The organism is Streptomyces sp. NPDC086080 (assembly GCF_044540255.1).
GTDB lineage: Bacteria > Actinomycetota > Actinomycetes > Streptomycetales > Streptomycetaceae > Streptomyces.
In genome coordinates this window covers 1-56,364 of sequence record NZ_JBITRU010000033.1, presented here as the reverse complement: position 1 = coordinate 56,364, position 56,364 = coordinate 1, and the positions used below count along the sequence as shown (strand labels likewise).

Below are 56,364 nucleotides of genomic sequence, written 5' to 3'. Positions count from 1 at the left end.
CACCTCGACGACGTCCGCCGAGACCAGGTTGCAGGAGGCGAGTCCGCGCAGGATCTCCAGGACCTCACGGGAGGTCATGCCGCCGGCCTCGGGGGTGCCGGTGCCGGGGGCGTGGGCGGGGTCCAGGCAGTCGATGTCGATGGAGATGTACAGCGGGCGGTCACCGACGCGCTGGCGGAGCTGGTCGGCGACCTCGTCGGCGCCGCGCCGGTAGACGTCGGCGGAGGTGACGATGCCGAAGCCCATCTTCTCGTCGTCGGTGAGGTCCTGCCTGCCGTACAGCGGGCCGCGCGTCCCGACGTGGGAGAGGGCGGAGGTGTCGAGGATGCCCTCCTCCACGGCCCGGCGGAACGGGGTGCCGTGGGTGTACTCGGCGCCGAAGTAGGTGTCCCAGGTGTCGAGGTGGGCGTCGAAGTGGAGCAGGGCGACCGGGCCGTGCTTCTTCGCCACCGAACGGAGCAGCGGCAGGGCGATGGTGTGGTCGCCGCCGAGGGTCATCAGGCGGGCGCCGGTGCCGAGCAGCTCGTCGGCGGCGGCCTCGACCGTCTCCACGGCCTCGTTGATGTCGAACGGGTTCACGGCGATGTCACCGCCGTCCGCGACCTGGGCGAGGGCGAAGGGGGAGGCGTCCTGCGCGGGGTTGTAGGGGCGCAGCAGCCGGGACGCCTCGCGGATGGCGTTGCCGCCGAAGCGGGCGCCGGGCCGGTAGGAGACGCCCGAGTCGAACGGCACGCCCACCACGGCGACATCGGCGCGGCCCACCTCGTCGAGCCGGGGCAGCCGGGCGAAGGTGGCGGGCCCTGCGTACCGCGGGACGCGCGAGGAGTCGACGGGGCCGCGGGGCGTCTCGTTACCGCTCATGGGCGTACTGCCTTCTTCCTGCTCTGCACCGTGCGTACGTTCCGACCCTAAGGGGGCGGAAAGCACCTGCGAAGTGTACGTTTCATCCATTCCCGTCGCGAGGAGTGGAGGAAGTGTCCAGCATGTCGATGCCGGATCCCGTGGTTCCGCCGACGCCGCCCGTGCGCCTGGACGCGCTGCTGGCGCGCGAGGACCTCGGCCTGCGCCGGATCGCCGGACCGGACGACCCCGGCACCGTCGTCCGCTGGGCGCAGGCGTCGGAGATGGCGGACCCGTACCCCTATCTGCTGGGCGGGGAGCTGCTGCTGTCGGCGGGTGTGCACATCCCGGACGGGGCCGGTCCCGGGTACTTCGACGCCTACGTCTCCCGGATCGTGGCGGCGGGCGGCGCGGCACTCGGTTTCGGCCTGGCGCCGGTCCACGAGACGGTACCCGCGGCGCTGGCGGAGGCGTGCGACATGCACGGGCTGCCGCTGCTGGAGGTGCCGCCCCGGACCACGTTCTCGGGGGTGGCGCGGGCGGTCTGGCAGTTGATGGAGCGGGAACGCACGGCGGAGCTGCGCCGGGTCGCGGAGGCCCAGCAGAGCCTCGCCACGGCAGCGGCCCACCCGGACCCGGTCCGCCCGGTGCTCCACCAACTGGCCCGGCGGCTCGGCGGCTGGGCCGTCCTCCTCGCCCCGGACACCACCGAGATCGCCGCGTCGGGAACGCCCCCGCCCTTCGACGCGCGGCAGGCCCTGGCCGACCTGGCCAAGGTGGTCCACCCCGCCCCGGCGGACGGCGACACCCCGCCGGAGACGGGCGGCAGGGGCGCGGCGGCACCCGGCGAACCCCGGCACGGGACACGTACGCGCGCACCCGTCCCCGCCTCCGCCAGTGACACCGTCACCGGCACCCACCTCGCCGCCTACGCCCTCGGCCCCGGACGCGGACGCGGATGCGTCCTCGGCGTGGCCTCACCGCGGCGCTCCCCCGGCGACCACACCATCGCCTCCGTCGCCGCCGTCCTGCTCTCCCTCCTCACCGGCGACCGGCACGGCCCCACCGGCACGGCCCGCTCCTCGGCCCTGGTACGCCTGCTGCTGGGCGCGGCGCCCGAGGACGTGGCGCCCCTGCTCGGCGCCGGGCGGCTTCGGGTCGTCCACGCCCGGCCGGACGGCCCCGCGGCACCCGACGCCCTCGCCGCCTCCGCCCTGGGCACGGCCCTCGGGTCGTCCCTGGTGGACCCGGCCGGTGAGGTCGTCCGCGTGCTGATCCCGGCCGACCGGACGGTCGAGCCGCTGCCCGGCTGGACCCTCGGCGTCAGCCCGGCCGCCGCCCCGCCCGACTGGCCCGCCGCGGAGACCCGGGCCGCCCGCGCCCTGGCCCGGGCCCGCGCCACCCGCGCACCGCTGGTCCGGCACGGCGACCGCCCCGCCCTCACCGACCTCGTCCCGCCGCGGGACGCGGACGCCCACGCCCGTGCGCTGCTCGCGCCGATAGCGGCCGCGCCCGCCCTCACCGACACCTTGCGCACCTGGCTGTCCCTGCACGGCAGTTGGGACCGTACGGCGGTGGCGTTGTCCGTGCACCGCAACACCGTGCGGCAGCGCATCGCGCGGTGCGCGGCGCTGCTGGAGGCCGATCTGGACGACCCGGACGTACGGATGGAGCTGTGGTTCGCGCTGCGGGACACCTGAAGCCCCCCGGTGGACCGGTGCTGAGTATCCGTACGGAGTCACGTGAGTACGTGACGCACATCCCAGCGCGCGATACGCCAGGGACGCCCACAGGGCGCTGCTCCACAATGGGAGGCATGCCGATACCCGGGACACCCAGCCGCGCCGAACTCGTCGAACACCTGGTCGCCACCCGCATCGCGGGCGATGTCGCCACGCCGCGCGAGAACAACCTCTCCCACTACCGCAAGCTGGCGAACGGCGACCGCCACTTCTGGCTCGGCCTGGACCTCGGCGACCGCTGGACCGATGAGCAGGACGTGCTCGCGGTGATGGCGGAGCGGGTCGGCGTCAGCGACGACGCCGAGCACCGGTACGGGCAGGACACCATCGACCCGGAGCTGACGGTGTCCGGCCTGGAACGCATGGCCGGGCGGCTGCGCAAGGCGGCGGAGGGTCGGCAGCGGGTGCTGTTCGCCACCGGCCACCCGGGCGGACTCCTTGACGTGCACCGCGCGACGGCGGCGGCACTGCGGGCGGCCGGCTGCGGGATCGTGGTCATCCCGGAGGGGCTGACCACGGACGAGGGGTACGTGATGCAGTTCGCAGACGTGGCGGTGCTGGAGCACGGTGCCACGCTGTGGCACACCCACTCCGGGGAGCCGATGAAGGCCATCCTGACCGCTCTGGAGCGTGAGGGCCGCCCGCTGCCCGACCTGGTCGTCGCCGACCACGGATGGGCGGGCGCCGCGGGCCAGTACGGCGTGGACTCCGTCGGCTACGCCGACTGCAACGACCCGGCCCTGTTCCTCGCCGAGTCCGAGGGCACCGTCCAGGTCACGGTTCCCCTGGACGACCACGTCACCAGCCCCCGCCACTACGACCCGATGACGGCGTACCTGTTGGCGGAGGCCGGTCTGGCGCAGTGAAACGCCCTCGTCGGCCGGGGGCGGGGGAACCCCGCGGCCGACGAGGGCGGCTGGTGGACGCGCGGGTCAGTTGATGAACGGAACGGCGTCGGCGGCGTCGGCGTGCCAGTTGGTGGCGATGGGCCGGTCGACCGTGGCGGTGTCGGGGAGGCGGAGCGTGACGGCGTTCTCCTCGTCACCGGCGACCGAGAGGTGGAGCCGGTTGAACTGGATGCCGTTGTTGTTGTTGGTGCTCTTGGGGCTGATGCCGGCGTAAGCGGCGGTGGAGCCGCCGAGGACGACGTCGTCGCTGACGCTGTGCTCGGCGGGCGAGACCGCGGTGTGGGGGGAGGAGCCGAAGGAGGCGGAGGGGAACACACCCTCCAGGTGGCAGACGATGCCGCGCTTGGCCTTGGCGGTGACCAGGTAGTAGCCGCCCGCCTGCGTCTTGGTCGTGACCTTGAAGTTCAGGTCGCTGGTCGCGCAGGGCCGGGTGGTGGAGCCGCCGCTGTCGGCGGTGGCCGTGGCGGTGGCGGCGCCACCGAGGGCGAGTGCGGCGACGGCGGCCAGGGCGAAGCGGGCGGAGCGGGTGGAGCGGGTGGAGCGGGTGGCGAAGCGTGAACGCACGGTGTTCTCCAGGGTGTTCCGTGGTGGATCGTCCGGCGGGCTGCCGGGGACGACCGCAGCGTGTGCCGTGATCCGTCCCACCCGCCACCTCGAACGCCCAGTACGGGACGCCGGAACGCTGGAACGACCGCTGACCAGCGCGTACACCTCCGGCATGGAACGGTCGACCGGGACGCGAGCCGGACGTGGTGTCCGCGCGGGACGCGCGCGGACACCGCTTCCGCGCACCCTGGAGGGCGGAGAACGTCCGGCGCCGGCTCAGGAGCGCGGAACGCGGACCACTCCCTCCTGAATGACCGAGACCGCGAGCCTGCCGTCCTGGGTGTAGATGCGGGCCTGACCCAGGCCCCGGCCGCCGTGGGCCGACGGGGACTGCTGGTCGTACAGCAGCCACTCGTCGGCGCGGAACGGGCGGTGGAACCACATCGCGTGGTCCAGGGACGCGCCGACGACATCGCCGACGGCCCAGCCGCCGCGCCCGTGGGCGAGGAGGATGGAGTCGAGGAGCGTCATGTCGGAGACGTACGTGGCGAGGACGACGTGCAGCAGGGGGTCGTCGCTGTCGAGCTTGCCGTTGGTGCGGAACCAGACCTGGGAGTGCGGTTCGCGCGGCTCGCCGAAGCGGCCGTAGGGAGGGTCGTCGACGTAGCGCAGGTCGACCGCCGCGCGGGCGCCGAGGTAGCGGTGCACGATCTCGGGGGCGAGGTGCGGGTAGCCGCGCAGCCGCTCCTCGGAGGTCGGCAGTGTCTCCGGGTCCGGTGCGGGCGGCATCGGGGCCTGGTGGTCGAGGCCCTCCTCGTACGCCTGGAAGGACGCCGAGAGGTGGAAGATCGGCTTTCCGTGCTGGACCGCCACCACGCGCCGCGTGGTGAAGGAGCGGCCGTCCCGGATCCGGTCGACGGTGTAGACGATGGGCGCGCCGGGGTCACCGATGCGCAGGAAGTACGCGTGCAGCGAGTGGGCGGGCCGGTTCGCGGGGACGGTGCGCCCCGCGGCGACCAGTGCCTGCGCCGCCACCTGCCCCCCGAAGACGCGGGGGACGGCGGAGGCGCGGGACTGGCCGCGGAAGATGTTCTCCTCGATCTGCTCGAGGTCGAGCAGATCGAGGAGCTCCTGGAGTGCCGTGCTCATGGAACCAGTTGCATGGGGCAGGATGTCCGGGGCCTCAGAGGCCCATGTCCTTGGCGATGATCGACTTCATGATCTCGCTGGTGCCGCCGTAGATGCGGTTGACCCGGTTGTCCGCGTACAGGCGGGCGATCGGGTACTCGTTCATGTAGCCGTAGCCGCCGTGCAGCTGGAGGCAGCGGTCGATGACACGGTGGGCGACCTCGGTGCAGAACAACTTGGCGCCGGCGGCCTCGGCGGGGGTGAGTTCGCCGGCGTCCAGGGCCTCGGTGGCGCGGTCGGCGACGGCCTCGGCGGCGTCCACCTCGGCCTGGCAGGCGGCCAGCTCGAACTTGGTGTTCTGGAAGTGGGCGACCGGCTTGCCGAAGACGGTGCGCTCCTGCACGTAACTCTTGGCGAAGCGGACCGCGGCCTTGGCCTGCGCGTAGGCGCCGAAGGCGATGCCCCAGCGCTCGGAGGCCAGGTTGTGGCCGAGGTAGGAGAAGCCCTTGTTCTCCTCGCCGAGCAGGTCCTCGACGGGCACCTTGACGTCGACGAACGCCAGCTCGGCGGTGTCGGAGGTCTTCAGGCCGAGCTTGTCGAGCTTGCGGCCCACCGAGTAGCCCTCGGACTTGGTGTCCACGGCGAACAGGGAGATGCCGTGGCGGCGGTCCTCGGCCGTCGGGGCGGCGGTGCGGGCGCAGACGATCACCTTGTCGGCGTGGACGCCGCCGGTGATGAAGGTCTTGGCGCCGTTGAGGACGTAGTGGGTGCCGTCCTCGCTGAGCTTGGCGGTGGTCTTCATGCCCGCGAGGTCGGAGCCGGTGCCCGGCTCGGTCATCGCGATGGCCCACATCTCCTCGCCGGAGACGAACTTCGGCAGGAAGCGCTTCTTCTGCTCGTCGGTGGCGAGCATCTTGATGTAGGGCAGGGCGAGCAGCACGTGCACGCCTGAGCCGCCGAACTGGACGCCCGCGCGGGCGGTCTCCTCGTAGAGGACGGCCTCGAACTTGTGGGTGTCCATGCCCGCGCCGCCGAACTCCTCGGGCACGCTGATGCCGAAGATGCCCAGCTCACCGAGCTTGTAGTAGAAGTCGCGCGGCGCCTGGCCCGCCGCGAACCACTCGTCGTAGACGGGAACGACCTCGGCCTCGATGAAGGCGCGGATGGTCTCCCGGAACGCCTCGTGATCCTCGTTGAAAACCGTACGGCGCACTTCCGCCACCCTTCTCCGCGCCTGGACCGGCGCCGCTCTCGCGCACGTGGTTGCTCGCCGCGGGGTTCCTCGACCAATGGCCGCGGCCCTCATGGCTAAGCGCTTGCTCATCCAAGATACCGGCGAGTATCCACAGCCGTCCAGGGTGGAGGGACCGCAGGGACCGTAACGCTCGTCACCCCGCCGTGGGCCGGCCCGCGCCCGCCGCGGCGAAGGCGCCCCGGGCCATCCGGTGCAGCAGCTCGGCGGTTCCGGCCCGGCCGGGCAGGGAGCCGGGGCGGGTCAGGTGCGGGGTCGAGTTGAGCAGGCCGAACACCGAGTGCACGGCCGAGCGGGCGTCCGGCTCGGCCAGCTCCGGGTACAGCTCGCGCACCACCTCCACCCACAGCTCCACGTACTGCCGCTGCAACTGGCGGACCAGCTTGCGGTCGCTGTCCGGGAGGCGGTCCAGCTCACGGTCGTGCAGGGTGATGAGGGGACGGTCGTCGAGCGCGAAGTCGATGTGCCCCTCGATCAGCGAGTCGAGGACCGCCTCGGGGGCCGACACCTCCCCGGCCTCCTGCAGACGCCGCTTGGCCCCGGTCAGCAACTGGCCGCTGATCCCCACCAACAGCTCCGCGAGCATCGCGTCCTTGCCCGGGAAGTGCCGGTAGAGCCCGGGTCCGCTGATGCCGACCGCGGCGCCTATCTCGTCGACCCCGACGCCGTGGAACCCGCGCTCGGCGAAGAGCCGGGCGGCCTCCTTGAGGATCTGCTCGCGGCGGGTGGGGGCGTCGGTTCTGGTGGCCATGAGGACGATTCTAGACAGGGAGGTTAGCGGTCGTTAACCTGGAGGAAATGCGTTAACGCTCATTAACAAGGTGAGGGGACCCGCAGGATGCATGAGGCACCGGAGCTTCACAGCGCGGCAGATCCCGCGTCGGAGGCCTTTCGGGCCAACGAGGAGGCGCACCGCACCCTCGTCGAGGAGCTGCGCGGCAAGCTGGCCGCGGCGGCGCTCGGCGGCGGTGAGCGGGCGCGGGCGCGGCACACCGCGCGGGGGAAGCTGCTCCCGCGCGAGCGCGTGGACACGCTCCTCGACCCCGGCTCGCCCTTCCTGGAGCTGGCCCCGCTGGCGGCCGACGGGATGTACGAGGGGCAGGCCCCGGCGGCCGGCGTGATCGCCGGCATCGGCCGGGTCTCCGGCCGTGAGTGCGTCGTCGTGGCCAACGACGCCACCGTCAAGGGCGGTACGTACTACCCGATGACGGTGAAGAAGCACCTGCGGGCGCAGGAGGTGGCCCTCGACAACCGGCTCCCCTGTGTCTGTCTGGTGGACTCCGGCGGCGCGTTCCTGCCGATGCAGGACGAGGTGTTCCCGGACCGGGACCACTTCGGGCGGATCTTCTACAACCAGGCCCGGATGTCCGGCGCCGGCATCCCGCAGATCGCGGCGGTGCTCGGCTCGTGCACGGCGGGCGGGGCGTACGTCCCGGCGATGAGCGACGAGGCGGTGATCGTCCGCAACCAGGGCACGATCTTCCTCGGCGGCCCGCCCCTGGTGAAGGCGGCGACCGGCGAGGTGGTCACGGCGGAGGAGCTGGGCGGCGGGGAGGTCCACGCGCGGGTGTCGGGTGTGACCGACCATCTCGCGGAGGACGACGCGCACGCGCTCAGGATCGTGCGCACCATCGTCTCGACGCTCCCCGCGCGGGGCTCCCTCCCCTGGGCCGTCGAGCCCGCCGTCGAGCCCAAGGTGGACCCCGCCGGGCTGTACGGGGCGGTGCCGGTCGACTCCCGCACCCCCTATGACGTGCGCGAGGTCGTCGCGCGGGTCGTGGACGGCTCCCGTTTCGCGGAGTTCAAGCCGGAGTTCGGGCAGACCCTGGTCACCGGCTTCGCGCGGATCCACGGGCACCCGGTGGGGATCGTCGCCAACAACGGCATCCTGTTCTCCGAGTCCGCCCAGAAGGGCGCCCACTTCATCGAGCTGTGCGACCAGCGCGGCATCCCGCTGGTGTTCCTGCAGAACATCTCGGGCTTCATGGTCGGCCGGGACTACGAGGCGGGCGGCATCGCCAAGCACGGCGCCAAGATGGTCACCGCGGTCGCCTGCACGCGCGTACCGAAGCTGACGGTGGTGGTCGGCGGGTCGTACGGGGCGGGCAACTACTCGATGTGCGGCCGGGCGTACTCCCCCCGCTTCCTGTGGATGTGGCCGGGTGCCAAGATCTCGGTGATGGGCGGTGAGCAGGCCGCCTCCGTCCTCGCGACCGTCAAGCGGGACCAGCTGGAGGCGCGCGGCGAGGAGTGGCCGGCCGAGGACGAGGACGCCTTCAAGGCCCCGATCCGCGCTCAGTACGAGCGTCAGGGGAACGCCTACTACGCGACGGCCCGCCTCTGGGACGACGGCGTGATCGACCCGATGGACACCCGGCAGGTACTGGGCCTGGCTCTGACCGCGTGCGCCAACGCGCCCCTGGGTGATCCCCAGTTCGGCGTCTTCCGGATGTGAGGGGACCCCTGACGATGACTGAGCAGATGTTCGAGACGGTGCTGGTGGCCAACCGGGGCGAGATCGCGGTCCGCGTCATCCGCACCCTGCGGTCGATGGGCGTGCGCTCGGTGGCCGTGTACTCCGACGCGGACGCCGGCGCCCGGCACGTCCGGGAGGCCGACACGGCGGTACGGATCGGCCCGGCGGCCGCCTCGGAGAGCTATCTGTCGGTGGAGCGGCTGATCGAGGCCGCCGCCCGCACCGGCGCGCAGGCGGTCCACCCCGGGTACGGATTCCTCGCCGAGAACGCCGCCTTCGCGCGGGCGTGCGCCGAGGCCGGGCTGGTGTTCATCGGGCCCCCGGCGGAAGCGATCGCTCTGATGGGCGACAAGATCCGCGCGAAGGAGACGGTGAAGGCGGCCGGGGTGCCGGTCGTGCCCGGCTCCAGCGGCAGCGGGCTGACGGACGAGCAGCTCGCCGAGGCCGCCCGTGAGATCGGCGTGCCGGTGCTGCTGAAGCCGTCCGCGGGCGGTGGCGGCAAGGGCATGCGGCTGGTGCGGGACGCCGCGACCCTGGCGGACGAGATCGCCGCCGCGCGGCGCGAGGCCCGCGCCTCCTTCGGTGACGACACCCTGCTGGTCGAGCGGTGGATCGACCGCCCCCGGCACATCGAGATCCAGGTGCTGGCCGACGGCCACGGGGGCGTCATCCATCTGGGCGAACGTGAGTGCTCGCTCCAGCGGCGCCACCAGAAGATCATCGAGGAGGCGCCCAGTGTGCTCCTCGACGAGGAGACCCGGGCCGCGATGGGCGAGGCGGCGGTCCAGGCGGCCCGCTCCTGCGGCTACCGGGGCGCGGGCACGGTGGAGTTCATCGTCCCGGGCACCGACCCGTCCTCGTACTACTTCATGGAGATGAACACCCGCCTGCAGGTGGAACACCCGGTCACCGAGCTGATCACGGGGCTCGACCTGGTGGAGTGGCAGGTGCGGGTGGCGGCCGGTGAGCCGCTGGCGTTCGGGCAGGACGGCATCCGGCTGACCGGGCACGCGGTGGAGGCCCGCATCTGCGCGGAGGACCCTTCCCGGGGCTTCCTCCCCTCCGGAGGCACGGTGCTGCGGCTGCGCGAGCCGGGTGGCGACGGGGTGCGCACCGACTCCGGGCTGAGCGAGGGTACGGAGGTCGGCAGCCGCTACGACCCGATGCTGTCCAAGGTGATCGCGTACGGCCCCGACCGGGCGACCGCGCTGCGCAGGCTCCGGGCGGCGCTCGCGGAGACGGTGACGCTGGGCGTGCCGACCAACGCGGGTTTTCTGCGGCGGCTGCTGGCGCATCCGGCGGTGGTCTCCGGTGAGCTGGACACGGGGCTGGTCGAGCGTGCGGCGGACGGCCTCGTACCGGACGGGGTGCCGGCGGAGACGTACGCGGCGGCGGCGCTGCTGCGCCAGGCCTCCCTCGCACCCGCCGGCGGGCCCGGCTGGGCCGACCCGTTCGCCGCGGCCGACGGCTGGCGCCTGGGCGGCGAGCGGGCGTGGACCGCGCATCACCTGCGGGTGGCGGGCCACGACCCGGTGACCGTGCGGGTGCGCAGCACCCCGGACGGCGGTACGGAACTGCTGCTTCCCGGGGCGGACGCCCCGCTGCGGGCGGCCGCGGGAGCCGTGGACGGGCACCGGTTCAGCTGCGCGCTCGACGGCGTCACCCACACCTTCGCCGCCGTGGCGGACGGCACCTGGCTGGGCCGGGACGGCGACGCCTGGCATGTGCGCGACCACGACCCGGTCGCCGCGTCCCTCACCCGGGCGGGTCAGGCGGGCGCCGACTCGCTGACCGCGCCGATGCCGGGCACGGTGACGGTGGTGAAGGTCGCCGTCGGCGAGGAGGTGGCCGCGGGCCAGAGCCTGCTGGTGGTGGAGGCGATGAAGATGGAACACGTCATCTCCGCCCCGCACGCCGGCACGGTCACCGAACTGGACGTGGCCCCCGGTACCGCGGTCGCCATGGACCAGGTGCTGGCCGTGATCGCACCCGTGGAGGAGGAGACGGCATGAACCCTGGGGAACTGGGCCTGCCCATGGCCGTACCGGCGGCGGGACTGCCCGCGCGGGTGCGGATCCACGAGGTGGGCGCCCGCGACGGCCTGCAGAACGAGAAGGCGACCGTGCCGACCGTCGTCAAGGCGGAGTTCGTCCGCCGCCTGGCCGGCACCGGTCTGACCACGATCGAGGCGACGAGCTTCGTCCACCCCACCTGGGTGCCCCAGCTGGCGGACGCCGAGGAGCTGTACCCGGCCGTCGCCGACCTGCCGGTGTCGCTGCCGGTCCTGGTGCCCAACGAGCGGGGGCTGGACCGCGCGCTGGCGCTGGGCGCGCGGCGGGTGGCGGTGTTCGCCAGTGCCACGGAGTCCTTCGCCAAGGCCAACCTCAACCGCACGGTGGACGAGGCGCTGGCGATGTTCGAGCCGGTGGTGCGGCGGGCGAAGGCGGCGGACGTCCACGTCCGCGGCTACCTCTCGATGTGCTTCGGCGACCCGTGGGAGGGCACGGTCCCGGTCGCCCAGGTGGTGAAGGTGTGCCGGGCCCTGCTGGACATGGGCTGCGACGAACTGAGCCTGGGCGACACCATCGGGGTGGCCACCCCGGGCCATGTCACGGCCCTGCTCGACGCCCTCACCGAGGTCGGCGTCCCGGTGTCCGTGCTGGCCGTGCACTTCCACGACACCTACGGCCAGGCGCTGGCCAACACCCTGGCCGCGCTCCAGCGGGGCGTGACCACGGTCGACGCCTCGGCCGGCGGGCTGGGCGGCTGCCCGTACGCGAAGTCCGCCACCGGCAATCTCGCCACCGAAGACCTCGTGTGGATGCTGCGCGGCCTCGGCATCGACACCGGGATCGATCTCGGCCGTCTGGTCGCCACAAGCGTCTGGATGGCCGCCCACCTGGGCCGACCCAGCCCGTCCCGCACCGTACGAGCCCTCTCCCACCAGGAGTCGTGAACGACCATGGACCACAAGCTCTCCCCCGAACTGGAAGAACTCCGCCGCACGGTGGAGGAGTTCGCGCACGACGTGGTGGCGCCGAAGATCGGTGACTTCTACGAGCGGCACGAGTTCCCGTACGAGATCGTGCGGGAGATGGGCCGTATGGGCCTGTTCGGCCTGCCGTTCCCGGAGGAGTACGGCGGCATGGGCGGCGACTACTTCGCCCTCGGCGTGGCCCTGGAGGAGTTGGCGCGGGTCGACTCCTCGGTGGCCATCACCCTGGAGGCGGGCGTCTCGCTGGGAGCGATGCCGCTGCACCTGTTCGGCACCGAGGAGCAGAAGCGCGCGTGGCTGCCCCGGCTGTGCTCGGGCGAGATCCTGGGCGCGTTCGGCCTGACCGAGCCGGACGGCGGCAGTGACGCGGGCGCGACCCGTACCACGGCCCGGCTGGACGAGTCGACGAACGAGTGGGTCGTCAACGGCACGAAGTGCTTCATCACCAACTCGGGCACGGACATCACCGGGCTGGTCACGGTCACGGCGGTCACCGGCCGCACGCCGGACGGCAGGCCGCTGATATCGGCGATCATCGTCCCGTCGGGCACACCGGGCTTCACGGTGGCGGCCCCGTACTCGAAGGTCGGCTGGAACGCCTCGGACACGCGGGAGCTGTCCTTCGCCGACGTCCGGGTCCCGGCCGCCAACCTGCTGGGTGAAGAGGGCCGTGGCTACGCGCAGTTCCTGCGCATCCTGGACGAGGGCCGCATCGCCATCGCCGCGCTGGGCACGGGTCTGGCGCAGGGCTGTGTGGACGAGTCGGTGAAGTACGCCCGGGAGCGGCACGCGTTCGGCCGCCCGATCGGCGCGAACCAGGCGATCCAGTTCAAGATCGCCGACATGGAGATGAAGGCCCACACGGCACGCCTCGCCTGGCGGGACGCGGCGAGCCGGCTGGTCGCCGGTGAGCCCTTCAAGAAGGAGGCGGCGCTGGCCAAGCTGTACTCCTCCACGGTCGCCGTGGACAACGCCCGTGACGCGACCCAGATCCACGGCGGCTACGGGTTCATGAACGAGTACCCGGTGGCCCGTATGTGGCGCGACTCGAAGATCCTGGAGATCGGCGAGGGCACGAGCGAGGTACAACGCATGCTGATCGCACGGGAGTTGGGCCTGACGGGCTGAACCACCGCACCCGGCCCGCGTCCACGGTGACGCGGGCCGCCGGTCCGCTCACGTGACGCGCGTCACGGCGCCGGCCGGGCATGCCGGCCGCGCGGGCGGAGATGCGTGCCGGGTGCCCCCTGGACAGATCATCAGGTTAGGCTAACCTAAGTCTGATCCCAGCCCAGGACGGCTCCGTACGCACGAAAGCAGACCTCCCCATGTCGAACGCCAGAACCGCCCGCTTCTCCCGTCGGGGCCTGCTCACCGCCGGTGGCGCCCTCGGTCTCGGTGCCGTGCTCACCGCCTGTGGGGGCGAGGACGCGAAGGACGGCGACTCCGGGGAAAAGGGTGCCGGCGACACCGCATCCGGTCCGTGGTCCTTCAAGGACGACCGCGGCACCACGGTGAAGCTCGACAAGGTCCCGGCGAACATCGTGGCGTTCACCGGTGTCGCCGCCGCGCTGTACGACTACGGCGTCGAGGTGAAGGGCGTCTTCGGGCCGACGGAGACCAAGGACGGCAAGGCGGACGTCCAGGCCGGCGACATGGACATCAGCAAGGTGACCGTCCTCGGCAACGTCTGGGACCAGTTCAACGTCGAGAAGTACGCGACGCTCGCGCCCGACGTCCTGATCTCCACGATGTTCGACGACGCGGGCACCCTCTGGTACGTCCCCGAGGCGTCCAAGGACAAGATCGCCAAGCTGGCCCCGAGCGTCGGCATCTCCGTCTACGACCGTCAGCTGACCGCCCCGCTGCAGCGGATGTGGGAGCTGGCCGAGTCCCTCGGCGGCGACATGAAGGCGGCGAAGGCCACCGAGGCGAAGAAGCGGTTCGAGGAGGCCTCGGAGCGGCTGCGCAAGGCCGTCAAGGCCAACCCCGGCATCAAGGTGATGGCCGGTTCGGCGAGCCCGGAGATCTTCTACGTCTCCGGCACCAACCTCTCCGTCGACCTGGAGTACTTCAAGGCCCTCGGCGTGACGTTCATCGAGCCGCCGGAGAAGGCCAAGGCCGAGGGCGGCGGCTGGTTCGAGAGCCTGAGCTGGGAGAACGTCGACAAGTACCGGGCCGACATCATCATGATGGACGACCGCACCTCGGCCCTCCAGCCCGCGGACATCACCGAGGGGACCTGGAAGCAGCTCCCCGCGGTCAAGGCCGGTCAGGTCATCGCGCGGTCCGCCGAGCCGATCCTGTCCTACGACAAGTGCGCCCCCCTCGTGGAGAGCCTCGCCGAGGCCATCGAGAAGGCCAGGAAGGTCAGCTGACCGTCCCCCACCGAACCCTCCTCCCCCGGAGCCGTACGCGACCACCGCCGTAGCCGCCCCGTCTCTTCGCCCTTCAGGTCGCGGGGACGAGGCGGCTCGGCCCGTCCCTGAGCGGCCGTACGTCCGGCTCGCAGAGGAAGCCGGCGTCGCTGGCTGACAGAGGAACAACTGCGCGAACAGGCCCCAGATGCATACGAGTTGACATGCAATCACTTCCCGGCGCGGAAGTGACCGCGGTCACATCCGGAGCGGGAACAGAGTCATTCGACTTAGGTTAGGCTAACCAAAGTCATGCACTGGTCGGCTCCCCGCCCCGGACCGTCCCCACCGGAGGACCCCCACATGCGCTCGCACCTGCTCAACGACACCACCGCGGAGCACTACCGCCGCTCCGTGACCGAGGGAGTCGAGCGGGTGGCCGCCAAACTCGCCACCACAGAGCGGCCGTTCACCGGAATCACGGTCGACGCCCTCGCCCCCCGCATCGACGCGATCGACCTCGACCGCCCCTTGCGCGACACCGCCGCGGTGCTGGACGAACTGGAGGACGTCTACCTCCGGGACGCGGTCTACTTCCACCACCCCCGCTATCTCGCCCACCTCAACTGCCCGGTCGTCATCCCGGCCGTGCTCGGCGAGGCGGTGCTCTCCGCCGTCAACTCCTCCCTGGACACCTGGGACCAGTCGGCCGGCGGCACCCTCATCGAGCGGAAGATCATCGACTGGACGACCGGCCGCATCGGCCTCGGCCCTGCCGCCGACGGCGTGTTCACCTCCGGCGGCACCCAGTCCAACCTGCAGGCACTGCTGCTGGCCCGCGAGGAGGTGAAGACCGACGACCTGGCGACCCTGCGCGTCTTCGCCTCCGAGGTCAGCCACTTCAGCGTGCAGAAATCCGCGAAACTGCTCGGCCTCGGTCCGGACGCCGTGGTGTCGATCCCCGTCGACCACGACAAGCGGCTGCAGACCGTCGCCCTCGCCCGCGAACTGGAGCGCTGCGCCGAGGCGGGCCTGGTCCCCATGGCCGTCGTCGCCACCGCGGGCACCACCGACTTCGGCTCCATCGACCCGCTGCCCGAGATCGCCGAGCTGTGCCGGCGCCACGGCGCCTGGATGCACGTGGACGCCGCCTACGGCTGCGGACTGCTCGCCTCACTGAAGTACCGCGACCGCATCGACGGCATCGAGCGCGCCGACTCCGTCACCGTCGACTACCACAAGTCCTTCTTCCAGCCGGTGAGTTCGTCCGCCGTCCTGGTCCGCGACGCGGCCACGCTGCGACACGCCACCTACCACGCCGAGTACCTCAACCCGCGCCGCATGGTGACCGAGCGCATCCCCAACCAGGTCGACAAGTCCCTGCAGACCACCCGCCGCTTCGACGCCCTCAAGCTGTGGATGACCCTGCGCGTGATGGGCGCCGACGGCATCGGCGAACTCTTCGACGAGGTCTGCGACCTGGCGTCGGAGGGCTGGAAACTGCTGGCCGCCGACCCCCGCTTCGACGTCGTGGTCGAGCCGGCCCTCTCCACCCTCATCTTCCGCTGCATCCCCGCGGCCGTCACCGACCCCGCCGAGATCGACCGCGCCAACCTCTACGCCCGCAAGGCCCTGTTCGCCTCCGGCGACGCGGTGGTCGCGGGCACCAAGGTGGCGGAACGCCACTACCTGAAGTTCACCCTGCTGAACCCCGAGACCACGACGGCCGACGTCTCCGCCGTCCTCGATCTGATCGCCGGCCACGCCGAGCAGTACCTGGGAGAGTCCCTTGACCGCGCTTGCTGAAGAACCCTCAACCACCTACGACTTCGTGGGCATCGGACTGGGCCCCTTCAACCTCGGCCTCGCCTGCCTCACCGAGCCCATCGACGAACTGAACGGCGTCTTCCTGGAGTCCAAGCCGGACTTCGAGTGGCACTCCGGCATGTTCCTCGACGGCGCCCACCTCCAGACCCCGTTCATGTCGGACCTCGTCACCCTGGCCGACCCGACGTCCCCGTACTCCTTCCTCAACTACCTCAAGCAGAAGGGACGGCTGTACTCGTTCTACATACGCGAGAACTTCTACCCGCTGCGGGTGGAGTACGACGACTACTGCCGCTGGGCCGCCGCCCAGCTGAGCAGCATCCGCTTCGGCACGACGGTCACCGAGGTGACGTACGACGAGACCGACGGGCTGTATGCGGTGGCGACCGAAGCCGGTGGGACGTACCGTGCCCGGCACCTGGTGCTCGGCACCGGGACCGTGCCCTTCGTCCCCGAGCCGTGCCGCGGCCTGGACGGGGACCTCCTCCACACCGCGCAGTACACGCGGCGCAAGGCGGACCTGCTGAAGAAGCAGTCGGTCACGGTCGTCGGCAGCGGACAGAGCGCCGCCGAGATCTACCACGAACTGCTCTCCGGGATCGACGTCCACGGCTACCAGCTCAACTGGGTCACCCGCTCCCCGCGGTTCTTCCCGCTGGAGTACACCAAGCTGACCCTGGAGATGACCTCCCCGGACTACATCGACTACTTCCGCACGCTGCCCGAGGAGACCCGCTACCGGCTGGAGAAGCAGCAGAAGGGTCTGTTCAAGGGCATCAACTCGGAGCTGATCGACGCGATCTTCGACCTGCTGTACCAGAAGACCGTCGAGAGCGGCGACCGGCCGGTTGCCACCCGGCTGCTCACCAACTCCACGCTCACCGACGCCCGTTACAAGGACGGCGGCTACACGCTCGGCTTCCGTCAGGACGAGCAGGGCAAGGACTTCGAGATCCGCACCGAGGGCCTGGTGCTGGCCACCGGCTACCACTACGAGCCCCCGGCCTTCCTCGACCCGGTACGCGACCGGATCCGCTTCGACGGCCACGGCCGCTTCGACGTGAGCCGTGACTACGCCATCGACGTCACCGGACACGGCATCTTCCTGCAGAACGCCGGCGTCCACACGCACAGCGTCACCAGCCCCGACCTGGGCATGGGCCCGTACCGGAACGCGACGATCATCCGCGAGCTGCTGGGCACCGAGTACTACCCGGTCGAGAAGACCATCGCCTTCCAGGAGTTCGCAGTATGAGCGGGACGAGCAGGACGAGCATCGGCACGTTCACCGTCCGCCCCCTGGACCCGCTGAAGGACGCCGAGCTGCTGCACCGCTGGGTCACCGACCCCAAGGCGGCGTTCTGGATGATGCAGGACGCGAAGCTCCAGGACGTCGAGCGCGAGTACCTGCGCATCGCCGCCCACGAGCACCACCACGCCTGTCTGGGCCTGCACGACGGCGAACCGGCCTTCCTGATGGAGACGTACGACCCCCGGTACGTCGAACTCACCGGCCTGTACGACCCCGAGCCCGGCGACGTCGGCATGCACTTCCTGGTCGCCCCCACCGACCGCCCGGTCCACGGCTTCACCAGGGCGGTCATCACCGCCGTGATGGAGGAATTGTTCGCCGACCCGGCCACCCGGCGGGTCGTGGTCGAACCGGACGTGCGCAACAAGGCCGTGCACGCCCTGAACGAGGCCGTGGGCTTCGTGGCCGAGCGGGAGATCGACAAGCCGGAGAAGCGCGCGCTGCTGAGCTTCTGCACGCGCGAACGCTTCTTCAACAGGCACAGCGAGGCCGCCCGAGGAGCAGCCGTATGACCCCGTCCGACGCCGTGGCGCATCTGTCCCCCCACCACTGGGCGCGGGCCAACCGCCTCCTGATCCGCAAGGCCCTCGCCGAGTTCGCGCACGAGCGGCTGATCACGCCGGAGGCCACCGGCGACGGTGGGTGGGCCGTCCGCAGCGACGACGGCCTGACCCGGTACACCTTCACCGCGACACTCCGCGCCCTGGAACACTGGGGGATCGACGCCGACTCGATCACCCGCCACCGCGACGGCACCGAACTCGAGCTCGCCGCCCTGGACTTCTTCATCGAGCTGCGGAAGTCCCTGGGCCTGAGCGACGAGATCCTGCCGGTGTACCTGGAGGAGGTCTCCTCCACCCTCTCCGGCACCTGCTACAAACTCGCCAAGCCGCGGATCCCGGCCCGCGAGCTGATCGACGCCGGCTTCCAGGCCGTCGAGACCGGCATGACCGAGGGCCACCCCTGTTTCGTCGCCAACAACGGACGGCTGGGCTTCGGCGTCCACGAGTACCGGTCCTACGCGCCGGAGACGGCGAACCCGGTCCGACTGGTGTGGCTGGCCGCGCACCGCTCGCGCGCCGCGTTCACGGCCGGCGTCGGCGTCGAGTACGAGTCGTTCCTCCTCCAGGAACTGGGCGAGAAGACCGTCAAGGGCTTCCACGCCGTCCTGCGCGAGCAGGACCTGGACCCCGCCGACTACCTCCTGATCCCCGTCCACCCCTGGCAGTGGTGGAACAAGCTCTCGGTCACCTTCGCCGCCGAGGTCGCCCGCCGGCACCTGGTCTGCCTGGGCGAGGGCGACGACGAGTATCTGGCCCAGCAGTCCATCCGTACCTTCTTCAACACCTCGCACCCGGAGAAGCACTACGTGAAGACGGCCCTGTCCGTCCTCAACATGGGCTTCATGCGCGGACTGTCCGCCGCCTACATGGAGGCGACCCCGGCGATCAACGACTGGCTGGCGCGGCTCGTCGACAGCGACCCGGTCCTGCGGGCCACCGGGCTGTCGATCATCCGGGAGCGGGCCGCCGTGGGCTACCGGCACCTGGAGTACGAGCAGGCCACCGACCGCTACTCGCCGTACCGCAAGATGCTGGCCGCGCTGTGGCGGGAGAGCCCGGTGCCGTCCTTGAAGGACGGCGAGTCCCTCGCCACCATGGCGTCCCTCGTCCACGTCGACCACGAGGGCACCTCCGTCGCGACCGCGCTGATCGAACGCTCGGGGCTCACCCCGGCCGAGTGGCTGCGCCACTACCTGCGGGCCTACTACGTCCCCCTCCTGCACAGCTTCTACGCCTACGACCTGGTGTACATGCCGCACGGCGAGAACGTGATCCTCGTACTGGCGGACGGCGTGGTGCGGCGCGCGATCCACAAGGACATCGCCGAGGAGATCGCGGTGATGGACCCGGACGCGGTACTGCCACCGGAGGTCTCCCGCATCCGGGTGGAGGTCCCGGAGGACACCAAACTCCTGTCGATCTTCACGGACGTCTTCGACTGCTTCTTCCGCTTCCTCGCCGCGAACCTCGCCGAGGAGGGCGTCCTGGCCGAGGACGGCTTCTGGCGCACGGTCGCGGAGGTCACCCGCGAGTACCAGGCCTCGGTCCCCGAACTCGCCGACAAGTTCACCCGCTACGACATGTTCGCCCCCGAGTTCGCCCTCTCCTGCCTGAACCGCCTCCAGCTCCGCGACAACAGACAGATGGTCGACCTGACGGACCCCTCGGGCGCGCTCCAGCTGGTGGGCACGCTGAGGAATCCCCTGGCGGGGTTCTGACCCACGAACAGACGAGCGCCCCGGAGTACGGTCATTCAGGGCGCTCGTCAACACAACGTGCCTAGTCAGGCTGCCTTCTTCGATGGCCTCGAAGGCTGAGCCAGGGGTACTGCCCCAGGAACCGTTTCCCGTTGAAATGCACCATGTGTGTCTTGCTTGAAGTTCTTCCAAGGCCGGGCGGTCAGCGTCTTCGCTGGTCACGCAAGGGGTGTTGACCGGGCCTCGACGTGAAGCAACGGAGCTCGTCGGTACAGGCGGTCGTCCAAGACAGCTTGTCCAGCAAGGGGATCCGTTGCCTGTTCATTGTGTCCCGCCGTCGGCGCTGACGACCGTTACCCGGACGGTGACTGTGGCCGCGGGCCGGTTCGCTCCCGGACATCTGGAGGAGCTGACGACGGTCATGCCGTGCGAGCTGGTCCACGCGGTCCTGTCCGAGACCGGGACCGTGCAGCGGCGGCTGTGTGACCAGTGAAAACGCTAACTACCCGGCCTTGGGGGGACCTCACCCACGCCTACGACCCCGCCCTTCCCTTTCCTTCCGGGGCAAGAGCCTGCGCGGCCGGCGCCGGCGTCACAACCGCGATCATGCCAAGGTCCGCAGCCTCGGCGAACGCGCCATGGCCACCCTCACATACCGGCGGCTTCTGAGGCAGCTCCGCTGCAGCACCACCCGGATCACCGCCGTCGTCCGTGCCGTCGTCGCCCTCGAACTCGCCACCTGATCAAGATGAGAAGGCTCACCGCGACGATCCAGCCATTCGTCCACGACGGCATCTCAGGCTTCCTCCCTCACCGGACTGTCGATCTTGAGCGCAACCGCTCGGCCTGAGCCATCGCCGGTACGTTCGGAAACACCGAGCCGATTCGACCAAGAGATCGATTAAGCTCTGGCCAGCCGTCTGATCATCGTTAAATTCGCAGTGCGAGTCAGTAAGCGCACGGTGTCCGGGATGACACCGCACGACACATTTGGACGGGTGTGAATATGAAGAATCGCCGGTTGGCGCGTGGGCTCATCGTTGGTGCGGCCCTGGTGGGGCTTGCTGGGGCCACCCCCGCCTACGCCGAAGGCTCCTGGTCCTCGTACATCAGTGGCTGGAGCGAGGGTTCGGAGTCGAGACGCTGGACGGACAACAACGCCGACTCCGTCAGCACCTCCGTAGGGTTCAGTGGCTGCCACTCCGACGGCGGCTTCGGAAACGCCGGGCTGAAGCTCTGGAAGGACGTCTTCGGTCCTGACAGTGACCAGGGGTCCAGGACCAACTACTGCAACAGGGTCTACTGGGGCGACAAGGCCAGCGGCACGTATTACTTCGAGCTTACGAGCGTCTTCAGCGGCGGCTACCTCGATGTCAACTCAGTGAACACACGGTACTGATGTAGGCATACTCCGGGTGTTCCGGCACCCTCCGTTGCCGGAACACCCGGTCGCTCCAACTCGCTCACCACCAAGCCGTCTCCGATCAGCGGGGCGGCGGATTGCGCACTCTCCATGGCTCTGGTTTTCCGTACTCTCACCTTCCGCTACAACCGGAAGACAGCCGTGTTCGCCGGACTCGACCTGCACATCGACAGTCCGGCCACTGTGCTGCTCGGCCCCAACGGTGCCGGCAAGTCCACGCTGATGGCGCTTGCCGCTTCTCAGCTCACCCCCACCCAGGGAACGCTGAGCTGGTGCGACCTGAGCCCTGACAGCCGCAAGAACCAGGCGCGGTACCGGAAGGCCGTGGCCTGGATCCCACAGCAGATCAGCCCTGTCCCCGGGCTGACCGTCCGTGAGCAAGTGGCCTATGCGGGCTGGCTCAAGGGACTCTCCCGCAGCGCTGCCTGGGAAGCATCCTTGCAGGCACTGGAGAGAGTCGACTTGGTCAAGCTCGCTGATCGCAAGAGCCATCAGGTGTCTGGTGGACAACTGCGCCGCATGGGTATTGCCGGTGCCCTCACGCACCGCAGCGAGCTCATCCTTATGGACGAGCCGACCGCCGGTCTCGATCCACAGCAGCGAACGGTGTTCCGCTCCTTGATGGAAGAACTCAGCGACTCCGTGTCGGTCATCGTGTCCACACACCAGACAGAGGACCTTGCCGACCTGTATCGGGAGGTCGTGGTACTGAGCGGCGGAACCGTCCGGTTCCAGGGCAGCACCGATGCATTTCACTCACTTGCGGGAGGAACCAGCTCTCCACGGGGACTGGCGGATGCCGCCTACACGCAGCTCGTCGGCCGGGAGGCGTGATCATGCGGCTGAGAACCACGATCCGCTCCTCCGCGGCAACCATCCTCCTGCCCTTTCTCATCGGATTCGTCTTCGTTGCTCTCGGCGATGACCTGTCCGAATGGGTCACGGTCAACTACTGGCCCTCCGCCACAGGCAGCTCCACTTTCGCGCTTCCCTTCGTCGCCGCTGCCTGTGCAGCCGCAGCGGCCTGGGAAGGTGCACGACTGCACCGAGGACGGGTCTTCGACCAGGCGCCCGTGCGCGGCCAGTTGGCCATCACGCTCCCCGCGCTCATCCCCGTCGTGGTGATGGGCCTGCTGGGCATGCTCGCCGCTCTGCTCACGTCCGCGATTGCCGCCGACGTGGGTCCCGGAGTTCCTCAGCTGGGTATCGTCCTGGTGGTGGTCGGCGTGCTGGCAGCCAACACACTCGTCGGCTACATCGTCGGCCGTGTGCTACCGGCCGTCCTCGCCGCGCCTCTCGCGCTGATCGGCAGTTTCTTCGTCAACGCCTACCCCTCCTCCTGGAGCATCTACTGGCTCCGCCACCTGCTGGGAGGAGGGCTGGACAGCTGCTGTTCGGTTGACACGACCGTGGATGGGCGCGCCCTACTCAGTGCCGGCGTGTTCACGGCGGCCATCTGCCTCGCCTCGCTGGTTCTGATCCACTGCAGAGGCAGTGCGGTTGCCCTCCTTGCGGCAGCGGTCGTCACGGCCGGCGGTTTCGGCACCGCCGCTTACATCGCACGGAGTCTCACCGCAGAGCCGATTCAGGCTCGCTCGCCCGAGGCCTTGATCTGCGAAGGTGCTGAGCCCCGAATCTGCCTGTGGCCCGAAGTGGACAATCGCGCCATGGTGCTGCGCGAAACGCGCGAAACAGTGAAAAGACTGGAGCTGGCCGGCCTTCCTGCACCCAGGATATTGACCATGGCAGCGCAGCCGGAGGCAGGGGCGGTCAAACTCGGAATCCCCACTGATCCACGAGCCGGCGACATTCCCGGAGGTATCGTCTCCGGCCTGATCCCCGAGCCTCCCGAGTGCGCGATAAAGGGGGCCCCCTATCCCGCTGGGGACGCCGTCTCGCCTTTGGCAGCCTGGCTCTACGCAACGGCGGGTGCGCCGGTTGACACCGTGGCGGGCAGGTTCGGACAGCAGGAGGCGGCAGTCGCCCATGAGGTGATGAAACAGCCTCGCAGTGTCCAACTGGACTGGTACCGACACAATATGAACGCGATGCGGTCCTGCGGAAAGCAGCCGCAGCTGAATATTGCGGGGAACGCTACATGACCTGGTGGCTCAAGGTCCGCGCGGTGCCCGCTCTGGTCTCAGGGGTAGTGGGAACGATAGGAGTCGGTCTGATGGTCGGCGGTGCTGAACTCCCCGTCCCCGCACTCACGGGCCAGGCAGGCCAGTTCCTCGTGGGACACCTCATCACCCTGACCCCAGCCGTCCTGCTGCTTTTCGGGATGGGGCGCGGAGATCTGCGCACGGAGAGCGTCGCTTCGCGCACCGTGCGGCACTGGGACGTCGCCCTCGCGGTATCCTGCGCCGCGGCGGGCCTGTTGACAGCGGCGATCTGCCACATCCTCTGGCCCACAGATATCGCCATGGTCCTGGGCCGAAACATTGCCGGCTACATCGGCCTCGCCCTGATCTTGCGCCCCCTGGTGGGACATCGGGTGGCGGGGGGCGCCCTGGCCGCTGTACCACTGGCCTGCGCGGCAGCCGGGTGGCGTACGGGCGGACGGCCAGAGCCGTGGGCGTGGTTGCTGCACCCCGGCGACTCGGTGCTCGCTGTGGTCATGGCCACGGCGACGCTGCTGGTCGGTGTATCGGTCGCACTGACTCGACGGAAGCCACCGTGGGAGATCGATGCCGCGCCGTAGGACTACTGCACTTGTCTGCGTGATGTCCGTCAGCCACCCATGATCAGACCGGCGCCCGGAACGGTTCAGGTGACGGTGGAGTCGTAGGCGACCGGGGATGCGCCAGGACGGGGTGGTTACCGCGGCCAACCTTAACGACGTCACCCAGGCACTCGCCCTGGTCGACGGCATCCGCCCGTCGCCGACCGCCCCGGCCGTCCGCGCAGGCGTCCCGAAGCCCTGCTCGGACGGATCTCCGCCTCGCCCACCCGGCGAGGCAGGGGGCGAAGGTCTTGCGGGCCGCGCCTACCGGCGAGGGAGCCTGTTCGGCCGGGACGGAGCGGGTGGTGCACCTCCTCGTGCCGGGTGCTTGTGTCTCTCCGGCACGAGGAGGCGGCTCAGGCAGCGCTGTGACCGAGGGCAGGTGGGGGTACGCAGTCGGATGTGCAGATCCAGAGCCGGAACAGCCGGTCTCGGTACCGCACCTCGCCCCACACACGGCCGGAAGTTCCGAGCCGACGTGCGCAGCGCGCGCAGTCGATGGCCATCTGCTGCCGTGGGCCGAGCCGGTCGACGCGCGGCAGGTCGGCGGTGGTCTGTCCGTTCACCGCTCGCCGTCCGCACGCAGCTCGGCCCACACCCGTTTCCCGCCCGCCACCGGCTCGCAGCCCCAGTCGTGGGCGAGTGCCTCGACGAGGACCAGGCCGCGTCCGTGCTCGTCGGCCGGGGAGGGCGTGCTCGGGACAGGCCTGCCATGGGACGTGTCGGTGACGGCGATCCGCGCGGACTCCTTGCCGGTCCGAGTGATCGAGACGCCGACCGTGTTCGTGCCGGTGTGCTCCACCGCGTTGGCCACCAACTCCGTGACGATCTGCTCGGCGACCTCCACCAGTCGGGGCAGACCCCAGGTGTCCAGCGCCAGCGCCATGTCCCGGCGTGCCTTGGCGGCGGCCTCCGGTGTCGCCGGGTAGCGCTCCTGGTAGCGCTGTGGTCCTGCGGATGCAGCGGTCATGGTCATCGGATGTGTCCCTCTGGGGTGCTCGCGTGCCGTACGACCAACCAACCGGTCCACAGGGGTCTGTGTGCATGTCGAACACGGACCGTTGTGCTCGCGCCGGCCCTGACGAATTGACCGGCCCTTTCCTCACGCCGGTGGGCACGCCGCCTCTACCGTGATCCCATGGCACGGAGCAGGAACCAGAGCCTCGCGGACTGGATGAATCACCACCAGGTCACGGCCGTCGAACTGGCCGAGCTGGTCAACGACGCCATGGAACAGTTCACGGGTCGGCGCGGTGCTGTTTCCGAACGCACCGTGTTCCGCTGGTTATCGGGGGAGAACCGTTGGCCCCAGGACCGTCAGCGCCTGGCCCTGGAGAATGTCACCGGGTGTCCCGCCAACCGTCTCGGGTTCGTCCCCCGAGGCCGGAGGCCGGCTCCCGCCCCGGCACCACAGGAGGTCCCCGTGCACCGCCGCGCCTTCATCACCGCCGCTACCGGCACCGCCTTCGCCGTCACCGCCCTCAACGTGGCTGCCACTCCTCAGCGGGCCGCAGCCCGTCCCACCGTCGGACTCGGAGACGTCCAGCGCCTTCGCGCGCGTCTCACCGAGCTTTACGAGCAGGACGACAAAAAGGGCGGCGACGCCGACCTCGAAGAACAGGCCAACATCGAAATCCGGCGCACACTCGGACTCCAGCAGAACGGCAGCGCCACCGGCCGTGTCCGCAGCCGCCTGTACGCCCTCGCCGCTGCCTTCACCGCCACTGCCCTGTGGGCAGCCGTGGACTCCGGCCGGCTCGCCGACGCCCAGCGATACATGGAACAGGCCGTCACCCTCGCCGGGCTCTCCGGCGACGGCCAGGTTCAGCACCAGACGTGGCGATACGCCGCCATGCTCGCCGATCAACGCGGACGCCACGCCGACGCCATCGCCGCCGCCGAAGCCGCCATGCTCACCGCGCCCCACCGCCGGGACCCGCTGTACACCTCCCTCAGCCACGCCCGCCTGGCTCTCGCGGCCGCAAGTGCCGGCGACCGTTCCAGAGCCCTGCGCGCCCTGGACCGAGCCGCCTCCGCCTACGACCGCGCCGACCTGGCCCAGCCACGCCCGGTCTCCATGGGCTTCTACACGCACGGCGAACTCCACGGCCTGACCGGCATCACCCACTACCGCCTCGGCCGGGCCGAGGAAGCCGAATTCCACGCCCACCAGTGCCTCGCCGCCCTCAGCACCGACCAGCGCCGCAACGGCGCCTACTACACGGCTCAGGCCGCCCTCGCACAGCTCGGCCAGGGCGATCTGGAACAGGCGACCGCCACAGCAATCACGGTGATCCCTCCGCCCGGCACCGTGTCGACGGGCCGCGTTCCCCGGCTCCTCGGCACCTTCACCTCCGCCCTCAACATGAAAGCGCCCGGCGCAGCCATCACCCGCCAGTGGAACGAGCGTGCCCGCGCCCTGTGACCCGACCACCGAAGGAGACGCGTCGTGACCGCGCCCGCCGACACCCTCGAACTCATCCGCTACGGCCAGGACGAGTTCCCCGCCATCCGGCCCACCCTGGTCTCCCTGTACGCCGAGGTCTACACCGACCAGCTCGCGAACCCGTTCTTCTCCGTCGAGCGGTTCGAGCAACGCCTGGAGGGGTATGCGTCGCGGCCCGGATGGGAAGCCATCGTCGCCTATGACGGAGGTGAGGCTGCCGGGTACGCGTTCGCGTCCACGCTTCCCGAGGGCTCCGCCTGGTGGGCGGGCATGCTCGAACCGCTGCCACAGGAGGAGGCCGCTGAGGACGGCCGACGCACCCTCGCTTTGTTCGAGCTGATGGTGCGCCGGCCCTGGCGCGGCACCGGTCTCGCCCGCCGCGTCCATGAAGAGCTGTTGGCCGGCCGGCCGGAAGAGCGCGTCACGCTCCTGGTGGAGCTAAGCCATCCCAAGGTCAAGGCACTGTACGAGAGCTGGGGATACCACAACGTCGGTGATCAGCAGCCGTTTGCCGATGCCCCGATCTACGCCACGATGATGCGTCCGCTGAAGGCCGTCTGAGCGGCGGTCGGCTCCTGCTGAGGTCCCCTGCGCGCAGGGTCGGTGCAGACCACTCTCCCGCAGGTCCGGTGAAACAATCCCCCCATGGCGGAAATCATCCAGAAGGACGGTACGTGGACCTTCGACGGGGAGTGCCTGCGGCTGACTCCCGGCCGGGACAAGAATGTCGGCCTGCTGCGCAGGACGTTGGGTGAACTGGTACTGCCTCTCCAGGCGTTGGCGGGAATATCGTTCGAGCAGGGCAAGAAGGCGGGGCGGCTCAGGCTGCGGCTGCGGGACGGCGCCGACCCGCTGCTGCACGCGGCCGGCGGACGGCTGACCGAGCCGCACGACCCCTACCAGCTGATCGTGGAATCCGATCGCTACGGGGTCGCCGAGTACTTCACCGAGGAGGTCCGCACCGCCCTGCTCCTTGACCAGGTCCCCTCCGAGCCGGTCACCGAGTATCTGCTGCCGGGCCCGTCCGTGCCGCTGTCCGTCTCCGCCGGGGACGGCACGGTGAGCTTCGACGGCGAGCGCGTCCGGCTGGAGTGGAACTGGAAGACGGAGGACGCCAAGGCCGCCGCCGGCACCCGCACCCTCGCGGTGACGGACCTGACCGCCGTGGAGTGGCAGCCCGCGTCCGGACTGGAGAACGGACACCTCCGCTTCCATGTGCGGCACGCCCCCACCAAGGCCCCGGCCAAGTACGACCCCAACTCGGTGGAGCTGTGGGGCTTCAAGAAGGACCCGCTGATGGCGCTGGTGGCCGCCGCCGTCCAGGCCCGTCTGCCGCATCCGGCCGCACCCGACGCCGACGGGGCGTCGCGGGAGCCGGCGGCCCCGCATCCGGCCCCGGCCCACTCCGAGGACGATCACGACGCCCTGCTCCGCCGGCTGCGGGAGCTGGGCGAGCTGCACCGGTCCGGCGTGCTCACCGACGAGGAGTTCACCCTCGCCAAACAGGCGATTCTGAAGCGAATGTGAGCACAACCGGACAGCCGAGCGGGCGGCCTGCCCGATATCGGGCACGATTCTTGCGATTCGGCCTCTCTTACCTCAGGATCGTCGGGTGCACGACGAACTTGTTGATCATCTGGCGCGGTCCACGCCCCTCAGCCGGGGCGAGGCACTGCGGGTGGTCCAGGACGTGCTCGCCTACTTCGACGAGACGACCGAGGAGTACGTCCGTCGCCGCCACCGCGAGCTCCAGGCCCAGGGCCTGGTGAACGCGACGATCTTCGAACAGATCAAGGCGGACCTCAGATACCGAGCGGTGGCACCGCCCGAGCTCTCGCTCCGGCAGCTGCGCCGCATCGTCTACGGCTAGGAACCTACGTATATGTGCGGAATCGTCGGATACATCGGCAAGCGTGAGGTCGCGCCCCTGCTGCTCGAGGGCCTGCAGCGCCTGGAGTACCGCGGCTACGACTCGGCGGGCATCGCCGTGACGTCCCCGAAGACGGCCGGCCTGAAGATGGTCAAGGCCAAGGGCCGGGTCCGCGACCTGGAGGCCAAGGTCCCGGCGCGCTTCAAGGGCACGACCGGCATCGCCCACACCCGCTGGGCCACCCACGGCGCCCCCTCCGACGTGAACGCGCACCCGCACCTGGACGCCGAGGGCAAGGTCGCCGTCGTCCACAACGGCATCATCGACAACGCCTCCGACCTGCGCCGCAAGCTGGAGGCGGACGGCGTCGAGTTCCTCTCCGAGACGGACACCGAGGTCCTCACCCACCTCATCGCCCGCTCGCAGGCGGAGAAGCTGGAGGACAAGGTCCGCGAGACGGTGCGCCTCATCGAGGGCACCTACGGCATCGCCGTCCTGCACGCCGACTTCCCCGACCGCATCGTCGTCGCCCGCAACGGCTCCCCGGTCGTCCTCGGCATCGGCGAGAAGGAGATGTTCGTCGCCTCCGACATCGCCGCGCTGGTCGCCCACACCCGGCAGATAGTCACGCTGGACGACGGCGAGATGGCCACCCTCAAGGCCGACGACTTCCGCACCTACACCACCGAGGGCACCCGTACGACGGCCGAGCCGACCACGGTGGAGTGGGAGGCGGCCTCGTACGACATGGGCGGCCACGACACCTACATGCACAAGGAGATCCACGAGCAGGCGGAGGCCGTGGACCGCGTGCTGCGCGGCCGGATCGACGACCGCTTCTCCACCGTGCACCTCGGCGGCCTCAACCTGGACGCCCGCGAGGCGCGCCGGATCCGCCGCGTGAAGATCCTCGGCTGCGGCACCTCGTACCACGCCGGCATGATCGGCGCGCAGATGATCGAGGAGCTGGCCCGCATCCCCGCCGACGCCGAGCCGGCCTCGGAGTTCCGCTACCGCAACGCGGTCGTGGACCCCGACACCCTCTACGTCGCGGTCTCGCAGTCCGGTGAGACGTACGACGTGCTCGCCGCCGTGCAGGAGCTGAAGCGCAAGGGCGCGCGGGTGCTGGGCGTGGTCAACGTCGTCGGCTCCGCCATCGCCCGTGAGGCCGACGGCGGCGTGTACGTGCACGCCGGTCCCGAGGTCTGCGTGGTGTCGACCAAGTGCTTCACCAACACCACGGTCGCCTTCGCCCTGCTCGCCCTGCACCTGGGCCGCACCCGTGACCTGTCGGTGCGCGACGGCAAGCGGATCATCGAGGGCCTGCGCCGGCTGCCGGGGCAGATCGCCGAGATCATGGAGCAGGAGGAGGAGATCAAGAAGCTGGCCGAGCAGTACGCCGACGCCCGCTCCATGCTCTTCATCGGCCGTGTCCGAGGCTACCCGGTGGCCCGTGAGGCCTCCCTGAAGCTCAAGGAGGTCTCCTACATCCACGCCGAGGCCTACCCCGCCTCCGAGCTCAAGCACGGTCCGCTGGCCCTGATCGAGCCGGCGCTGCCCACGGTCGCGATCGTGCCGGACGACGACCTGCTGGAGAAGAACCGCGCGGCGATGGAGGAGATCAAGGCCCGCAGCGGCCAGATCCTCGCTGTCGCCCACCAGGCACAGGAGAAGGCCGACCACACCCTCCTCGTGCCCAAGAACGAGGACGAACTCGACCCCATCCTGATGGGCATCCCCCTCCAACTCCTCGCCTACCACACGGCGCTGGCCCTGGGCCGGGACATCGACAAGCCCCGCAACCTCGCCAAGTCGGTCACGGTCGAGTAGGACACCGCACAGAAGCGAACCGCTGCGCTGCCCCGACCCCGGGTGCAGCGCAGCACCCGCCCCGGGCAGCACACCGCCCCGCGGGCACGAACCGCCCCACCCCTCCGACACCCCGGGCAGCCCAACACCCCCAGGGGCGCGGGGAACTGCGCGACCCGCCCCCACCCGCCCGCACAGGCCGGACCACGGGCACGGGCACGAACCCCACGTACTGCCACCCCGCAAACGGGGTGGGGCCCATGATGCTTACGGGATAACGACAACCGGCCGCTGCGCCCGCTTCGCCAGCCTCCCGGCGACGGAACCGAACAGCCGCCCCACCAGACCGTGGGTGGAACCCACGACGATCGCGTCGGCAGAGTACTCCCGTCCCACCTCTTCGAGTTCATGGCAGATGTCCCCGCCACGCTCGACCAGGATCCACGGCACCTCGGTCAGATAGTCCGCACAGGCCAGCTCGAGTCCGAGCACCTCCGTGCGGTGATCCGGGACATCCACGAAGACCGGGGGTTCACAGCCCGCCCAGACCGTCGTGGGCAGCCGGTTGGCGACATGGACGATGATCAGGCCCGAGCCGAAACGCCGTGCCATGCCGATGGCGTACGCGAGGGCCCGTTCGCTGGAGGTCGAGCCGTCGAAGCCGACGACCACTCCGTGCCGGAAGGCGGGGTCGCAGGCGTGGCGTGACTCCTCCCCCGCCAGGGGTTCGGCCGCCGTGGGATCGGCGACCGGCCGCTTGCGGTCCGCTGGTTCGAAGAATTCGTGACCGGCCATGGCTGTCTCGGGGGTGTGATCCTTCTGTGGGGGACGACAGTGTGCGGCGGAGCTGTGTCCGGGAACGGTCTTCCCAACCCCATACCCCCAAGGGTACGGCGCCACGCCTCCTTAGCCCAGACCCCGCGCGTTCCGGCAGGCGGGTTCCCGGGAGCATGCCCGAGGGGGCGCCCGTCACGCAATGGTCGCTGTCCTGTACAGGCGGTTCGGGCGGGCTTCGCCGGCCACGGGAGCGAAGCCTTCCGGGCGGTCCGCCCCGGCCCCTCCGTGACGGAGGGGCCGGCCGTGACGGAGGGGCCGGCCGTGCGTTGAACCCCGTGAGCCTCGCCACAGGGAGCACCCGTGTCCGGTCCCGTCCCCGGGCGGGACCGTGCGACCGCGCCCTCCGGGGACCTGGCGGGCGACGTGGTCCGCCGGGCGACGTTCGGCTGCCTGCTCGTCCCGGCGGGGCGGGCGCCGGCGGGCCGGAACCCGAGCGCGAGGGAGCCGGCCGCACAATGGCGGGGATACACCGGTCGACTGACCGGTTTCGGCGCTCTCACCCGTAGCTTTTCAGCCAACTTCCGGCGGGTGTACGCCCCCTGCCCCCACCACCCCCCAACCCCCGTTCGACCTGCACGGAAAGGGTGTCGCGAGCCCCGCGCACCCTATGGGGATTGGCCACGACGACGAGGCGCACTTCCCTGCACGTCCCGCGAGTGCAACGCTTCGTGATCGAATGCTTTACGCCAAGTTGCCAAGTCGACAATGTGCCGGGTGACGAACTCGCCACCCGGCTGCAACTGGACACAGTAGATTCGATCTTGACGTCGTACGGCGGGGGACTCGTGCAGGACCGAGGGGAAACGTGCAGGAGCGACACAACCGAGGAGCCGCGACCACCGAGGGGGGCTTAGCAGTATGAGCCACGACTCCACTGCCGCGCCGGAAACCGCGGCCCGGAAACTCTCCGGGCGACGCCGCAAGGAGATCGTCGCGGTGCTGCTGTTCAGCGGCGGCCCCATCTTCGAGAGTTCCATTCCGCTGTCGGTGTTCGGGATTGACCGCCAGGACGCCGGCGTGCCGCGCTACCGCCTGCTGGTGTGCGGCGGCGAGGAGGGCCCGCTGCGGACCACAGGGGGCCTGGAACTCTCCGCGCCACATGGCCTGGAGGCGATATCCCGGGCGGGCACCGTCGTGGTGCCGGCCTGGCGTTCCATCACCTCGCCGCCACCCGAGGAATCGCTCGACGCGCTGCGCCGGGCCCATGAGGAGGGCGCCCGCATCGTCGGGTTGTGCACCGGCGCCTTCGTCCTCGCGGCGGCGGGACTGCTGGACAGCCGGCCCGCGACCACCCACTGGATGTACGCGCCGACGCTGGCGAAACGCTATCCGTCGGTGCACGTCGACCCACGGGAACTCTTCGTGGACGACGGGGACGTCCTGACGTCGGCGGGCACCGCGGCCGGCATCGACCTGTGCCTGCACATCGTGCGCACGGACCACGGCAACGAGGCGGCCGGCGCGCTCGCCCGCCGCCTGGTGGTACCGCCGCGCCGCAGTGGCGGTCAGGAGCGCTACCTCGATCGGTCTTTACCCGAGGAGATCGGTGCCGACCCGCTCGCGGAGGTCGTCGCCTGGGCGCTGGAGCACCTGCACGAGCAGTTCGACGTGGAGACGCTCGCGGCCCGCGCGTACATGAGCCGTCGTACGTTCGACCGCCGCTTCCGCTCGCTGACCGGCAGCGCGCCGCTGCAGTGGCTGATCACCCAGCGGGTGCTCCAGGCGCAGCGGCTGCTGGAGACGTCGGACTACTCGGTGGACGAGGTGGCCGGGCGGTGCGGCTTCCGCTCGCCGGTCGCGCTGCGCGGGCACTTCCGGCGCCAGCTGGGTTCGTCCCCGGCCGCCTACCGGGCCGCGTATCGCGCGCGGCGCCCTCAGGCCGACCGGAACCAGGACAGCGAGGCCGCCCCGCACGGCCAGGGGCCCGTCCCGTCGGTCCCGTCCGGCCAGCCCGGTCACAGCGGGCACCCGCTGCCGCCCGCGCTGCACCCGGACAGCCCGCTGCCGCACCAGTCCCGCCGCACGGCGGCGGCCGGCGCCCTGGGCCCGTCCCTGACGGCGTCGGCGCCGGGTGTACCGGGGCAGCGCAGCGCGCCGTGAGATGACACCGGCGTACGGCGGGCCGGAGGCCATCGGCCTCCGGCCCGCCTCGTACGACACGGAGCAACGCCGGCCCGCACATCGCACCCGGCGCGCGGCCCCGAGGACAACGCCCGTCCAAGGCCGACCCGGGGCCCGGGGCGGCAGCTCTTCGGCCGACAGCCACACCGGACCGACACCACCACCACTCCCCCCCGGCCCGAAACACCGAGCCCACCTGGCGCCCTACGGAGCAACACGGCCCGCACATCGCGCCCGGCACCCGAGCGCAACGCCCGTCCAAGGCCGACCCGGGGTCCAGGGACGACAGCCCCGGCCGAACGTCACACCACACCGACACCACCACCACTCCCCCCCGGCCCGAATCTCCAGCCCGTCCGACACCTGAGGACCAGGCCCGCCCAAGGATGACCCGGAGGCCCGGAAGACCCGGGCCCTCGGGGGCCCGGAGACCCGGGGGCCCGGAGACCCGGAGGACCCGGGCCCTCGGGAGCCCGGGAGCGGCAGCCCCGAGATGGTCGCGTCGACGCGGGCACGTCACAGCACCGGCCTACACGGTCCGGCCCGGCGCAGCGCCCCGCACGGGTACCTCACAGCAACCGGCGCTCCACCACCCGGTCCGGTACAGCGCGGCGCCCCGTAAGGTTAGGCACATGAACGATCGCATGGTGTGGATCGACTGCGAGATGACCGGCCTCTCGCTGTCGGACGACGCACTCATCGAAGTGGCCGCCCTCGTCACCGACTCCGAGCTGAACGTGCTCGGCGAGGGCGTGGACATCGTCATCCGCCCGCCGGAGCGGGCCCTGGAGACGATGCCGGAGGTGGTGCGGGAGATGCACACCGCGTCCGGTCTGCTCGACGAGCTGGCGGGCGGCACGACGCTGGAGGAGGCCGAGCGGCGGGTCCTGGACTACGTGAAGGAACACGTCAAGGAGCCCGGCAAGGCCCCCCTGTGCGGCAACAGCGTCGGCACCGACCGCGGGTTCCTGCTGCGGGACATGCCGACCCTGGAGGACTACCTGCACTACCGCATCGTGGACGTGTCCAGCGTCAAGGAGCTGGCCCGCCGCTGGTACCCGAGGGCGTACTTCAACAGTCCCGAGAAGAACGGCAACCACCGGGCCCTCGCCGACATCCGCGAGTCCATCGCGGAGCTGCGCTACTACCGCGAGGCCGTCTTCGTACCGCAGCCGGGACCCGACTCGGACACCGCGAAGAAGATCGCCGCCAAGCACGTACTGCCCGCTCAGTAGGCATTGGGAGGGCCTGGAGGACCCTCGCGGAAAGCCGTGCGCGAGCACCCCTTCGGACCCTGTACACTTTTTCTCGGCCGGTCGGAGAAGTCACTGACCTCGACCGACAAGGCCATGGTGGGTGTAGCTCAGCTGGTAGAGCACCTGGTTGTGGTCCAGGATGTCGCGGGTTCAAGTCCCGTCACTCACCCTCACCAGTCAGCCGGTGACCTGTCTCAGGTCACCGGCTGAGGTCGTTCCGGTTCGAGGCCCGTGGCGATCTCCGTGGAGACGGCAGCCCGGGAAGCGTCCCGGTGAGGCGGGTGGAACGTCGGACGGCGCGTGGGCCAGGCCCCTGGCCCACGGATTCCGGCGCCTTGATCCGCTACACCACCGGGCGGACACCGGGCGGAACGCCATCGAGCGGCGGCGCCCGTGAGCGGCGGCGCCCGTGAGCCACGCGCGGTCCGGGCCCGTGAACGGCGGCGTCACGACGACGCGCGGGGCACCAGCTCCGTGGCCAGCACCATCTGGTGGCGCTCCAGCCCCCGGGACACCGCCGGCCGGCGGTCGGCGACCTCGGCGAGAAGCAGGTCGATCATCGCGCGGCCCATCTCCACGATGGGCTGGCGCACGCTGGTCAGCGGCGGGTCCATGTGGCGGGCGATGGCGGAGTCGTCGTAGCCGACCAGCGCCACGTCCTCGGGGATGCGGCGGCCCGCCTCACGCAGGGCGTGCCGGGCACCGGCCGCAGTGACGTCCGAGGCGGCGAAGACGGCGTCCAGGTCGGGACGGCGCTCCAGCAGGGCCTCCATCGCGCGCCGGCCGCCCTCCTCGGAGAAGTCACCCGGTTCGATCAACAGCTCATCCACCTCGTGGCCCGCCTCCCGCAGGGCCTCGCGGTAGCCGTCGGTACGCCGCTGGGCGCCGTACACGTCCAGACGCCCGGTGATGTGGGCTATGGAGCGCCGGCCGCGGCCGAGGAGATGCTCGACCGCCTGCCGGGCGCCGCCGAAGTTGTCGGAGTCCACCGAGGCGAGCGTCTCCGCGGCGGAGCGGGGGCCGCTGATCACCGCGGGGATCTCCAGCTGGGACAGCATGTCGGGCAGCGGGTCGTCGGCGTGCACCGAGACCAGCAGGACGCCGTCCACCCGGTGGGCGGCCAGGTAGTCGGCGAGCCGCTGACGCTCCCGGTCGCTGCCCGCGAAGATCAGCAGCAGCTGCATCTCGGTCTCGGACAGCGCCGCGCCGACTCCCCGGAGCATGTCGGAGAAGTACGGCTCGGCGAAGAACCGGGTCTCCGGCTCGGGCACGACCAGGGCGATGGCGTCCGTGCGGTTGGCGGCCAGCGCACGTGCGGCATTGTTCGGGACGTAACCGAGCTCGGCGACCGCCGCCTCCACGAGGGCGCGTGTGGCGTCGCTCACCCGGGGCGAGCCGTTGATCACCCGGGAAACCGTGCCCCGGCCCACCCCGGCGCGCGCGGCCACCTCTTCGAGAGTGGGTCGGCCGCCGCTTCGGCCCCGCGCTCCGTGGCTTGCCATCGGCCCCGCCTTCCTTCGTATGTCACGCTGGCCTGGAATCTAACAGCCGCGGCCGTGACGGTGACCACGCCGGACGGCCGGCGTGCGGACTGCTGGGTTCCGTGAGCGCGTCCGCAACGCCAAGTTAACAGGCAGATAACTGAACACACTTTGCCTCGTCTGTTCCCTTGACACCCCCGCCCGGACCCGCGACTCTTCAACACATCACTTGTGGGAGCGCTCCCACGGTACCTGACACATACACAACCCGCACGTTCCCCGCCCGAGCCGCAAGCGCAACACACGGGTCCAACAGAGCCGTTGGCCGGGGGGTCGGTACGTCAGGGCAACAGGAGGACGCAATGCGAGCACGTACCCTCCCCCTCTCCCGTCAGCGGTCGGGCGGGGGGAAGCCCATCGCCCGTAAGGCACTGGCCATCGCGGCCGTGGTGTCGCTGGGCACCGGGCTGCTGGCCGGCTGTGCCGACGACGGTGGAGACGACTCCGGATCCTCGTCCGGCGACAATTCGGGCAAGACCACGATCACCCTGGGTCTCTTCGGCACCATGGGCTTCAAGGAAGCCGGTCTCTACGACGAGTACGAGAAGCTCAACCCCGACATCAACATCGAAGAGAACGTGATCGAGCGGAACGAGAACTACTACCCCGCTCTCCTGAACCACCTGACCACCAACAGTGGTCTGATGGACGTCCAGGCCGTCGAGGTCGGCAACATCGCCGAGGTCGTCGCCACCCAGGCGGACAAGTTCGCGGACATGTCCAAGGCCGAGGGTGTGAAGAAGGAAGGCTGGCTCGACTGGAAGTGGGAGCAGGCCACGGCCAAGAGCGGCGAGACCATCGCGCTCGGCACCGACATCGGCCCGATGGCCATCTGCTACCGCAAGGACCTCTTCGAGAAGGCCGGTCTGCCCACCGACCGCGAGCAGGTCGGCAAGCTGTGGGCCGGGGACTGGAACAAGTTCCTCGCCACCGGTGAGAAGTTCAAGAAGAAGGCCGACAAGGGCACCTACTTCATGGACTCCCCCGGCGGTCTGCTCAACGCGGTCCTCGCCAGCGAGGAGGAGAAGTTCTACGACGCCTCGGGCGAGGTCATCTACAAGACCAACCCCGCCGTCAAGGGTGCCTTCGACCTGACCGCCGAGGCGGCCGAGAAGGGCCTGGTCCAGGCGCAGACCCAGTTCCAGCCGGCCTGGGACACCACCATCGCGAACAGCAAGTTCGCCACCATGGCCTGCCCGCCGTGGATGCTCGGCTACATCAAGGGCAAGTCGCAGCCGGACGCCGTCGGCAAGTGGGACGTCGCCGTGGCGCCCAAGTCCGGCAACTGGGGCGGCTCCTTCCTGGGCGTGCCCAAGAGCGGCAAGAACGTCGAGGAGGCGCAGAAGCTGGTCGCCTGGCTGACCGCGCCGGAGCAGCAGGCCAAGCTGTTCGCCGTGCAGGGCAGCGTCCCGAGCGCCCCGGCCGCGTACGACATGCCGGAGGTGCAGAACGGCAAGAACGACATGACCGGTGACGCGCCGATCGGCAAGATCTTCTCCGAGGCCGCCCAGCAGATCCCGGTCCAGGTCATCGGTGCCAAGGACCAGATCATCCAGCAGGGCCTGACGGACAACGGCGTCATCCTGGTGACGAAGGGCAAGTCCGCCGAGGAAGCCTGGGAGACGGCCACCAAGACCATCGACAACAACCTGGACAAGTGACCCGAATGGCCACCCGCTCCGACTCCGCCGCGTCCCCCGTCAAGGGGGGCGCGGCCCCGGGCCGTCCGCCCGGCGGCTCCTCCCTGGACAAGGAAGCCAAGCGCCGGGCCAAGCTGTCCCGTCGCTGGCAGCGCGACGCGCGCTGGAGCCCGTACACGTTCGTCTCGCCGTTCTTCCTGCTGTTCGCCGCCTTCGGCCTGTTCCCGCTGATCTGGACCGGCTGGGCCTCGCTGCACCAGGTCGAGCTGACCGCCCCGACCGACATGAACTGGGTCGGGCTGAAGAACTACACCCGGATCTTCGACGACGACTTCTTCTGGAACGCGGCGCAGAACACGCTGACCATCGGCGTCATCTCGACCGTTCCCCAGCTGATGATCGCGATGGGCATCGCCCACATCCTCAACTACAAGCTGCGTGCCTCGACCTTCTACCGGGTCGCGATGCTCGCGCCGTACGCCACCTCGATCGCCGCCGCCACCCTGGTGTTCGTGCTGCTCTACGGGCGTGACTACGGCATGATCAACTGGGCGCTGGGCTCGGTCGGGATCGACCCGATCGCCTGGCAGGACGACAAGTGGCCCGGTCAGATCGCCGTGTCGACCATCATCATCTGGCGCTGGACCGGCTACAACGCGCTGATCTACCTGGCCGCGATGCAGGCGATCCCGCAGGACCTGTACGAGTCGGCGGCGCTGGACGGCGCCAGCCGCTGGAAGCAGTTCCTGCACGTCACTCTGCCGTCGCTGCGTCCGACGATCCTGTTCACCGTGGTCGTCTCGACGATCGGCGCCAGCCAGGTCTTCGGCGAGCCGCTGCTGTTCGACCCCAACAAGGGCGCGTCGGGCGGCGCGGAGCACCAGTTCCAGACGCTCGGCCTGTACCTGTACGAGCAGGGCTGGGTGAACCAGCACCTGGGCCGTGCCTCGGCGATCGCCTGGACGATGTTCGCGATCCTGATCGTCATCGGCATCATCAACCACGTCATCTCGCGCCGGCTGCGCGCCAGCAGTTAAGGAGTTGTGGCCGTGACGACGACTGTGACGCCCCCCAAGACAACGCCCGCCAAGCACAAGCGCTCGCGCCTGCCCAAGTCCGCGCGGGCTGGTGGCACGCTGCACGGCGGTCCGATCGCGTACGCGATCCTGATCGTGTTCACGCTCGTATCGCTGTTCCCGCTGGTCTGGACCGCGATCGCCGCGTCCCGGGACAACCAGCGCCTGGCGCAGACCCCGCCGCCGTTCTGGTTCGGCTCGAACCTCTTCAAGAACCTGGAGGTCGCCTGGACCGAGGCCAATCTCGGTGAGGCGTTCCTCAACACCACGATCGTGGCGGGCACCTCCGCGGTGACCATCGTCGTGCTGTCGACCATCGCGGGGTTCGCCTTCGCCAAGCTGCGCTTCAAGGGCCGCAACGCGCTGATGCTGATCGTCATCGGCACGATGATGATCCCGCCGCAGCTCAGCATCATCCCGCTGTACATGATGGTCGCCAAGCTCGACTGGACCGACCAGCTGCAGGCGGTCATCTTCCCGTCGCTGGTCAGCGCGTTCGGCGTGTTCTTCATGCGGCAGTACCTGCTCCAGGCACTGCCGGACGAGGTGATCGAGGCCGCCAGGGTGGACGGCGCGAGCAGCTGGCGTGTGATCTGGCACGTGGTGTTCCCCGCCGCGCGGCCGGCGATGGCCGTGCTCGGCATGCTGATGTTCGTCCAGGCCTGGAACGACTTCCTGTGGCCGTTCCTGGTGCTGACCCAGACCGGTAATCCGACCGTGCAGGTCGCGGTCGCCGGCCTGGGCCGGGGCTACACCCCGGACCAGTCCCTGATCATGGCCGGTGCGCTGCTGGGCACGCTGCCCCTGCTGCTGGTCTTCGCGATCTTCGGCAAGCAGATCGTGGGCGGCATCATGCAGGGCGCCGTCAAGGGCTGATCCCCACTCGTCCACGTATCCCTGGGGGCCGGGTCACCGCCGCCTCGGCCCCTTCTCACCCCCCTCGGCCCTGCGCCCTGGTCTGTTCCTTCGTACTTGTCGGTCTTCCACGACCTCCTATGGGAGCGCTTCCATGCCTGACTCCGCAACGCCGGCGACCCCGGTGACCTTTCCTTCCGCCTTCCTCTGGGGCGCCGCGACCTCCGCGTACCAGATCGAGGGGGCGGTGCGGGAGGACGGACGTACCCCTTCCATCTGGGACACCTTCAGCCACACGCCGGGAAAGACCGCCGGCGGCGAGACCGGTGACATCGCTGTCGACCACTACCACCGCTACCGCGATGACGTGGCGCTGATGGCGGACCTGAACCTGAGCGCCTACCGCTTCTCCGTCTCCTGGTCGCGGGTGCAGCCGACGGGGCGCGGCCCGGCCGTGCAGCGCGGTCTCGACTTCTACCGCAAGCTGGTCGACGAACTGCTGGCGAAGGGCATCAAGCCGGCCGTCACCCTCTACCACTGGGACCTGCCGCAGGAGCTGGAGGACGCGGGCGGCTGGCCCGAGCGCGACACCGCGTACCGTTTCGCGGAGTACGCGCAGATCGTCGGCGAGGCGCTCGGCGACCGGGTGGAGAACTGGATCACCCTCAACGAGCCGTGGTGCAGCGCCTTCCTCGGCTACGCCTCCGGGGTGCACGCGCCCGGCCGCACCGACCCGGCGGCCTCGCTGCGGGCCGCCCACCATCTGAACCTGGCGCACGGCCTGGGCACCAAGGCGCTGCGCTCGGTGATGCCGGTCCGCAACCAGATCTCGCTCAGCCTCAACACCTCGGTGGTGCGGCCCCTCTCGCCGAGCGACCCGGCGGACCGGGCGGCGGCGCGCAAGATCGACGACCTGTCCGGCGGCATCTTCCACGGCCCGATCCTGCACGGCGCCTACCCGGAGACCCTGCTGGAGGCGACCTCCTCGCTCACCGACTGGTCCTGCATCGAGGACGGCGACCTGGACCTGATCCACCAGCCGATCGACGCCCTCGGCCTCAACTACTACACGCCCACCCTGGTCTCGGCGGCGGACCCGAACGCCAAGGGCCCGCGGGCCGACGGACACGGGGCGAGCGAGCACTCGCCGTGGCCCGCCGCGGACGACGTCGCCTTCCACCAGTCGCCGGGCGAGCAGACCGAGATGGGCTGGTCCGTCGACCCGACCGGCCTGCACGAGCTGATCATGCGCTACCAGCGTGAGGCGCCCGGACTGCCGCTGTACATCACCGAGAACGGCGCCGCCTTCGACGACAAGCCGGACGCCGACGGCAAGGTGCACGACCCCGAGCGCGTCGCCTATCTGCACGGCCACCTGTCGGCCGTGCGCCAGGCCATCGCCGACGGCGCGGACGTGCGCGGCTACTTCCTGTGGTCCCTGCTGGACAACTTCGAGTGGGCGTACGGCTACGACAAGCGCTTCGGCGCGGTCTACGTCGACTACGTCACCCAGCAGCGCACCCCGAAGTCCAGCGCCCTGTGGTACGCGCGGGCGGCCAAGGCGGGAGCACTTCCGGACCCTGAGAGCACCTGACCTGCTCTGGGTCCGGAGGAACGGGGGTCGCGGGGTACGGGGGGACGGGGCGCGGTGTCCTTGGGGGATGTCGCGCCCCGTTCGCATGGGGCGCGGTGTCCCTGGGGGTGTCGCGCCCCGTTCACGTGTCCGGGCCCGCCCGGGGGAGTGCCGCGCCCCGTTCGTGTGTCCGGCTGCCACCGGACGCGCGGGTGCCCCGGCCGGGTGGGGGGGGGTGGACCGGCCGGGGCACTCGCTTCCCCGTTCTCGTGCGGCTCCTTGCCGTAGGGGGATGGCGGCACGCCAGCGATCCGGGATCGGGCAAAACTCCTGTTCCGGGAGGTGGTCGGTGATCTTAGGGTGCGCTTAAGGAAGGGATCGGGACCGGTTAAAGGTCGCCCTCAGCCGTCCCGGTCCGCGCCGGCGCATCGTGCCCCGGTGCCCGCGGCGCCGGGGTGCCCGCTCACGTCCGTCGAGCTGGATCCAGATGCGCACCTCGGTCCCGCCGAGCACCGACGAGCCGATCCGTACGTCCCCGCCGGTGGCCTCGGCGAGCCGGCGCACGATGTCCAGGCCGAGCCCGGTGGAGCCGTCGCTGCCGGAGCCCCGGCCGCGGGCCATCGCCGCATCGGGGTCGGGTATGCCGGGGCCCGCGTCGGAGACCAGGACGATCACCGCGTCCTCGCCGTTGTGCACGTCGACCGCGAACGCGGTGCCCTCGGCGGTGTGCCGGAAGACATTGCCGAGCAGCGCGTCGAGGGCGGCGGCCAGATCGGAGCGGGCCACGGGTATGCGCACCGGCCGGTCGGCGCCGGCCATCCGCCATTTGCGGCCCTCGTCCTCGGCGAGCGCCGACCAGAACTCCATCCGCTCGCGGATCACTTCGGCCGCGTCGCATCCGGCGCCGGGACCGGCCGCGGCCGTCTGCGGCTTGGCTTCGCGGGCGGTGCGGATGATGGTGTCCACCTCGCGCTCCAGCTGCTCGACCGCGACCCGGGTCTGCTCGGCGGCCGGACCGTCGCCGAGGGAAGCGGCGTTGAGCCGCAGCACGGTCAGCGGTGTCCGCAGGCGGTGGGAGAGGTCGGCGGCCAGCTCCCGCTCGTTGGCGAGGAGTTGGACGACCTGGTCGGCCATGGAGTTGAACGCCACGGCCGCCAGCCGCAGTTCGGTCGGCCCCGTCTCCCTGACCCGGGCGCCCAGCTTCCCCTCCCCCAGTTCGTGCGCCCCCTCGACCAGCCGCTGCGCGGGCCGCACCATCCGCACACCCAGCCGGTCGGCGACCGCGACCGAGCCGAGGATCAGCGCGACCCCGACCCCGGCGAGCACCGCCCATGCCGTGCCCACCCCGTTGGTGACCTCGGCCTCGGGGACGAACACCTCGACCACGGCGATCTCACCACTGCTCAGCGCGACCGGCTGGAGCAGCGTCGAGCCGCCGGACACAGTGGACGTGGAGGCGCGGCCCAGTTCCCGCACCGCCGCGATGTCCTCGGGGGCGGCCCGCCTGCGCCCCATCTCGATCGCCTCGCTCCCGTCCCCGGCCGGGATGTGCACGGCCATGCCGGTGTCGGATCCGGTGGAGGCGACGACGCGTTCGAGCTGGTCGCGGTCGGTGGTGATGGACAGTGCGGGGGCCACGGCCGCCGCCTCCCGCTCGGCATTGGAGAACGCCCGGTCTCGCGCCATCTCCCGGATGACCAGACCGAGCGGCACCGCGAAGGCCACCACCACCATGGCGGTCACCGCCAGCGACACCTTGACCAGGGCCCACCTCATCGCGGTGGCTCCGCTCCCGGCGCGAGCGGCGCCTGCCCGGCGGGCGGTTCCAGCTTCACGCCGACGCCGCGCAGGGTGTGCAGATAGCGGGGCCGGGCGGCGGTCTCCCCCAGCTTGCGGCGCAGCCAGGACAGATGGACGTCGATGGTCTGGTCGTCGCCGTAGGACTGCTGCCACACCTCGGCGAGCAGCTCCTTGCGGGCCACGACCACACCGGGCCGCCCGGCGAGGAAGGCGAGCAGATCGAACTCACGGCGGGTCAGGTCGAGTCGGGTGCCGTCCAGTTCGGCCTGGCGGCGCAGCGGGTCCACGGTCAGTCCGCCGACCCGGATCACCGGCGAGGGAGCGCTCTCCCCGCCGCCGGAGCGGGCACGGCGCAGTACGGCCGCCATCCGGGCCGAGAGGTGTTCCACCGAGAAGGGCTTGGTCAGGTAGTCGTCCGCGCCGGCGTTCAACAGCCGTACGACCTCCGTCTCGTCGTCCCGGGCGGTGGCGACGATGACGGGGACGTCGGTGATGCCGCGCAGCATCTTCAGTGCCTCGGAGCCGTCGAGATCGGGCAGTCCGAGGTCCAGGACGACCACGTCGAAACGGAAATGGGCGACCTCGCGCAGCGCCTCCAGCGCCGTGCCCACACTCCGCACGGTGTGCGAGGCGTCGGTCAGCTGCCGGATCAGCGCCGAGCGTACGAACGGGTCGTCCTCGACCACGAGAACACTTGCCATGGGCGGCACCGTACGCCATGCCGGGCGGGGCCCGTCGGGGCCTGTGGACAACTCCGGGCACCGCTGCGGGCGCGACACCGGCGGGGCGGGTGGGGCAGTATGGGCCGACGATGCGCAGAGGACTCCTACACGTACTGGCCTGGCTGCTCGCCACGGGCGCGGCGGTCACGCTGTCGTGGTGGGGTGTCAGCACCGTGATGGAGGGCACCGCGTACGACCCGCCCCGCGCCCTGCCCATCGCGGCGGCCGGTGCGGACGGCTCCGCCGATTCCGCGGACTCTGAGGACTACGCGGACTCCGCGGACGGGACGTCGCAGACGGTGTCGTCGTCGACGCGGCGGCCCTCCACCGGCCCTTCGAAGAAGACCGGGGAGGCGCGCGAACCGTCGGCCGGGTCCGAAGACCCGTCCCGGAAGCCGGAACCGGACCCCTCCCCGACCTCCACGCCCACGAAGTCCCCGGCCCCGCCCCCTCCGGCGGCCTCCGGTGAGGTCAAGGGCTATGACACGAAGGGCGGCCGGGCGGTCTTCGACCTCGGCGAGACGTCCGCGTCCCTGGTGTCGGCGACTCCGGGAGCCGGCTGGTCGATGCAGGTGTGGAAGACGGAGACGTGGATCCGGGTGGAGTTCTCCTCGGGCGCGGACCGGGTGTCGGTGTTCTGCACCTGGCACGACGGCCCGCCGCGGGTGGAGATCGGAACGTACTGACCCGGTGTCGCCGCTGTCGCCTCCGTCGCCGCTGTCATGGGAAGGGGCGTCGGCGGTGTGCGCCGGGGCCGTCGGCGGTCTCAGCGGAAGACGGACGCGGGCGGCGCCGGTGACGCGACCGCCGCAAGGTCCGTGACGGGGGCGGCCCCGCCGGTGAAGTCGAGGAGTTCACGGCCGTGCAGGACCCGGCCCGGGTGCGGGTCGGAGGCGGCCCGGCGGGTCAGTTCGGCGACCGGCAGGGGCGCGTCGGAGGCGACCAGGACGGCGTTGCCGAAGCGTTTGCCGCGCAGCACGGCGGCGTCCGCGATCAGCGCGAGTTCGGCGAACCGGGCGGCGGCGGTGGCGATCTGGCCGCGCAGATGCGCGAGCGGCGGTCCGTCGGCGAGGTTGGCGGCGTAGACCCCGCCGGGGGCGAGGGCCCTGCGGACGTCGTCGAGGAACTCGGTGGAGGTCAGGTGGGCCGGGGTGCGGGCCCCGCTGAAGACGTCGGCGACGACGAGTCCGGCCCAGCCGTCCGGCACCTTGGCGAGTCCTTCGCGGGCGTCCGCGGCACGCACCCGGATCCGGGCCCTGGCGTCCAACGGCAGCTCCCGCCGTACGAGTCGCACCAGCGCGGCGTCCCGCTCGACGACCTGCTGGGTGGAGCGGGGGCGGGTGGCCGCGACGTACCGGGCGAGGGTGAACGCGCCGCCGCCGAGGTGCACCGCCTGCAGGGGCTTGCCGGGCGGGGCCGCGAGATCGACGGCATGACCGAACCGGCGCTGGTACTCGAAGGAGAGGTACGAGGGGTCGTCCAGGTCGACGTGGGACTGCGGGGCGCCGTCGATCAGCAGGGTCCAGGCCCGCGGCCGGTCCCGGTCGGGGACGAGCTGGGCGAGTCCGCCGTCGACGTTCTCGGTGACGGCCTCCGCACCGCCACCGCCCCGTTCACGCCCACCGCTCCTGGCCCTTCCCATCCCCTCAGTGTCCCAGGCACCCGCGCCCGGTGGCGCGGGGAGGGTACCCGCGCCGGAGCTGCCGCGGCTCAGGAGCAACCGTCGGCCGCCTCGATCAGGCGCTGCGCCTCGTCCAGCGCCTCGCGCAGCACGGCGGGGTCCGTCGCCAGATCCGCCTCGCCGGGCGGCAGCAGCCAGTCGGAACCTTCCACCGGCGGCTGGGGCTCCGGGTCCATCCGCAGTCCGTGGCCGCCGGTCTCCGTACAGGTGCTGCCCGGTACGTCCCAGGCGGCGGCCGTCCCCGGCGGCACCAGGAAGCCGAGGGTGGCACCGCCGTCGTCGTGCAGCACCGGACCCACCGCGTCGGCGGCTCCGCGCCGCAGGATGTCCACGGCTTCCAGGCCCTGTCGGGCCGGCACCGTGACCACCTCGCAGTCCGTACTCGGCAGATCTGACGAATCGTCACTTCGGCTGGTCATCATCATCCCGGCCTCCACCACACACATCCCTGTTCGAGCAAGCGGGTCGGGAGTCGGGCGGGCTCCCGGTCCACAGAGCTCAACGAGCCGGGCCGTCAACAGCTACGGCGAAAGTGCGCCGCAAAGGATGGCAGTTCATGGCAGATCGCGGATGACATATCCGTTTTGTTGCCAAACTCCGCGTAGTGACTCCGTCACAGCAGGTACGTTCAAGCCCGCCGGAAACAGGGCGACACATGGACAACTCGCCCTTTCCGGCATGGTTCGACGGTTCGCAGAGAGGACCCGGCCATGGCGTCGTCAACGGTGCCCTCGTCCACACCCGATCGGCCACCGCGGCCGAACCTCGTCTTCCGGCAACTGCGCGGAGCGCGCTCGCCGGCCGAGTTCGCCGCGACGGTACGGCGGGCCGCCCGCGAGATCGGCGAGCGGGTCGCCTGTGACGCGCGGTACGTGCACCGGGTGGAGGCGGGCGAGATCCGCTGCCCCAACTACGCCTATGAGCGGGTGTTCCTGCACATGTTCCCCGGCCGCACGCTGACCGACCTGGGCTTCGCGCCCCGCTCGTCGGTCCGCGGACGCCGGACCCGGGCCGCCGGGGACGTCCCGTCGGCCCGCACCGAAGGACCGGCGAACGCCACGGGTGAGAACAGCGGGGCGTACGAGCCGTATGAGACACAGGACCGGTACGACACGTACGACACGTACAACCCGTACGACACGTATGACCCGCACGACCACGAGGAGAGCGACGTGCTGCGTCGCGCATTCATGACCAGCGGGGGCGCCACGGTGGCCGCCGCCTCGCTGAGCCCCTACGGGTTCGCCTCCGACGCCTCGGCGGCACAGCGCGCCGTGCGCCGCGCGGGGGCGAGCGACGCGGGCGCTCTGGAGGAGGCCGTCCGCCGGATCCGGCTGCTGGACGACCGGCACGGGGCGGACGGGCTCTACCGCCGCGCGGCGGCCCCGTTGCGCGCCGCGTACGCGCTGCTGGACGCGGGGGTGACCCGGCAACGGACGGCGGACCGGCTGTACGCGGGCGCCGGTGAACTGGCCATCTCGGTGGGCTGGCTGGCCCACGACTCGGGCCGCTTCGACGACGCCCGCTCGCACTACGCGGAGGCGCTGGCGACCTCACGGATGACCGGGGACCCCGCACTGGAGGCACACGCCTTCTGCAACACGGCGTTCCTCGCGCGGGACGCGGGCCGGCCCCGGGAGGCGGTACGGGCGGCCCAGGCCGCACAGCGGGCGGCGCGCGCGCTCGGCTCACCCCGGCTGATGTCGCTCCTCGCCCTGCGCGAGGCGGGCGGCTGGGCGGGGCTCGCCGACCGCACGGGGTGCGAGCAGGCGCTGGTCCGCGCGGGGGCCTACTTCGAGCGCGGCCCCTCGGAGGCGGACCCGGAGTGGATGAGCTTCTACGGGAAGGCGGAGCTGGAGGGGCTGGAGGCGCAGTGCTGGTCGACGCTGGGCGACTGGCCCCGCGCGGCCCGGCACGCGCGCCGCGCGGCGGAACTCCAGGACCCGCACTTCACCCGCAACATCGCCCTGTACACGGCGGAACTGGCGGACGACCTGGCCCGCGGCGGCCGCCCGGACGAGGCGGCGGCGGCGGGAATGCGGGCACTGGACCTCCTCGCCGAGGTCCAGTCCTCCCGCGTACGCACGATGCTGGCAGGCACCTCCCGGGTCCTCCTCCCCCACCGCCGGGCCTCAGAAGTCTCAGCCTTCCTCGACCGCCACGCGTCCCTACCCCGAGCGGTGTGAACCACCCCCGGCGGCCCCCGCGCGCACTCCCCCGACCTCCCCGACCTCACCGCGCGCAGTCCCCGCCCGACTGCGGGCACCCCCGACTGCGGGCAGTCGTGCCGCTGGGGCGGCACGGGTGGGCGGTGGGGGTCCCCCCGCTCGAGCGGAGCCGAGAGTGGGGGAGGCACCCCGCAAACGCCGGGCCGCGCAGCACCCCCCGCCCAGCGACAACGCCGAGCGCAGCGCAGGGGCACCCGATCAGGAACCCAGGTGCCCCTGCTCGTTCCAGGACTCGATCGCCGGCTCCCCGTACGCCCACCCCAGCACCGACAGCGACGTCGGATTCAGCCGCACCCGCGCCGCGAAGTCCAGCGGCAGCCCCAGCCACCGCGCCCCGATCGACCGAAGAATGTGCCCGTGGGCGAAGACCAGGACGTCACGGTCGGCGGACCGAGCCCACTCCACCACCTCGTCCGCACGCGCGGTGACCTCCGCCAGGCTCTCCCCCTCGGGGACCCCGTCCCGCCAGATCAGCCACCCCGGCCGGACCGCCTGTATCTCGTCCGGCGTCATCCCCTCGTACGCCCCGTAGTCCCACTCCACGAGCGCGTCCCAGGTCACCGCCCGCTCCCCGAACCCCGCCAGCTCGCACGTCTCCCGCGCCCGAACCAGCGGGCTGGTCCGCACCTCGACCCCCGCCAGCCCGTCGTACGGCGCCCCCCGCAGCCGCTCCCCCAGCAGCTCGGCCCCCCGCCGGCCCTCCTCCAGGAGCGGCACGTCGGTCCTGCCGGTGTGCTTGCCGGACAGCGACCACGCCGTCTGTCCGTGCCGGGCCAGCAGGATGCGCGGTGCCATGGGAGACCTTCCTGACATTCACAAAATTCGCAAGCGGAGCTCCTCCATCTTCCCGCACCCTGGTCGGGGGCAACCCGGCGGGAGATCTCTGCGTCTATGAGGGCCGAGGGCGTCTCACGGGGGACGCGCAGGACACCGTAGAGTGACTGGCCGCCGAACGAGCGGCGCGCGCGAGGACGAAGGGGAACGATCGGATGCCGCACACCGAGACACCGGGCACCGAGGCGGGCCCGGCGACCCGGCTGCGCTGGTGGACGGAGCTGCCGCTCATCCTCCTGGTGTACGCCTGCTACTCGGCGGGGCGGCTGGTCGTACGGGGCGACGTCTCCGACGCCGTGGACCACGGCCTGGCGATCCTGCAAATAGAGAAGGCGTTGTTCCTCAACGCCGAGAACCCGCTGAACCGTCTCTTCACCCAGGAACCCTGGATAGGCATACCCGCGGACTTCTGGTACGCGTCCCTGCACTACCTGGTGACACCGGTGATCCTCGTCTGGCTGTTCCGCTCCCGCGCGGTGCACTACCGCGCGGCGCGCACCTGGCTGATGGCGTCCACGTTCATCGGCCTGATCGGTTTCACCCTGCTGCCCACCTGCCCGCCCCGGCTGCTCGACGCGAGCCACGGCTTCGTGGACACGATGGCGCACTACAGCTCGTACGGCTGGTGGGGCGGCGAGGCGAGCGCCCCGCGCGGACTCGGCGGAATGACCAACCAGTACGCGGCGATGCCGAGCCTGCACGTCGGCTGGGCGCTGTGGTGCGGTGTGATCCTCTGGAAGTACGGCCGCACCCGCCTGGCGAGGACAGCGGCCGTCGTCTACCCCCTGGTGACCACGATCGTCGTGATGGGCACCGCCAACCACTACTTCCTGGACGCCGCCGCGGGCGCCGCCGTCATGGGCGCCGGCTTCCTGCTGGCCCCCGTCGTGATGCGCTACGCCGACCTGGCGAAGGCCCGCTTCCTGCCCGCCGCCGCACTCGTCCCGGCAGCCTCGCCCGCCACGCATTCCCCGATTGTCAGTGCCGGATGTCAGACTTCCGCGGGTGAGCGAATTCCACGGCAGTGGCACCCCGAGGCGCCGTACGGACCAGGACCCGAACCGGGTACCGCCCCCTCGGACGCGGGAGAAAGCGCTCCGGCAGCGGCTCGCTGAGCTGCGCGGCCCGGAGGTCCCGGCCAAGGCCCTGGACGCCCGCGCCCTGGCCGCCCTCGCCGCCAACCCGGGCTGCAGACGACGCGCGATCCTGGACGGCGCCGGGGTGGACAAGGCGGCGCTGGCGAGCGCGCTGGGCGCGCCGTCGGCCTTCGGCCAGTCGCAGTTCGCGCTCGTCCGGGGCAACGCGTTCGAGGCGAAGGTCAAGGCGGACGGCGGTACGGAGCTGCTGCGCCTCGCGCACGAGAAGCTGGACCGCGCGGCCGAACCGCCCGCCGACGCGCGCGTGCCCGACCTCACCGCACAGGGCCCCCAGGGGCGCACGGCCCGCACCGAGCTGGCCCTGCGCGAGGCCGCGACCGAGGCACCCGGCACCTGGACGCTCCTCGACCACCCCATGCTCGCCCTCGACGTCGCCGGCTCCCCCGCGTTCCTGGAGCCGGACGCGGTGGTGGTGCACCCGGACGGCAGCTGGACGGTCGTGGAGATCAAGTCCTTCCCGATGCTGGACGGCGCCGCGGACCCGTCGAAGGTCGGCGCGGCGGCCCGCCAGGCGGCGGTGTACGTGCTGGCCCTGGAGCAGGTCGCCGCCCGGCTGGACCCCGCCCCGCGCGTACGCCACCGCGTCCTGCTCGTCTGCCCCAAGGACTTCTCCAACCTCCCCACCGCCTCCGCCGTGGACGTGCGCAAGCAGCGCGCGGTGACCGCCCGCCAGCTGGACCGGCTCACCCGCATCGAGGAGATCGCCGACACCCTCCCCGAGGGCACGTGCTTCTCGCCCGAGCTGCCCGCGGAGCGGCTGACCGAGGCCGTGGGGTCCGTCCCCGCGACGTACGCACCCGAGTGCCTGTCCGCGTGCGAGCTGGCCTTCCACTGCCGGGACCGTTCCCGCGCGGACGGCGCGGTGACCTCGCTCGGCCGCCCGGTCCGGGCGGAGCTGGGCGGTCTGACGACGGTCGAGGACGTCCTGGCGGCGGCGCGCGGGGAGACCGGCGACCCCGATGACCCGGCGGTGGCCGCACTGCGCCGCGCGGCAGCCCTGCGCGCGGAAGCACTCAGCGGTGCGCGCCCGGAGGTGGCCCCTTGTCCCTGATCACCACCCTCGCCCGCCTCGAGGCCGTCAGCACCGGCCGCGCCCAGCCCACCGCCACCGTCCGGCACCGGCACCTCTCCGACCACCCCCTGGTGTTCGTCCCCCTCACGACCGCCGGCGAGGCGGGCGCCCCGCTCGGCGCACTGGTGGGAACGGACCGGGAAGCCCGCCGCCTCCTGGTCGTCCCCCAGCCACGCGACCGCGACCTGCGGTTCGCGTTCCTGGCCCAGCTGGCCGACGTGGTGCTGCCCTACATCGACGACTTCGCGGACACAGTGGAGGCCGCCGAGCGTTCCGAGACCGACCCGGAGACCGGCAAACGCGTCAAGGTCGAGGTCGAGCTCTGCGCGGACGCACCGCAGCTGATCGTGCCGAGCCGGGCCGGCATCGACCTCGTACGCCTCCTCGGCCGCTCGATGCGCTTCCGGCGCACGGCGGAACAGGACCCGGAGACCCCGTTCCCGGCACCGCCCCGGGTCCCCCTGCTCGGCCGCTGGCTGACGCACTTCGGTGAGCGTGCCCGCGTCCCCGGCTCCTCCCTCCTCCTGGCCATGACGGACGTCCTGGGCCGGCACTGGGCGACCGGCCAGTCCACGCTGGAGGACCAGCACCTGGGCGCACTGCTCGCCTGGATCGCCCCGCCCGCGGGCCGCTCGGGCGCGCAGGCCGCGCAGGAGGCGGAGTTGACGCGCGACGCGGCCGGCCAACTGCTCTGCCCACCCGCCGGCCCGGCGACCGACCCGGCCTTCGACAACAAACTCCTCGCCCCGGCGATCGAGCGCTACGACCGCGCCCGTACGGCCCTTGCGGCGGCGGAGGACGGCCTGGAGGCCGACGACCGCCTGGCCACCCTGACCGCAGCCGAACAAGAGATCCGCGCACTGGTGGAAAGCCGCACCCTGCCCACCTGGAACGCGGTGTGGCAGGGCCTCGACCTCCTCCGCCACCTCCCGGAGGGCACCCGGGTCGAGGAACGCTGGACCCGCGACCGCTGGTCCTTCACGGGCCACCGCGACCGTGTCCTGTCCGGCGAACCACCCCAGCCCCGCCGCGACGACGCGGTCACCGCCGCGAACAAGCTCGCCACGCGCGAGCGCGAACAGTCCCGCCTGGAAGCACAGGAAGCCCTGGACGACCCGCTGGTGATGGCGTCCCGCCGACTGTCCGGGGAGGCGTTCGCGGGCGAGGTGGTGGACGTGGTGATGATGTACACCGAGAGCAAACGCCCCAGCCCCCGCCCCCTCGTCACCCTCCGCACCGACGACACCCCGCACCTCGGCGAGCGCGTGAAGGCATACCGCTCACTGAACGGAAAGCCGCAGACCACGGAGTTCGTGGGCTACGAGGACGGCCCGGAGACAGGCGGCCTCCTGACCCTCCGCATCCTGGACAAGATGGGCCGGGGCAAGGAGCCGGAGGAGGGATCGGTCCCCGAGAAGGGTGACCACCTCTGCTTCACCCTCTTCGAACACGAACCGCGCGGCGGGGCGAAACTCCCCGACCCGGAGGAGACCCCGTGGACCCACGGCGGCCCACCCGGCGAGGAAGCAGTACCGGAGCCCGCCGACGCGATGACCGAGGAGGACATCCTGTGACCGCCCCTGCCGAGGAGACGACGTTCGACCCCGGCTCCGCGGCCACGCGCGCCACGGACGCGATCCTCCACGACACCCTCCACGGCACCGCACGCGGCGTGGTCGTGGACTCCCCACCCGGCGCCGGCAAGTCCACGCTCGTGGTGCGGGCGGCCCTGGAACTGGCGGAGGCGGGCCGCCCGTTGATGGTGGTGGCGCAGACCAACGCCCAGGTCGACGACCTGGTCCTCCGCCTCGCCGAAAAGAACCCCGACCTCCCGGTGGGCCGCCTGCACAGCAGCGACACCGACCCGTACGACAAGGCACTGGACGCACTGGACCACGTCCGCAAGTCCTCAAAGGCCGCCGACCTCACCGACGTCCCCGTCGTCATCTCCACGGCGGCGAAATGGGCCCACGTCAAGGGCGTGGAACCCTGGCAGCACGCGATCGTCGACGAGGCCTACCAGATGCGTTCGGACGCCCTCCTCGCCGTGGCCGGCCTCTTCGAACGCGCCCTGTTCGTAGGCGACCCGGGCCAACTGGACCCCTTCTCGATCGTAGGCGCCGAGCAATGGGCGGGCCTGTCCTACGACCCCTCGGGCTCAGCCGTCACCACCCTGCTCGCCCACAACCCCGACCTCCCCCAACACCGCCTCCCGGTCTCCTGGCGCCTCCCCGCCTCCGCAGCCCCCCTGGTCTCCGACGCCTTCTACCCGTACACACCGTTCCGCAGCGGCACGGCCCACGCCGACCGAGCCCTCTCCTTCGGCGTCCCGTCGGACGGCTCACCTCCCGACCGAGTGATCGACGAGGCTGCTCAATCCGGCTGGGGCCTCCTCCAACTCCCCGCCCGCCACACTCCCCGCACGGACCCGGAAGCGGTACAGGCCGTAGCCCGGACCGTCCGCCGCCTCCTGGACCGCGAAGGCACCTCAACCTCCGAACGCTCCCCCGCCCCCACCCCCCTCACCGCGGACCGCATCGCCGTAGGCACCGCCCACCGCGACCAGGCGGCGGCCATCCGCGCGGCCCTCACGGAACTCGGCGTAACGGACGTCGTGGTCGACACGGCTAACCGCCTCCAGGGCCGCGAGTACGACGTCACCGTCATCCTCCACCCCCTCTCCGGCCGCCCCGACGCCACCGCCTTCCACCTGGAAACCGGCCGCCTCTGCGTCCTGACCTCCCGCCACCGCCACGCCTGCATCGTCATCTGCCGCGAGGGAGTGACCGACCTCCTGGACGACTACCCGTCCACCGAACCGGTCCAGCTGGGAACCCTGGTCAAATTCCCGGACGGCTGGGAGGCCAACCACGCGGTCCTGGCCCACCTGGCGGAACACCGGGTGACCTGGCAGTCCTGACCATTTCGCACCTGCCGAAGTCTTTGCGAATTCGTCAACTGCTCAGGACTCTCACCGACGATCGCAGCAGCTTACTCATAAAATCCCCCCATGGAAACATCCCATCTAAAGTCATACCAGAATGACCCATCGCAATCCGATTCAGCCGCATAATAGGGATAGAAGGATGCCAGTCGAGCAACACATTCGATGAGCCTATCCAAAGAGGTGTTCATCAGCGCGACATGCAGCGCTAGCACCTGATACCACCCACCCCGCGCCTTCATCCAAGAACACATAGGTCGCCCTGCCAATGACACCGAATCGAATGAGCGACCGACCGTTAGGGGCAGGCACTCGCTCAGCTCGATCAAGCGGAGCGTAGGCCAGGAATCCATCGGCGACACACAAATCTCGACTCTCGCCACTTACGGGAATGGTGACAGTTGAAGCGCCCATATGCAGCTCTCTATGGTGAATTGACGTCAATCTACTGGGCCTGACCTGCTGAACGCCAGCACAAAGAAGGCCCCTCCCAATCCGCAGGCCAAACTCCATCGCGCCCATGCTTGCGTACTGGCGTCCGCCGGTGTTGCCGTGGCTACTGCCGTCACCGGCCTACACCGCCCGGTGAATTCCACGAATTCCGAATGCGTGTCAAGCGGCTTTGTCGTGCGGGGTGAGGCTGATGGTCAGGTCGGCGCCGAGAGCCTGAGCCAGGCGGCGCAGAAGGGGGAGCGTGGGCATGGTTCCGCCGCCTTCGAAGCGGGAGATCTGCGGCTGCTTCATCCCGCACCGCTCGGCCAGCTCGGCCTGGGACAGTCCGAGCTCGATGCGCCGGTCGTGGACGAGTTGCCCGAGCTCACGGGCGAGCGCGGACGGCGGGTCCTGCATGGTTCCTCCCCGCCTCAGGCCGCTGGGGCGACGATGGTGACGGTGGGCTCGTCTCCGCCGGCGAGGTGCACGTCCACCGTGAGGTCCAGTGCGCGGGCCAGGCGCATGATGACCGCGATGGGCGGCAGCTCGGTGGCCGTCTCGATGCCTTCGATGTCATCGACGCCGACGTGCATGCGCTCGGCGAGGTCGGCCTCGCTCAGGCCCAGCTGCTTGCGCCGGTCGTAGACGGCCTTGCCCAACGTCATGGCGAGGCCGGCCTCTTCGTAGACCCGGTCGTACTCGGGGTCAGCCTCCAGGTTTTCGCCCAGCATCCGGCGGTGGCGACGGGTCCTCCATTCGCTGTGGTTCATCGGTTCTCCTTGAGGTCGCGGCTGTAGAAGTCGTGCTCGGCGGCGGCTTCATGCTCCGCCTCGCACCATCGCTGTGCGGCGTGGGCGCGGTCCACTTCGGCCTGCTCGCGCATCTTGGTCTTGTGGAACACGGTGAGCAGCACGACACGTCGGCCGGGCGCCAGCCAGTAGGTGATCCGCTGATGGGCATCGCCCAGGCGGAAGCGCAGCTCACGGAGCTTGCCGCCAAGGTGACGGGAGTGCGGTTCGTCGAGCGTGGTGGGCTGCTCGGTGAGCAGATCGGCGACGCGTTCGGCCTGCTTGTAGTGATGGGCGGAAATGTTCTCCAGCCACAGTCGCACCTCCGGCTCGATCTCGATCGAGTACCGCCCGCTGTCCATAGCGCCGATGATATATGACACGGGGTGCGAGAGCGCGACTTCGTAGTTCAGGTCGTGTGACGCTGAGGCTGAAAGGGCGGGGTAACAGCGGGCGTTGGCGGTGCTACATCCTGGTCATGAGGTACGCGGATGGCGGCGGTCTGACCGCCGCGGGGCGGGCGAAGAGTGAAGCTGTGTGCTTTGAGGCCGCGGGGATGTTCGAGCAGGGTGTGCGGCCGACGGAGGTCGCCCGCAGGTTACGGGTGACGCGGAAGTCTGCTTACGCCTGGCACGCAACCTGGCGCGAGGGAGGCGGAGAGAGCCAGGCGGCTTTCTGCGTCAGCTCAGCGATGACCAGGCAGAGCGGCTGCAAGCCGAGCTGGGTGCCGGCCCTGCGGCGCACGGCTGGAGCGAGGACCAGCGGTGGACCCTCGCGGGCGTGGCCGAGCTGATCCACAGACTGTCCGGGAACGGGCACGTTGGGTGGAGCACCGTATGCGGCGCCGAGTGGTCATCGACCGCCCTGACCCCGTGCGGTACGTGGCACTGATCCACGAAGCGGCTCTCCGTATCCGCGTGAGCAGCCGTTCCACCTCGCGGGCTCAACTCGCCCGCATCCTGGAGATGTCCGAGGCCGACGCGGTCACCGTGCGTGTCATCCCCTTCGAACTGGACGGCTTCGGCGGGGCCGGAAGCGCCATGGCGTACGCGGGTGGGCCCGTCCCTCAACTGGACACCGTGGTGTGCGATGGCCCGAATGGCACGGTGTTCATCGATGCGGCAGCGCAGTTGGGCCGCTTTCGAACGCTCTTCCATAGGGTGGAGGCCGCAGCGCTCGAACCGGAGCGTTCGCGTGACTTCATCCACAGGCTGACGAAGGAGCTGTGAGGTCCAGCATGACGATCCCCGACATCTGGAAGAAGTCGTCCTACTCGGGCGGGGGCGAAGGCAACGCCTGCGTAGAGGTCGCCCACCGCCACCCCCACATAGCCGTCCGCGACTCCAAGGCCCCGGACCTGGCCGTCCTCACCTTCCCCGCCACCGCCTTCAGCGCGTTCACCGCCCACCTCAGCACCCTTGAGGTGCCCGACGTGGAGTGAAACCGTCGGTGGACGCGACCGCAAGGCACCAATTCGTGCCGGCACTTCCGCGCGGGCCGGTCCGCAGCCCTGCAGAATGCGCAGGCGAGGCAATCACGCGATGCAGCAGTCAAGTTGAACTGGCCGGACTCGCATGCGTACAACAACGACACCTGGGTCGCTCGGGATTGAGCACTTCGATGCGCCTCACGAGCTACCTGGGGACCCTACCTTCATGCGCGTACCGCCGGTGGATCACCGCTGCGGGAAGCCTGTCCGCCCCGCACGTTCCGTGGGGGCCGGTCCTCTCCCCTCGTTCACGACGAAACTGATCGAGCGGCGGGAAGGTGATCAACTAGGCTCGCCGCCTGCGCTGGATCACGGCTGACAGTGAGGATGTGACGTGGTGACGCTGCTGGCGGGTCTGACCCCTCGGCTGACTGACGTCTCGACTGTCCTGTTTGGGATTTGTCG

The 56,364-nt window shown here is 70.7% G+C and carries 51 protein-coding genes, 1 tRNA gene and 2 pseudogenes (1 of these 54 only partly in view); 38 read left to right on the top strand and 16 right to left on the bottom strand.

Annotated elements, in window-relative coordinates; genetic code table 11:
* Positions 1-861 carry the 5' portion of an agmatinase gene (gene speB, locus ACIF9R_RS30775; protein WP_399985675.1) on the bottom strand. The gene continues 108 nt to the left of window position 1, outside the view, so only the first 861 of its 969 coding nucleotides appear in the window; it begins with the start codon at positions 859-861; its stop codon lies beyond the left edge, outside the window.
* Between the two features lie 128 nt (positions 862-989).
* Here speB and ACIF9R_RS30770 point away from each other — a divergent pair, with 128 nt between their 5' ends.
* Together ACIF9R_RS30770 and ACIF9R_RS30765 are read left to right on the top strand one after the other, a co-directional pair.
* Entirely contained in the window at positions 990-2,540 is a 1,551-nt protein-coding gene (locus tag ACIF9R_RS30770) for a PucR family transcriptional regulator ligand-binding domain-containing protein (protein WP_399985701.1), read from the top strand.
* Positions 2,541-2,656: 116 nt separating this feature from the next.
* Entirely contained in the window at positions 2,657-3,448 is a 792-nt protein-coding gene (locus ACIF9R_RS30765; RefSeq protein WP_399985674.1) for a phosphatase, read from the top strand.
* A gap of 66 nt (positions 3,449-3,514) precedes the next feature.
* On the opposite strand, the gene ACIF9R_RS30760 is transcribed toward ACIF9R_RS30765, so the two are convergent.
* The 4 genes from ACIF9R_RS30760 to ACIF9R_RS30745 form a co-directional block, all read right to left on the bottom strand.
* Complete coding sequence (locus tag ACIF9R_RS30760) at positions 3,515-4,135, bottom strand: DUF4232 domain-containing protein (RefSeq protein WP_399985673.1); 621 nt, start codon at positions 4,133-4,135, stop codon at positions 3,515-3,517.
* 177 nt (positions 4,136-4,312) lie between these two features.
* On the bottom strand, positions 4,313-5,185 hold the full coding sequence (locus ACIF9R_RS30755) for an acyl-CoA thioesterase (RefSeq protein WP_399985672.1): 873 nt from the start codon (positions 5,183-5,185) through the stop codon (positions 4,313-4,315).
* Positions 5,186-5,219: 34 nt separating this feature from the next.
* Positions 5,220-6,377 (bottom strand): acyl-CoA dehydrogenase family protein, encoded by a 1,158-nt coding sequence (locus tag ACIF9R_RS30750; protein ID WP_399985671.1) that lies wholly within the window; start codon positions 6,375-6,377, stop codon positions 5,220-5,222.
* 175 nt (positions 6,378-6,552) lie between these two features.
* Positions 6,553-7,167, bottom strand: a complete 615-nt coding sequence (locus ACIF9R_RS30745) for a TetR/AcrR family transcriptional regulator (protein ID WP_399985670.1) — start codon at positions 7,165-7,167, stop codon at positions 6,553-6,555.
* Between the two features lie 87 nt (positions 7,168-7,254).
* On the opposite strand from ACIF9R_RS30745, the gene ACIF9R_RS30740 reads away from it, so the two are divergent.
* The 15 genes and pseudogenes from ACIF9R_RS30740 to ACIF9R_RS30670 all read left to right on the top strand — a co-directional run bounded on the left by ACIF9R_RS30740 (position 7,255) and on the right by ACIF9R_RS30670 (position 23,767).
* The gene (locus tag ACIF9R_RS30740; RefSeq protein ID WP_399985669.1) at positions 7,255-8,871 is read left to right on the top strand and encodes a carboxyl transferase domain-containing protein; all 1,617 of its coding nucleotides are present in this window, start codon (positions 7,255-7,257) and stop codon (positions 8,869-8,871) included.
* Positions 8,872-8,897: 26 nt separating this feature from the next.
* Complete coding sequence (locus tag ACIF9R_RS30735; RefSeq protein ID WP_399985700.1) at positions 8,898-10,904, top strand: acetyl-CoA carboxylase biotin carboxylase subunit; 2,007 nt, start codon at positions 8,898-8,900, stop codon at positions 10,902-10,904.
* On the top strand, positions 10,901-11,848 hold the full coding sequence (locus ACIF9R_RS30730) for a hydroxymethylglutaryl-CoA lyase (protein WP_399985668.1): 948 nt from the start codon (positions 10,901-10,903) through the stop codon (positions 11,846-11,848). Before ACIF9R_RS30735 ends, ACIF9R_RS30730 begins: the two co-directional genes overlap by 4 nt.
* Before the next feature lie 6 nt (positions 11,849-11,854).
* Entirely contained in the window at positions 11,855-13,015 is a 1,161-nt protein-coding gene (locus tag ACIF9R_RS30725; RefSeq protein ID WP_399985667.1) for an acyl-CoA dehydrogenase family protein, read from the top strand.
* A 200-nt stretch (positions 13,016-13,215) separates the two neighbouring features.
* Positions 13,216-14,265 (top strand): ABC transporter substrate-binding protein, encoded by a 1,050-nt coding sequence (locus tag ACIF9R_RS30720; protein ID WP_399985666.1) that lies wholly within the window; start codon positions 13,216-13,218, stop codon positions 14,263-14,265.
* A gap of 342 nt (positions 14,266-14,607) precedes the next feature.
* Positions 14,608-16,050 (top strand): lysine decarboxylase DesA, encoded by a 1,443-nt coding sequence (gene desA, locus ACIF9R_RS30715; protein ID WP_399985665.1) that lies wholly within the window; start codon positions 14,608-14,610, stop codon positions 16,048-16,050.
* On the top strand, positions 16,034-17,326 hold the full coding sequence (locus tag ACIF9R_RS30710; protein WP_399985664.1) for a lysine N(6)-hydroxylase/L-ornithine N(5)-oxygenase family protein: 1,293 nt from the start codon (positions 16,034-16,036) through the stop codon (positions 17,324-17,326). The genes desA and ACIF9R_RS30710 overlap by 17 nt, the downstream gene beginning before the upstream one ends.
* Positions 17,323-17,895 carry a GNAT family N-acetyltransferase gene (locus ACIF9R_RS30705; protein WP_399985663.1) on the top strand — a complete coding sequence of 191 codons (573 nt, stop codon included), beginning with the start codon at positions 17,323-17,325 and terminating at the stop codon, positions 17,893-17,895. The genes ACIF9R_RS30710 and ACIF9R_RS30705 overlap by 4 nt, the downstream gene beginning before the upstream one ends.
* Positions 17,892-19,664, top strand: a complete 1,773-nt coding sequence (locus ACIF9R_RS30700) for an IucA/IucC family protein (RefSeq protein WP_399985662.1) — start codon at positions 17,892-17,894, stop codon at positions 19,662-19,664. The genes ACIF9R_RS30705 and ACIF9R_RS30700 overlap by 4 nt, the downstream gene beginning before the upstream one ends.
* 343 nt (positions 19,665-20,007) lie before the next feature.
* Positions 20,008-20,136 (top strand): hypothetical protein, encoded by a 129-nt coding sequence (locus ACIF9R_RS30695; RefSeq protein WP_399985661.1) that lies wholly within the window; start codon positions 20,008-20,010, stop codon positions 20,134-20,136.
* A 103-nt stretch (positions 20,137-20,239) separates the two neighbouring features.
* Positions 20,240-20,386, top strand: a pseudogene (locus tag ACIF9R_RS30690) (IS5/IS1182 family transposase); the annotation flags it as partial.
* 278 nt (positions 20,387-20,664) lie between these two features.
* Complete coding sequence (locus tag ACIF9R_RS30685) at positions 20,665-21,042, top strand: hypothetical protein (RefSeq protein WP_399985660.1); 378 nt, start codon at positions 20,665-20,667, stop codon at positions 21,040-21,042.
* A gap of 114 nt (positions 21,043-21,156) precedes the next feature.
* The gene (locus ACIF9R_RS30680; protein WP_399985659.1) at positions 21,157-21,900 is read left to right on the top strand and encodes an ATP-binding cassette domain-containing protein; all 744 of its coding nucleotides are present in this window, start codon (positions 21,157-21,159) and stop codon (positions 21,898-21,900) included.
* A gap of 2 nt (positions 21,901-21,902) precedes the next feature.
* A complete protein-coding gene (locus ACIF9R_RS30675) occupies positions 21,903-23,168 on the top strand; it encodes a hypothetical protein (protein WP_399985658.1) in 1,266 nt (421 codons plus the stop codon).
* A 71-nt stretch (positions 23,169-23,239) separates the two neighbouring features.
* The gene (locus ACIF9R_RS30670) at positions 23,240-23,767 is read left to right on the top strand and encodes a hypothetical protein (RefSeq protein ID WP_399985657.1); all 528 of its coding nucleotides are present in this window, start codon (positions 23,240-23,242) and stop codon (positions 23,765-23,767) included.
* Positions 23,768-24,350: 583 nt separating this feature from the next.
* On the opposite strand, the gene ACIF9R_RS30665 is transcribed toward ACIF9R_RS30670, so the two are convergent.
* Positions 24,351-24,758 carry an ATP-binding protein gene (locus tag ACIF9R_RS30665; protein ID WP_399985656.1) on the bottom strand — a complete coding sequence of 136 codons (408 nt, stop codon included), beginning with the start codon at positions 24,756-24,758 and terminating at the stop codon, positions 24,351-24,353.
* A 168-nt stretch (positions 24,759-24,926) separates the two neighbouring features.
* Between ACIF9R_RS30665 and ACIF9R_RS30660 the strand changes: the two genes are divergently transcribed.
* From ACIF9R_RS30660 to glmS, 5 genes are all read left to right on the top strand, one after another.
* Positions 24,927-26,213: a Tat pathway signal protein gene (locus ACIF9R_RS30660; RefSeq protein WP_399985655.1), complete on the top strand. Its 1,287-nt coding sequence runs from the start codon at positions 24,927-24,929 to the stop codon at positions 26,211-26,213.
* 24 nt (positions 26,214-26,237) lie between these two features.
* On the top strand, positions 26,238-26,795 hold the full coding sequence (locus ACIF9R_RS30655; RefSeq protein WP_399985654.1) for a GNAT family N-acetyltransferase: 558 nt from the start codon (positions 26,238-26,240) through the stop codon (positions 26,793-26,795).
* Positions 26,796-26,879: 84 nt separating this feature from the next.
* Positions 26,880-27,761 (top strand): DUF4429 domain-containing protein, encoded by an 882-nt coding sequence (locus ACIF9R_RS30650; RefSeq protein ID WP_399985653.1) that lies wholly within the window; start codon positions 26,880-26,882, stop codon positions 27,759-27,761.
* Positions 27,762-27,846: 85 nt separating this feature from the next.
* Complete coding sequence (locus ACIF9R_RS30645) at positions 27,847-28,104, top strand: hypothetical protein (protein ID WP_399985652.1); 258 nt, start codon at positions 27,847-27,849, stop codon at positions 28,102-28,104.
* Between the two features lie 12 nt (positions 28,105-28,116).
* The gene (gene glmS, locus ACIF9R_RS30640) at positions 28,117-29,934 is read left to right on the top strand and encodes a glutamine--fructose-6-phosphate transaminase (isomerizing) (protein WP_399985651.1); all 1,818 of its coding nucleotides are present in this window, start codon (positions 28,117-28,119) and stop codon (positions 29,932-29,934) included.
* A gap of 246 nt (positions 29,935-30,180) precedes the next feature.
* On the opposite strand, the gene ACIF9R_RS30635 is transcribed toward glmS, so the two are convergent.
* Positions 30,181-30,708, bottom strand: coding sequence for a universal stress protein (locus ACIF9R_RS30635; protein WP_399985650.1), 528 nt, complete (start codon positions 30,706-30,708; stop codon positions 30,181-30,183).
* Between the two features lie 900 nt (positions 30,709-31,608).
* Between ACIF9R_RS30635 and ACIF9R_RS30630 the strand changes: the two genes are divergently transcribed.
* The 3 genes from ACIF9R_RS30630 to ACIF9R_RS30620 all read left to right on the top strand — a co-directional run bounded on the left by ACIF9R_RS30630 (position 31,609) and on the right by ACIF9R_RS30620 (position 34,296).
* Entirely contained in the window at positions 31,609-32,850 is a 1,242-nt protein-coding gene (locus tag ACIF9R_RS30630; RefSeq protein ID WP_399985649.1) for a helix-turn-helix domain-containing protein, read from the top strand.
* Between the two features lie 653 nt (positions 32,851-33,503).
* Positions 33,504-34,106 (top strand): oligoribonuclease, encoded by a 603-nt coding sequence (gene orn, locus ACIF9R_RS30625; RefSeq protein ID WP_399985648.1) that lies wholly within the window; start codon positions 33,504-33,506, stop codon positions 34,104-34,106.
* Between the two features lie 117 nt (positions 34,107-34,223).
* Positions 34,224-34,296 (top strand) — tRNA-His (locus ACIF9R_RS30620).
* 277 nt (positions 34,297-34,573) lie between these two features.
* Here ACIF9R_RS30620 and ACIF9R_RS30615 read toward each other — a convergent pair.
* Positions 34,574-35,629 carry a LacI family DNA-binding transcriptional regulator gene (locus tag ACIF9R_RS30615; RefSeq protein ID WP_399985647.1) on the bottom strand — a complete coding sequence of 352 codons (1,056 nt, stop codon included), beginning with the start codon at positions 35,627-35,629 and terminating at the stop codon, positions 34,574-34,576.
* A 341-nt stretch (positions 35,630-35,970) separates the two neighbouring features.
* On the opposite strand from ACIF9R_RS30615, the gene ACIF9R_RS30610 reads away from it, so the two are divergent.
* The 4 genes from ACIF9R_RS30610 (at position 35,971) to ACIF9R_RS30595 (ending at position 40,833) form a co-directional block, all read left to right on the top strand.
* The gene (locus tag ACIF9R_RS30610; RefSeq protein WP_399985646.1) at positions 35,971-37,329 is read left to right on the top strand and encodes an ABC transporter substrate-binding protein; all 1,359 of its coding nucleotides are present in this window, start codon (positions 35,971-35,973) and stop codon (positions 37,327-37,329) included.
* A gap of 5 nt (positions 37,330-37,334) precedes the next feature.
* Positions 37,335-38,345 (top strand): carbohydrate ABC transporter permease, encoded by a 1,011-nt coding sequence (locus tag ACIF9R_RS30605; RefSeq protein WP_399985699.1) that lies wholly within the window; start codon positions 37,335-37,337, stop codon positions 38,343-38,345.
* A 12-nt stretch (positions 38,346-38,357) separates the two neighbouring features.
* Positions 38,358-39,260, top strand: a complete 903-nt coding sequence (locus tag ACIF9R_RS30600) for a carbohydrate ABC transporter permease (protein ID WP_399985645.1) — start codon at positions 38,358-38,360, stop codon at positions 39,258-39,260.
* Between the two features lie 133 nt (positions 39,261-39,393).
* Positions 39,394-40,833 (top strand): GH1 family beta-glucosidase, encoded by a 1,440-nt coding sequence (locus ACIF9R_RS30595; protein WP_399985644.1) that lies wholly within the window; start codon positions 39,394-39,396, stop codon positions 40,831-40,833.
* Between the two features lie 345 nt (positions 40,834-41,178).
* Here ACIF9R_RS30595 and ACIF9R_RS30590 read toward each other — a convergent pair whose 3' ends face one another.
* Both ACIF9R_RS30590 and ACIF9R_RS30585 read right to left on the bottom strand, forming a co-directional pair.
* A complete protein-coding gene (locus ACIF9R_RS30590; RefSeq protein WP_399985643.1) occupies positions 41,179-42,588 on the bottom strand; it encodes a sensor histidine kinase in 1,410 nt (469 codons plus the stop codon).
* Positions 42,585-43,313 (bottom strand): response regulator transcription factor, encoded by a 729-nt coding sequence (locus ACIF9R_RS30585; RefSeq protein ID WP_399985642.1) that lies wholly within the window; start codon positions 43,311-43,313, stop codon positions 42,585-42,587. Before ACIF9R_RS30585 ends, ACIF9R_RS30590 begins: the two co-directional genes overlap by 4 nt.
* Positions 43,314-43,423: 110 nt before the next feature.
* Here ACIF9R_RS30585 and ACIF9R_RS30580 point away from each other — a divergent pair, with 110 nt between their 5' ends.
* Positions 43,424-44,020, top strand: a complete 597-nt coding sequence (locus ACIF9R_RS30580; protein WP_399985641.1) for a hypothetical protein — start codon at positions 43,424-43,426, stop codon at positions 44,018-44,020.
* An 80-nt stretch (positions 44,021-44,100) separates the two neighbouring features.
* On the opposite strand, the gene ACIF9R_RS30575 is transcribed toward ACIF9R_RS30580, so the two are convergent.
* The gene (locus ACIF9R_RS30575; protein WP_399985640.1) at positions 44,101-44,976 is read right to left on the bottom strand and encodes a spermidine synthase; all 876 of its coding nucleotides are present in this window, start codon (positions 44,974-44,976) and stop codon (positions 44,101-44,103) included.
* Positions 44,977-45,044: 68 nt separating this feature from the next.
* The gene (locus tag ACIF9R_RS30570) at positions 45,045-45,440 is read right to left on the bottom strand and encodes a hypothetical protein (RefSeq protein WP_399985639.1); all 396 of its coding nucleotides are present in this window, start codon (positions 45,438-45,440) and stop codon (positions 45,045-45,047) included.
* Positions 45,441-45,725: 285 nt separating this feature from the next.
* Here ACIF9R_RS30570 and ACIF9R_RS30565 point away from each other — a divergent pair, with 285 nt between their 5' ends.
* The gene (locus ACIF9R_RS30565) at positions 45,726-47,201 is read left to right on the top strand and encodes a hypothetical protein (protein ID WP_399985638.1); all 1,476 of its coding nucleotides are present in this window, start codon (positions 45,726-45,728) and stop codon (positions 47,199-47,201) included.
* 240 nt (positions 47,202-47,441) lie between these two features.
* On the opposite strand, the gene ACIF9R_RS30560 is transcribed toward ACIF9R_RS30565, so the two are convergent.
* Positions 47,442-48,038 (bottom strand): histidine phosphatase family protein, encoded by a 597-nt coding sequence (locus tag ACIF9R_RS30560; protein WP_399985637.1) that lies wholly within the window; start codon positions 48,036-48,038, stop codon positions 47,442-47,444.
* Between the two features lie 194 nt (positions 48,039-48,232).
* Here ACIF9R_RS30560 and ACIF9R_RS30555 point away from each other — a divergent pair, with 194 nt between their 5' ends.
* The 4 genes from ACIF9R_RS30555 to ACIF9R_RS30540 are packed head-to-tail and all read left to right on the top strand — an operon-like array spanning position 48,233 to position 53,226.
* Entirely contained in the window at positions 48,233-49,192 is a 960-nt protein-coding gene (locus ACIF9R_RS30555; RefSeq protein WP_399985636.1) for a phosphatase PAP2 family protein, read from the top strand.
* On the top strand, positions 49,083-50,285 hold the full coding sequence (locus tag ACIF9R_RS30550) for a hypothetical protein (RefSeq protein ID WP_399985635.1): 1,203 nt from the start codon (positions 49,083-49,085) through the stop codon (positions 50,283-50,285). The genes ACIF9R_RS30555 and ACIF9R_RS30550 overlap by 110 nt, the downstream gene beginning before the upstream one ends.
* Positions 50,276-51,880: a hypothetical protein gene (locus tag ACIF9R_RS30545; RefSeq protein ID WP_399985634.1), complete on the top strand. Its 1,605-nt coding sequence runs from the start codon at positions 50,276-50,278 to the stop codon at positions 51,878-51,880. Before ACIF9R_RS30550 ends, ACIF9R_RS30545 begins: the two co-directional genes overlap by 10 nt.
* Positions 51,877-53,226 carry an AAA domain-containing protein gene (locus tag ACIF9R_RS30540; protein WP_399985633.1) on the top strand — a complete coding sequence of 450 codons (1,350 nt, stop codon included), beginning with the start codon at positions 51,877-51,879 and terminating at the stop codon, positions 53,224-53,226. The genes ACIF9R_RS30545 and ACIF9R_RS30540 overlap by 4 nt, the downstream gene beginning before the upstream one ends.
* Before the next feature lie 636 nt (positions 53,227-53,862).
* On the opposite strand, the gene ACIF9R_RS30535 is transcribed toward ACIF9R_RS30540, so the two are convergent.
* The 3 genes from ACIF9R_RS30535 to ACIF9R_RS30525 are packed head-to-tail and all read right to left on the bottom strand — an operon-like array spanning position 53,863 to position 54,832.
* A complete protein-coding gene (locus ACIF9R_RS30535) occupies positions 53,863-54,099 on the bottom strand; it encodes a helix-turn-helix domain-containing protein (protein WP_399985632.1) in 237 nt (78 codons plus the stop codon).
* Between the two features lie 14 nt (positions 54,100-54,113).
* The gene (locus ACIF9R_RS30530) at positions 54,114-54,452 is read right to left on the bottom strand and encodes a helix-turn-helix domain-containing protein (protein WP_399985631.1); all 339 of its coding nucleotides are present in this window, start codon (positions 54,450-54,452) and stop codon (positions 54,114-54,116) included.
* Entirely contained in the window at positions 54,449-54,832 is a 384-nt protein-coding gene (locus ACIF9R_RS30525; RefSeq protein WP_399985630.1) for a type II toxin-antitoxin system RelE/ParE family toxin, read from the bottom strand. The genes ACIF9R_RS30530 and ACIF9R_RS30525 overlap by 4 nt, the downstream gene beginning before the upstream one ends.
* 14 nt (positions 54,833-54,846) lie before the next feature.
* Here ACIF9R_RS30525 and ACIF9R_RS30520 point away from each other — a divergent pair, with 14 nt between their 5' ends.
* From ACIF9R_RS30520 to ACIF9R_RS30510, 3 genes and pseudogenes are all read left to right on the top strand, one after another.
* Complete coding sequence (locus ACIF9R_RS30520) at positions 54,847-55,263, top strand: helix-turn-helix domain-containing protein (RefSeq protein WP_399985629.1); 417 nt, start codon at positions 54,847-54,849, stop codon at positions 55,261-55,263.
* A 31-nt stretch (positions 55,264-55,294) separates the two neighbouring features.
* Positions 55,295-55,699 (top strand): annotated as a pseudogene (locus ACIF9R_RS30515) (DUF5753 domain-containing protein); the annotation flags it as partial.
* Positions 55,700-55,707: 8 nt separating this feature from the next.
* Positions 55,708-55,911, top strand: a complete 204-nt coding sequence (locus ACIF9R_RS30510; RefSeq protein ID WP_399985628.1) for a DUF397 domain-containing protein — start codon at positions 55,708-55,710, stop codon at positions 55,909-55,911.
* Positions 55,912-56,364: the final 453 nt, after the last annotated feature.

Coding starts and splice junctions, on each gene's coding strand:
- ACIF9R_RS30720 (WP_399985666.1), top strand. CDS start 13,216: ATGTCGAACGCCAGAACCGCCCGCTTCTCCCGTCGGGGCCTGCTCACC.
- ACIF9R_RS30510 (WP_399985628.1), top strand. CDS start 55,708: ATGACGATCCCCGACATCTGGAAGAAGTCGTCCTACTCGGGCGGGGGC.
- ACIF9R_RS30525 (WP_399985630.1), bottom strand. CDS start 54,832: ATGGACAGCGGGCGGTACTCGATCGAGATCGAGCCGGAGGTGCGACTG.
- ACIF9R_RS30565 (WP_399985638.1), top strand. CDS start 45,726: ATGGCGTCGTCAACGGTGCCCTCGTCCACACCCGATCGGCCACCGCGG.
- ACIF9R_RS30730 (WP_399985668.1), top strand. CDS start 10,901: ATGAACCCTGGGGAACTGGGCCTGCCCATGGCCGTACCGGCGGCGGGA.
- ACIF9R_RS30705 (WP_399985663.1), top strand. CDS start 17,323: ATGAGCGGGACGAGCAGGACGAGCATCGGCACGTTCACCGTCCGCCCC.
- ACIF9R_RS30520 (WP_399985629.1), top strand. CDS start 54,847: ATGACACGGGGTGCGAGAGCGCGACTTCGTAGTTCAGGTCGTGTGACG.
- ACIF9R_RS30575 (WP_399985640.1), bottom strand. CDS start 44,976: ATGGGAAGGGCCAGGAGCGGTGGGCGTGAACGGGGCGGTGGCGGTGCG.
- ACIF9R_RS30680 (WP_399985659.1), top strand. CDS start 21,157: ATGGCTCTGGTTTTCCGTACTCTCACCTTCCGCTACAACCGGAAGACA.
- orn (WP_399985648.1), top strand. CDS start 33,504: ATGAACGATCGCATGGTGTGGATCGACTGCGAGATGACCGGCCTCTCG.
- ACIF9R_RS30675 (WP_399985658.1), top strand. CDS start 21,903: ATGCGGCTGAGAACCACGATCCGCTCCTCCGCGGCAACCATCCTCCTG.
- ACIF9R_RS30755 (WP_399985672.1), bottom strand. CDS start 5,185: ATGAGCACGGCACTCCAGGAGCTCCTCGATCTGCTCGACCTCGAGCAG.
- ACIF9R_RS30580 (WP_399985641.1), top strand. CDS start 43,424: ATGCGCAGAGGACTCCTACACGTACTGGCCTGGCTGCTCGCCACGGGC.
- ACIF9R_RS30670 (WP_399985657.1), top strand. CDS start 23,240: ATGGTCGGCGGTGCTGAACTCCCCGTCCCCGCACTCACGGGCCAGGCA.
- ACIF9R_RS30740 (WP_399985669.1), top strand. CDS start 7,255: ATGCATGAGGCACCGGAGCTTCACAGCGCGGCAGATCCCGCGTCGGAG.
- ACIF9R_RS30605 (WP_399985699.1), top strand. CDS start 37,335: ATGGCCACCCGCTCCGACTCCGCCGCGTCCCCCGTCAAGGGGGGCGCG.
- ACIF9R_RS30635 (WP_399985650.1), bottom strand. CDS start 30,708: ATGGCCGGTCACGAATTCTTCGAACCAGCGGACCGCAAGCGGCCGGTC.
- ACIF9R_RS30765 (WP_399985674.1), top strand. CDS start 2,657: ATGCCGATACCCGGGACACCCAGCCGCGCCGAACTCGTCGAACACCTG.
- ACIF9R_RS30700 (WP_399985662.1), top strand. CDS start 17,892: ATGACCCCGTCCGACGCCGTGGCGCATCTGTCCCCCCACCACTGGGCG.
- glmS (WP_399985651.1), top strand. CDS start 28,117: ATGTGCGGAATCGTCGGATACATCGGCAAGCGTGAGGTCGCGCCCCTG.
- ACIF9R_RS30570 (WP_399985639.1), bottom strand. CDS start 45,440: ATGATGATGACCAGCCGAAGTGACGATTCGTCAGATCTGCCGAGTACG.
- ACIF9R_RS30650 (WP_399985653.1), top strand. CDS start 26,880: ATGGCGGAAATCATCCAGAAGGACGGTACGTGGACCTTCGACGGGGAG.
- ACIF9R_RS30560 (WP_399985637.1), bottom strand. CDS start 48,038: ATGGCACCGCGCATCCTGCTGGCCCGGCACGGACAGACGGCGTGGTCG.
- ACIF9R_RS30610 (WP_399985646.1), top strand. CDS start 35,971: ATGCGAGCACGTACCCTCCCCCTCTCCCGTCAGCGGTCGGGCGGGGGG.
- ACIF9R_RS30585 (WP_399985642.1), bottom strand. CDS start 43,313: ATGGCAAGTGTTCTCGTGGTCGAGGACGACCCGTTCGTACGCTCGGCG.
- ACIF9R_RS30590 (WP_399985643.1), bottom strand. CDS start 42,588: ATGAGGTGGGCCCTGGTCAAGGTGTCGCTGGCGGTGACCGCCATGGTG.
- desA (WP_399985665.1), top strand. CDS start 14,608: ATGCGCTCGCACCTGCTCAACGACACCACCGCGGAGCACTACCGCCGC.
- ACIF9R_RS30555 (WP_399985636.1), top strand. CDS start 48,233: ATGCCGCACACCGAGACACCGGGCACCGAGGCGGGCCCGGCGACCCGG.
- ACIF9R_RS30770 (WP_399985701.1), top strand. CDS start 990: ATGCCGGATCCCGTGGTTCCGCCGACGCCGCCCGTGCGCCTGGACGCG.
- ACIF9R_RS30535 (WP_399985632.1), bottom strand. CDS start 54,099: ATGCAGGACCCGCCGTCCGCGCTCGCCCGTGAGCTCGGGCAACTCGTC.
- ACIF9R_RS30595 (WP_399985644.1), top strand. CDS start 39,394: ATGCCTGACTCCGCAACGCCGGCGACCCCGGTGACCTTTCCTTCCGCC.
- ACIF9R_RS30745 (WP_399985670.1), bottom strand. CDS start 7,167: ATGGCCACCAGAACCGACGCCCCCACCCGCCGCGAGCAGATCCTCAAG.
- ACIF9R_RS30630 (WP_399985649.1), top strand. CDS start 31,609: ATGAGCCACGACTCCACTGCCGCGCCGGAAACCGCGGCCCGGAAACTC.
- ACIF9R_RS30735 (WP_399985700.1), top strand. CDS start 8,898: ATGTTCGAGACGGTGCTGGTGGCCAACCGGGGCGAGATCGCGGTCCGC.
- ACIF9R_RS30530 (WP_399985631.1), bottom strand. CDS start 54,452: ATGAACCACAGCGAATGGAGGACCCGTCGCCACCGCCGGATGCTGGGC.
- ACIF9R_RS30665 (WP_399985656.1), bottom strand. CDS start 24,758: ATGACCGCTGCATCCGCAGGACCACAGCGCTACCAGGAGCGCTACCCG.
- ACIF9R_RS30615 (WP_399985647.1), bottom strand. CDS start 35,629: ATGGCAAGCCACGGAGCGCGGGGCCGAAGCGGCGGCCGACCCACTCTC.
- ACIF9R_RS30660 (WP_399985655.1), top strand. CDS start 24,927: ATGGCACGGAGCAGGAACCAGAGCCTCGCGGACTGGATGAATCACCAC.
- ACIF9R_RS30725 (WP_399985667.1), top strand. CDS start 11,855: ATGGACCACAAGCTCTCCCCCGAACTGGAAGAACTCCGCCGCACGGTG.